This window comes from Sporosarcina koreensis (assembly GCF_001531445.1).
In the GTDB taxonomy this organism is placed as follows: Bacteria; Bacillota; Bacilli; order Bacillales_A; family Planococcaceae; genus Sporosarcina; species Sporosarcina koreensis_C.
The window spans coordinates 22,672-72,461 of the sequence record NZ_LQYA01000245.1; the positions used below are offsets into that span (position 1 = coordinate 22,672).

A 49,790-nucleotide genomic window follows, 5' to 3' on the forward strand; every position below is an offset into this window, starting at 1 on the left:
CAGTTTCCCTTCAACAAATACTTTTTCAGTTTTTAATATGTATCTTTCAAAATCATCACCAATAATTAAAGCGGGATCACTAATTCCTTGCCCCAAGGATTTTAGTACCGCACTCACATTTATTCTATGTATCAACCTCGCTAACCTCCCCATCAATAAACTATCATTTAGTCTATTGTATGGTTTATAGGTTTAAAACTCAATATGATTTCACGAATAACAATAGGCGACCACTCAAATCGGCGCGAGTAGTCGCCCTTATATTACTTATTCGCTTTAATCAAAGCTCCAATTGCAAGCATGGCTATATCGCCGTCAGATGCTTTGCCCTCTTCCAAGTCCTTAATCCACTTGGCGTTGTAACCTTGTTTTACAGCTTCCCTGACAGCAATTTCGCGTTGGGCTTTGCTGTTTAAAAACGTTTCAAATTCCTTTTTGAGTGTACCGCTCGTAAACTTCAAGTCGCCGTCCTCCTTTGCCGGTGTTGACGTTGATGCATCTTTTTTCTTTAGATCAAATGCTTTTACAATACCATTTACATGGCCAAGGGCGACTCGATTGAGAAACTCATCACTCTTTAATAGTTCGGAGTCGTCTGGACTATCAATAAATCCTGATTCTGTAAGGATTGATGGCATATGCGATTCGCGGACCATGTGTAAGTTCTTTCGTTTCTTACCCCGATTAATAAATTCCGGAATCATTTTTGTGATTTCAGAATGAAGAACTGCTTGAAAATCTATTGTTTTGTTGCTAACCTTTCCATTGAAAATGAAATCTTCATAGCCCTTTCCACCACCTGCATTGATATGCACAGACAATAAGAAATCTGCTTTCCAAGCGTTCGCTGTATCTGTCCGTTGCTTAAGCGAAAGAGTTTGATCAGTGGTACGGCTCAATTTGACTTGGACACCTTCATAGTCCGTGAGAAGAGATTCAATTCGCTTGGAAATAGCCAAGGTCAAATCTTTCTCTTTCAGGCCATTACCGACTGCTCCTGAATCTGTTCCACCATGTCCAGGGTCAATAAAAATCTTTACCATATCGATTACCTCCTTGTCATATTTAGTCAATCCATATTGTTCGATACGTTCATTAAGCTTTGCCGCATACTTGATGTCCGTCGCATAACCAGCCGCATGAAGGGCAGCAGTCGCTTTACGGTAATCTGTCTGGTTGAGTATGGCCGCATAGCGGTTGTGGTCTTCCCATCCGGTGCCGTGAGTGTATTTATGGACTAGGTCCATTACACAGCCTTCATAGGATGGATACTTTCTGAAAGCCGCATTGATGTAGTAGACATTGCCATCCTCGTCCTGCTCACTTGTCCTTTTAGTGTATGTGGGGCCCGTCCATCCCGAACCGGCTTTTATACCGAAGAGGTTATTGGCGTTTTTGGCAAGTTCCGATGTACCTGAGCCGGATTCAAGGATACCCTGGGCAATTATTAACGACGGTAAAACACCGTTTGCAAGTCCGTGTTTGACTGCAAACGGTGCTAGTTTGTCGACAAAATTCATCGGGTATCATCTTTAGGCCGGTCATATCGCAAGGCTTGTCTACTATCTTTTAGCCCCTCTGTCGTAGGGTCCACTACAACCCCTAGGATGACAAGCAATGAAAATACAGCATTGATAAAATTAGTCGCTTCCATGCCGATCAAATCAGCTGCCAATGCAAATCCGAACCATCCTGCAACGATTTGCGCAACCAACAAAACAGTCGGCACCATAGCCAGCCAAAACATCTTATTCTTGATCCTTACTTTCCAATTGATTTTCATCTGTTATTTCCTCCTTTTTCTTCTGTAGCTGATGGAGCAGCGCCTCATTCTCTTTCAACAATTCTTTCTTGTCGATACGATCCAACATAGGATGTCGGGCAAGTCTCTGCTCCTTACCCGATGGATCCCGATGCATCTTTTCAAGTGCATTAAAAAGGACTGCCGGAATAGGCAGCCCAATTTGCGCGCAGTTTTCTAGAACAGAAATGCCCTCATTGACAATAAAAAAAGACGTGACGCCTAAAAGCATTAGTCCCTTTGGGTCCTGTCCGACAGACATTATCATAAATTCGATTGATGCAGCCATTCCAATCATGATAAATATGCCGACCTTTTTAACGATACCGGAAAAGCCGATTGTGCTGTCCCATGACTTTGTCACCCACGATCGTAATAAGCCGGTGATGACGTCCAACAACATGAAAAAGACGAGCACCACAACAGCCTCATTCACCACATCAATTAAATAAATCAAGAAGCTGATAACTAGCGCTCCAATGCTTTTAATTCCCGTAACTTCCATACGAGTCACCGGTACTCTCTCCCTTCTGCATTCAAGTACCCCCTTCCCTTTCTCTTTGTAAGAAAATAAAAAGAACGTCCGTTTAAGGACGATCTTCTTCATCTTTGTTCACTATCGATTAACGGATCTTCTGTTTCGATTATATTCGTACTTGATAAATTCTCTCTAGTAAAAATTCTTGAGTTTGTCAAAATTACCAGAAAGACCAAAAGCAGAATAACGAAAACTATATAGAAAATTGCTTGCATTATCCCGCTGCTAAAGAACACAAAAATAAGTGATATTAAATCAAAAATAATCATAGCCCAAAGTATCTGGTTTAGATATCTATAAGTATATATACTTTCAAGAAAGGCATTACTCACTGCAACTTTTCTATATCTTCTTTGCTTAAAATTATCTATGAACATATATATCCCTTCAGATTCTGCCAGTATATGTTTACCACTTAATTTTATTACTCGATAAGCATCTTCATTGTTTTCGTTTACAATATAGTAATCATATTTAATATTGAATAAAGAGAAGATGAAATTAATAAAAATTTCAAGCAAGAAAATAATAGCTATAGTTATTATAAAACACGCTAACCATACAACATAAAATACCTCACTGTTTTTTATACTTATGATGTTTTGGTTTTTAAGGATCAAATTAAATATCGCTATAAAAGCTAATCCTATAAAGAAATATTTTGACAGAGCAATTTGGAATTTTTTAAAGTTACTCATTAACAATCTTTCTAATTCTGTAGATTCATAATTGTCAATAGCGATTTTGACAAAATAAGCTATTAACGGAAACAATGCAGCTGTATAGTATGATGTAGAACCGGGTAATTTTTCTATAATCTCTAATACTTGCTCATCCATGAGCTCCCCTCCTTGTCTACATATTTCGACAGAAAGAGAGGGAACTCCTTCAATTCACCTAATACTATTTTCCTTCTTTTTCGACCTCAGCCGCCAAATACTCGGCAACTGGCACTTGATACTGCTTAGGCAGGCTGTCAATCTCACGCGCACTGGCTTTGACCAATAGACCGTACACTGGCACCATGTATTGATAAACCATCATTCAGCACCCCCTTTCAATCGGTCGATTTCTTCTTGCTGCATCATTATCTGTTCCTGCATCCCAGCGACAGCTTCATACAAAATAAGCATATTTGGATCCATGTTCTCCGGCACTTCCGGGAAAGCCGGCTCCAACGGACCATACGACCCGTCTGGCTGTTTACGTCTTACCATAATCATTGCGTCAACGCCCCTTGTATCTGATGGATTGGCTTATCGCCTGTCCATGATATTTTGATTGCGATTTTTTCTGCAGGAGAACTAGCACGGTATTTGAAGAAGTCCTCTACCGTTCCTATTTCGTCTGGACCGCTTGAATCGAAGTCCATAGGTACGAAATTCTCCGGCTCAGTGCCGTTCGTCATGGATATTTCAATGGATACATCTTGCGACTCGTCCCGTTTAATCCAGAATAAAACGCCTTGTGCAGATCCGGCAGGAGGATTGATGGTCCACCGTTGAACGGATTGCAATAAAGGCGTTAAGTTTTCTATCCGATTAAGTTTTATTGTCTTAGAATACTTAAAATCATACGTGTCAGAGACTTCTACGACTATGTCGTTGATGCCATCTTTTAACTTTGAAACAGATACATCAAACGAAAACTTTCCGGCAGGGCCGTTATGAATTTCAACATTGATGCCATTGTTAATACGATAGCGTACCACTACATCGTTGCCATCCGCATCAAAGGATTCTCCTGTTACAGTGACCTTGTCTGCATCGATTAGTCCAGATTGGTAATCGATCGGATCAATCGTTAAGGAAGGAGGACGATTCGGCACGACATAAAATGTACGCGTCTCAATTTCTGATTTACCGCCCTGGTTGTCAGTAGCCCAAACTTCCAATGTATGAGGCGTGCCGTCTGCTAGGGCGCCGGTGATGGCCGTTTCGCCTTTGTATAGCTTGCCGCTCTTAAACGTCAGCTGCTCGTTAAATGGTACAGGCTTACCATCAGACACCTTAGTTTCGAATCCTCTTGCTGTACCACCGTTGATACGGTAGTAGACAATTAAGACGTCGCCAATGTCCGGCTCTAAGGCTGTACCTTTGATGACGAATGCGTCTTTTTCGTACAGCGTTTTATTGTTTTCGGTTTCGAGCGTGATCGCCGGAATTTTATTGTGCTGGATAGTGAACGCCTCGGAATAAACGTAGTCTGAATAGACTCCGCTCGTATTCTTAGCGCGTACCCTGAACTCGACTGTCGTCAATGTTTTATCATCCGTCACGGTAAATGCACGTGTTAATGCGTTGGTATGTGTTCCGACATTTTGCCATGCGCCACCGTTGTATCGGCTTTGGACCTCGTAGGTGCTGATTGCAGATGCTGTAGATGCGCCGAATGTTAGTGTTAAGGCTTGCTTTGGTTCCAATATTGCTCCTGATGATGGCACTGTAAACGGAGCTGGTGGAGCGATTGATTGGTTGACACGTGATCCTCTTACATAATAAAAGCCGTCTGAATGCCTGCCGTCGTTCGGGTAGGTTCCTTCTATTGCTTGAAGTCCTGATTGGACCAAACTTCCACGAGAATAAATAATTTCTTCTACTGCATTTTTAGTACTGGCATCAAAATAATACCAATCTTCAATTCCAGAATAAGGGCCATCTACTCTTTTGACCCCTTTACCCCCGCTACCCTCCATTCCGTAATATCTACCAAGAGCTGGCGTCGCCACATGTGCTCCACTAGGGGAAAATTTACCCGTCTTTGTATCAAAGGTATATGCCGGATAATAGAAATTAGTATTATGAACACTTGCTCTGCCGATACTAACCCATTCACCCTCTTTAAATGAAACCTCTCTAATGGCATTATATTTACTCCAATAATACTTCGGCTTGGTTACCGTAAACGTTGCACTATCACGATAACCTGATTCAAGTCCGCCGGAATCCACCGCTTTAACGCGCATTCTTAGCGATGTTGCAGTAGGAATCTTATACGTCAGGCTTGGCGTTGATGTTTCGCCAACTTTTGAAAATGCACCCCCGTTAATGGATGCTTCCCAAATATATTTGGACAGATTTCCTTCCGCGTCTGTAGAAGCACCCACCGAAAATACTTTTGAATCGCCGATTTCTAATTCGCCGGTCGGTTGCGTAAATGCGCCGGGAGTTGTTGGTGCTGTGTTAGCTAAAGAAGTTCTAACGTACCAATTACCGTCAATGTGAGGTCCGTTTATTGGATATGTCCCGTCCTCGGCTTGTACTGTATTTTTATATAAACCGCGAGTTCGGACTTGTGTCTTGTCTTTGTTATAGCGTATTTCCCTATCGCAAGTAACATCCGCATCACCATATTGACCTGTTCTACTAGTGTACTTATCTAAATATCCGTCTGCCTCGGGACGATAGTGGTAAGCGACGCTTCCCGCCGGTATATAGTTGTAAGGGTCATAAGGGTCGGAAAGTACGTATTTACCTTCTGTCGAATTCCATTTAGCAGTTTTATGAAGTCCTCCTAATCTAGTACCTATTGTCCCGGTGGCGCCTATCGGGGGTTCTCTCCATGAATAATTAATACTGTACCTATCATAATTATACTTGGCCATCTCACATCACCTCTACTTCCGAAACAGAATAAGTACCCCAGCTACCTTGACCCATCCGGCCATCTTTAATCTCCGCATTACTACGGGCGATGATCGCGCCTTTGACGTAATCGTTTTGTAACGATTGGACAGTGATTGTCGATGCCGTTACGTCCGTGATAAGCACGTCTTCGCTGTTGGTCCCGTCGTAAATAGTGACCTCGGTGAACGCTTTGAATCCGTCCGTCTTATCAACGTTAAGGACCGTCGTGCCCGCCGATCGTGGAGCTGTCAGGACTGCACGGGCTGTCTGACGCACCAGCTTGTTAGGCTCGCCGTCAAACGTATCGGCAAAGGTTCCGGAGTTGCCTGGGGCTTTGCCGTCGAGTTCCAATTGGATTTTGATGCGTAAGAGCTCGTTGTCATGGCCGTCTAGGCGTTCGTGAGATTTAGCGATACCTTGCTCTTGGTGGTTTTCACGTCCAGCAGAGTGCCGGGTCCCATCTTGTATTAATTTTGGTTTGGGAATTGGATCTTTTGTAATCGGATGTAAGATTAAATTGCCGAACTGATCTGATTCATAAACAATTTTTCCTTCTGCATCCTTTTCGTAGACAACATTACCAAACTCGTCTAATTCGACAATTCGATCCAGCCAGTGAAATGGCACGTATACATATGGTTCACCCAACGCTAACACCTTCCTTCAGTTCCAATTCAAAAAAGAACGTGACCATAATCCCGTCCTCATCTTTTCGGATATTCATAGTTTGCTCCCAGATCCGACGTCCGTGCTGATCATGGACGTAAGCATGTGTAACATGGCCGGATTCGGATTCAAGATATACGAATTTCTTTAGCATGTTACCCTCTATATACGAAGACTCATGGATTGGATAACTTTGCTCCACTCCGTCGATTGTCACTTTAGCACCGACGATTAATCGGTCCCAAAATTTCAGCGTTTCATCTTCCAAAAGTGAAACCATCTAATAACCTCCTTCCGGTGTACAATAAAAAGTCCCGGTCACTGGGTACGGGACTGAGTTTGCATATGCTTTTGATTCGGCTGCCATAGTTGCTTTGCTCGCTACTCCGCCGATTGGTGCCGTGTGAAATGTGCCGGTGACCGGGTAGGGGACTGGGAAGGTGTATTGTTTGGCGCGGATGATTGCCCTCAATTCATCAGCCAAGACAGAAATCATATACGCTAAATGTGCAGGCTTTGCCTCTTCGACATCCCTGTGAATATCTGCAGTAATAATCAAATTTTCCGATGGAATTTGAATCGTAAATGAGTATTCACCCCTGTCCTCAATAACTTTCGCATCTCTATTTTGGACATGAACATTCACGATTTGCTCCATTCTCTTACGAGTAATCGGGAAGTACTTATTCAGTTCAAAAAGAATCTTCTGGACACGCTCAGCATCTGAAAGGTTCTTGTTTGTCTTTATATTCAACATGCTCTCCCAATAACCAAGAGTCCAGCTGGCGTGTTGAGGAAACATCTCGTGCTTTAGATCCTTAATAACTTTCCTGATTTCATCCATCACACGTCCATTTGCTTCAAAAACCGCCAGTGCTAATTCATCGTTATTGTAAATCGGCGTCACAGACTGAAGCATATCTCTACCAGTTTCCGTAGTAATTTTAGTCGTCACGCAGCTATCACCTCTCCTATAGCTGCCCTTTCACCTTGGTTTAACAAGATGTTTTCGGTGCTGCCATTCAATAGTAAACCGCTGTGATCTGCTACACCTTCCGTTCCTACAATGACGGCTACCGCCTCGGACCATTTAATGATTTCTCTATCTGCGAAATATAAATTGAGATTGCTTTTAATACTATCTAAAATATCCTCAAGTAGATAGTTTTCTTCCAAGACTAACGACATTTCCACATTTACTAGAACCAATGTAAGTGTGTCTACAGTAACCACAGCGCCTATCGGAGCGACTCCTTCGCCCATACCGTCAACTGGATCAATGTGATTCTTGACAGCAGTAATCAATTCAGCAGAAGCAAGCTGACGTTCGCTATCAGTAATCAACACCTTCACCGTTTTAGGACCATTCCATAGAGGGATGACAATAACATCACCAACGCCCGGTACTTCTTTCGCCCATCGTTCATAGTCGCGTCTTGCACCGCTCAAAGGCTTGTTTCGATGTCTGTCCAGGATCCGTTCGCGAAATGAATCGTCATCTTCTTGGTCAGCACCGTCTTTTGTCGGTTTGGTATTGTAAATATTGGTAAGGCCTGAAATAGATTTTGTGATACCTTGTATCGAGCCAATCGGCACATTCCCAGACGAACCTGGCTCAACTGCATTAATTTGTAGGGTGATCAAGCCACTTTCATCAATGACACCACTTTCGATCACTTCGTAGAGAAGACTTGCCTCGTTATCATCACCAATCGTTGTAACAACCGTCCCAACTGGAATGAAGGTACCTAACGCCCCTTCAAACGTGGCCTCTCCAATTGCAGGGACAGCTGGACGTCTGTACACTCCCACAGGGTCGCCGTGTAAATCAAGGAAGGGTCCGACAGCAAATTGTGGAAACTTCATCATTAATGTCAAGGTTAGCTCATAACCAACAAGTTCGTCCTTAACTCGCGCAGTCGGTCTCGTATGGTCCCAATATAAAGCCCCCTCCGCAGTATCAATATTCGGAGGGGCCATGCGTATCATCTTTTGATGTGTTTCTTCTTCGGTTTCTTGCAAAAAATCAGGCAGCACGAATTCTTCCACTCAATTCACCACCCCTTCTAATTTCGACATAATCTGTTCCGTACACACTTTCCAAGCTTAAATTAATCCAACATGAGTCACCCTCCCACTCGAAACTGAAGCCGGTAACGGAAACTGTTCTTTCATCCACCATCAATGCTTCCGTAATCGTTCGTTTTATCTCACTCTCCGCTATTGGCCGAGGATAGTCAGCCGCCATAATCGCTTCAAACTCAATACCGAAGTCACTACTATACGATCGATATTTAAAGCGCTCCGTTATGCAACATTTGACGGCCCAGAATCGATAAGCATCTATTTGGTCGCCTTTAACCGCTTTTCCCGTCCCTGTGACGACAAGCTTCTCGTTTTCGTAATCGAATTTATAAGCATACACATCTTGAAGCGTTTCGACTTCCTCGTCCGCCATCAAGTCGGGGGCATCAAACGAAGGATATAGTTGATTGACCATTTACATCACCTGCCCTACAACCACGAAAGTATGGCCATCTTCAATAGGAATGCATAAGACGCGATCACCAGGACGTAAAAGGAGCTCCAAACGGTAGTCTTCGACAAACGTGTCATACTCCTCATCCGGCTGCTGGAACATATTGACGACAGGCTCAATCACCTCGTATTCCTTTTCAGGTATAGGCCGGCTGAATCCATCAACAATTAAATTTAAATCGTCATCCAACGTCCCGAGCACAGGATATCGGATGGCTTCATTTGTGGCATTTTCAGATGTATCTGTCATGATCGCTGCTAGTTCGTTCACAAAAGAATATCTTACCATCCTCATCTCCCTCTCAGTTTCAAAGTCATCATTCGAGATTGCGTGTTTCGTGAAACGCTCTCAACGATACAATCACCATTGATTGTGCCGGAATTGATTTTTATTAAGTCGCCTTTCCGTACCCATGGAATATCAGGGTGCGTAAGAGGACGATTGATTTCCGGTTTTCCTTTTTCATCTAGTATCTCTTGAGCAGCCGCTTTCGCAGCCGCCATATTGTCGAAATTCGAACTATACAAGACTTCCTGAATAACGCCAAACTTTGTATCACCATTAACAGTTACACTGATTTTCGGTCGTTTATCCTTGTTAGGATCTTCTTTCTTCGGCGTTGCCGCCAATACCGTTTTGATTTTGGCTTTTTCCCTCTTCTCACCTTTGGCCAACTTCTTCTTTTTCTTAGGTTTCGGCTTCGGCTCATTCCCATAAATCTTAACTTTGGTGATAAGGTTTTCGATAGAACGTTCATCAGAACTGCTATTGACGGTTAAATCGGTAAGTTCGTAAACCGTTTTATTGGAGCCCTCCCGTACAATCTCAAACTTTCCTGCCGTTGAACGGGGAATGAACCTTCCACCGCCCTTCAGTCTTGTTTCTTTCAAACGGCCACCGATTGTATCCCCGATATAACCGTTATACATTTTCCTAGCAAGCGGGATACTTGGTCCATCAATTTGTCCAAGTGGAATGCCTTGTTCCACCGCGATTTGCTTAATACTTGCATCAGCTTTCATCCCTGCTGGAAAGAAATAATGCTCTTTTGAAATCATTGCATTGAACGATGGGTCATATGCCGTAAATTCGACTGTATGATCTTCAGCAACCGTTTTCCACCTTTTTATGGATCCGCGGAAGATTTCTTTCCAGCCACTCCCGTCAGTCGCTTCCAGTACAATGCGTTTATCAAGAAAAACGTGCTGATGAATCCATCCATCGGCACGTTTTACATTTTTCATTTTCACGGACACTCTCGCGGCCATTTCGCCATCCATTTCTTCATGTGTACATGAATCAATTAGATTGGTGATGTCAATTTTCGAGCCGTTTGGGGGCAGCAAGGTAAGTCGATAATCAACTTTGGTTAAATCAATCATTTCAACCACCCCGACGGAATGGTTAGAGTTTCTCCAGGATAAATAAGATCAGGATTTCCACTCTTCAATTTCCCTTTATTAGCCGTCCAAAGCTCTAGCCATTTACTCGCCGAGCCTCCATAATTTCGAGCAATCGCAGACAGCGTGTCGCCTTTTTTGACTGTGTATGTTTTAGGCTTCGGTTTTATCTCACGAACCTCTTTCTTTCCGGAGGTTGCCGAATTTACTTCTTTCACTGTGAAGTCTCGCCATTCGGTCAGATCGAGCGTGTATTTCACATCCCCGTATCCATTAGGTGCACTCGGTCTAAAGTCCAAGAGGAATACAGGGATGTTCCAGTCCGTTTCCGTTACGATAAAACGTAGCTTTTTTCCATTTGCCCCTTTCGCTTCCGCCCATTTTTGAATGGTTTTACTTATCTCGTTAGGGCTCATTTCGTTTTCTCGTTCCGGAATAGCTGCCTGCTCTAATCCTGGCAACAAACCTTCCAGTGTAAATTTTATCGGCAAACGACCGCGCGGTAATTCAATTGTTCCGAGTGCGATTGGATTAAATGTCAGTATCTTAGTTCCTATCACAACCTCCATACGAGAAGGAGCGATAGGAAGCACAAGCGCTTTATTCGTAACTGGATCAACAAATGAAAATTGCATCCCTGCACCTCCTTATGCATACCTATTCACCAATGCTTCACGCAATTGAGGGATAACCGCATTCCCAAATTCCTCAATGACTGCGTGTATGATACTATCCACGTCGCCATTACCGCCATTTTCTACAGAAACGCTAACCGGCCCAAACGAAATTGATGGATTAACGCTTGCTGGCATAGGTCCAATAGGTGCCGGGTAAGTCATTGAATTAACAACTGGTTCAACCGGCTTTCCAACTAATCCCCCGCTAGCATATGGACGGATGCCGAGCATACGACCAGTTCGCTCGAATAGTTCCAGAGCTCTGTTCCGACGCCCTGACGATAACGGAATTATCATTTCAGGACCCGCTTCGCCGACAAGTCCCATATGAGGACGGTTAATATAGCCGCCGTTTGCGTATGCGGAAGCTTTTTGTTTACTTGTTTGCAATCCTGTCTCTTCAGAACCGCGCCTAGTAAATACTTTAAAGCCGGCAGAAATTCCCTTCTTTGCAAGATTGCCTTTTTCTGAAATGGCATCACCTACCGAGGCCGCACCAGTTTTGATAACGTCTAGCTTTTCTGAGAACCAATTCGCGACAGCTTCGACACCCGTCTTTAATGGCCCCCAAACGTTTTCTTCGAACCATCCAGATGCCGCTCCCCATGCCTCTTTTACAACACCGTATCCATCATCAAATTTTTCACCGATCCAACTGCCAACGACTTCGACCCCAGTGGATACGGGAGACCAGACATTTTCCTGAAACCAATCAGAAACTGGACTCCATGCCGCAGAAACAATACTCTTACCAGATTCGAACTTCTCGCCTAACCAGTTCCCTACCGCTTCGACTCCTGCTGATACCGGTGCCCAAACATTTGTCTCAAACCAATCGCTGACCGGTCCCCAAACGAGACCTACGGCATCTTTGCCATAAGACCACATACCCGCTACAAAGTTAACTGCGTTGATAGCCCCGTCGCTGATCGGCGTCCACACAGAATCACCAAACCAACCAGAAAAACCGGACCATTTATCTTTGATCCAGTTTCCCGCCTCGCCCGCTTTTTCTTTGATTGTGTCCCAATGACTACCGATCCACTCGCCGCCAATTGCACCTCCGATTCCGCCGATCAGACCGCCTGCAGCTCCTCCGATAGCCGTGCCGATGCCTGGAACAACAGAACCCAATGCAGCACCTGCTAATGCTCCGCCTTTTGCACCGGCAAGTCCTCCGGCTACGCCCCCGATAACCTTTGGCCGATCATCCTTTGCAGCAGTTGCAATAGCAGCTCCTCCTAGAAGTGTGCCAAGTATAGGGATTCTGCGTATCAATCGCATTCTGGCAAATCCTCCGCCACTGGGAGTTGATGGTTTAGGCGCAGGTCTTGGTTTCGGTCCGCCAGATGGTGGTAATGGTTTGCCGTATTGGTCCAGGATTACAGGCATTGGTTTCGCCGGAGTTGAAGGAGCAGACGGTTTCGCTGTCGCAACAGTAGGCGCCGACCCAGTGCCTTTGACTCCTTGCTTTCCGAACTTACCGATATGCCCCCCGACCCACTTCCCGCCTTTCAACAGTCCTCCGCCTGCTCTTAGGAAAGGAGAGAGAAGCATACTTCCAACCGCTCCTGCTAACACGGTTGCAGTTGCCGCCCCTCCGATGGATTTAGCTGATGGATCCTCGAATGCATTTTGCCAAAGACCGCCGATTGAGCTAAGGCCTTCCTTGATACCAAGAACAATACCGTTGAAAATAGTTTTCCCAATCGACAACCCTGTTTCTTCGGCCCATGGCTTACCAGATGACTCCCACCACGAACTGACAGCGGGTTTCCCTTTATCCGTCCACCATTGGTTGATATCACCCATAATAAAACCGACTTGGCCTTGGAAATTTAAGTTCCTGAAATCATCATTGTTCAAGTATCGGTCACGAATATAAGAGAAGCCTGTTTCTATCTTTGAAAAAGCCCATTCAGATGCACCCTCACCGGCGCTACGGACCGTTTCTTTCCAACGGCCCCAAGTTTCTTGGTTATTTTCAAGCCATTTATTAATCGCATCAAGGCGCGGTTTCATTGGTTCAAGAAAACCTGTTCCGAATGAACGGAAGATCGAACTGCGATAACCTGATAACGTAGCTAGGATACCTGCAGACGTTTTTGCGAGTTTACCCGCTCCGCCTTCAAATTTCTTTGTTAGTTCATTGATAACGCCAGCATAACCGATCTTGTCGAAATCCTTTTTCGAAAACTTCACGTTAAAGGCTTTCAGACGTTCCATCTCGCCCATTTGAGCATCTGCTAACGCCTCCATGGCATCGGAAACCGATGAGCCCGGGGTTAGCGAGGACATGTCCGAAGCCAGGCGAAGTAGTTGTTTCGCTTGATCAACATCGCCATTAGAGACTCCGATTCCTCGGGTTAATGCAGGAAACAATTCAACCGAGCTGAATGGGGTTGTATCAGCGAATTGCCCCATCCATTTCACAAGCTCTTTTGCCTGTGTGACGTTTCCATTTAACCAGTGGGTCATTGAGACTTCGTACTGCTCGAAACTCATGGCAGCCCCTACTGTTGCATCTTTCAATTTACCGATGCCAACGACTGAAAGGGCGATTGTTATGACGGCAGGTATGCTTGTGATCATACGTCCTATGTTCCGAATGGTGCTTGTAGCCATATCGACAGCTCGAAGCGTAAAACGATAACTGCGGCTTGCTGTGCGGTTAATGAATGACGCTACTCGAGATGCAACGCGGGAAGCTTGGTCTACCGCTCGTAAAGTTACGGACCACCTGCCGTTTGTTAAGTCATTCAAGCGCTTATTGACTCGACGAGTTGTCTTTTCGATTGCCCCTTCAAACTTTGTAACTTGCTTTTCAGCAGAGCGGATTTCCTTGCTGTAGCCGTCTGATGCTTCGATCGGTATATCAATACGATAAACCTCTCTTTTGGCCATTCAGTCACCTCCTGCCCGCCATGCTATTTATAGATTTCCGTTCTTCTATTTCCTTTTCCAACTGATATTTCATTGACTCGAAAGCAAATTTTTGAATGCCATCCGGTTTGCTCATGATTTCATCAGGCAAACGTCCTGTCCTTTGAAAAATCTCATGCAGGAGAGTTAGTTTTCCTCCTGCTCCAATGAGTTTTTTATTAATTGGTCACTTTCGGTCCCGAATCCAGACAAGTCATCAATTTTATCGATGATTGCGGACTTTTCACCTGCTTTCAATACTTTGTCGATCAAATCCGGACCGTTCAGCACATTCAGTTGATTCCACGCTTGTTTGTTATCCCAAAGTTTCTTGCGGTGCTCAGGAACAGTTGCATGATAAATGAGCAAGCTACGGAATTTTGTAATGTTTGTTTCCTCTGCCACTTTGACACCGCCGAGGTTTTTCGCCTTTTTGAATTTTGTAGCGCGATCCTGTAGGTCGTTGTACTCCTTTTCAGACAAGCCGCGGATATCGAATGCGAAGAACGTCTTCCCTCCGCGTGCAATCTCGATTGTCACCGTGTCGTCTTGGTTATTTTCATAAGCACCTAAAATACCGCGCAGGACATCTTCCTCCACGGCCAACAATTCATCTTGATTCAATTTTTCTTCAGTCATCTATAATTCCCTCCGATTATGCAGCGTCTGTACGAAGCACGCCTGTAAAGTTTAAGTTCGCACCTTTTGAACGATCTTTTAATCCGGTCAGTGCTTTTTGAAGCATGATTGAATCGCGGATAATCGTTTCTGTGAATGTCAAAGTCAACGAGTAGTTCGTTGGGATAGCCCAAGTGATTTTTTTACCCGCTGGATTGTAGTCCGTATTCGTAAAGCTAACCGACATCTGCCACGTGTTCACTTCCGCCAGAAAGTTGCCATCCTCGTCATACAACTCCCCGTCTTTGCCCGTCAGGATGTTCCGCGGATCGAATTCGCCCGCATCTAATGCCTCCTGAATTTCAGGTGGCAAGTTTGCACGAAATGTCCAATCCCTGTTCAAAACTTCACCGGGAGTGACGTTAGCAATTGTCACGTCTCCATCTGGCACACATGATCTAAAAATATAGCGTCCATCCATTCTTCATTACCTCCCTATCAATACTGGAATCCGAATGCAAGATAAGCCTTCTCAAGCCCGTCCAGATCGACCAGATTATCAAATTTGAACCACGCGGAATCACCTTCTGGAGCTGTATCCGGATCAACAATCATTTCACCCGATAACAGACCACCTTCTCGGGTCATTTGCCCGATTTCGCCGTTTGCCAGGGTGATCAAGAATTGTCTTCCGTCTGGACTGTTGTCCACGTTATTAGACATAGCTCTTGAAATTTGTGTTGTGATTCGGTCAATCAGCTCATAACGCGTCCTTACACGGCGCAACTTCTTCCATCCTTCATCCTCATCTTCGCCAAGCGAGACAAGCGTGTTGATGCCGTAGTCAATCTGAGGGATGCCGTCTGCATTGAGTGAGAACACCATCATGCCGTTTCGGGCCGCTTCGTCGTACTGAGAGGCTGTCAGCTCCCCTTCGATGCCTACACCGCCCGTAATGATCCTTCCTGTCAAACTAGATTTGTAGGAACCAGAAATGAATTCTCCAAGCACACGAGCCGCCGCTGTCGCGCCCACTAGTACGCCTGTGGTCGTTTGTACACCATTTCCGATATAAGCAACCGCGAAGTCGTTGAAAGCCTTTGCGTGAGAAATGCGAGTATCAAAATCGACTGATGGCTTCTCTCCTACAAACATCGTCATGCGATACCCTTCACCAATTTTCCGGCGAACGAATGCATGAAGTGCTGCATGAATGACAGGGTCTTCCGAATCAACTGTAATCGAATCATAGAACTTCGTTTCGGTTTTCCCGAACGATGTCGTATAGTCTTCAGCTACCGTCTCCAGATCCGTCCCACCTGTCAATTCTTTATTGATGGTTGCTTTCACAACTCCTGAATCAGTTGCAGTTGCACTCAGGTACTTACTTCTCGCAGTCACTTCTGCAACAAGTGCTGTCGCTTCCCCTTCACCTGCATCGAACGTCAATGATTCGATTTGACGACCACCTTCAAAAACAAGGAGCTCTTTTTGTGACGGGTCGAGGGCGTCCCTGACAGTTACGAAAAATTGTCGGGATGTCGGATATTTAGTCTTCAATTCCAACGACCCTGTCTCCCCAACTGTTAAACTAGCTGTCGAAGGGCTTCCACCAGTACCGATACGAACGGCATGAACAACATAGGCTCCGCCTTCGAAAATCTCTCTAACAACATCTGCACCCACTCCAGTTCCAATCTTTTCTTTCACTTCATCTCTGTTTTCAACCGTGATGATTTGTCCGATTGGTCCCCAATTGGCTTTAATTACAGCAGCACCCACACCAAGCGCTCTCGCAAATCGTGAAAAGCCACCCGCGTTATACCATCGGGTATATACACCAGGACGGGATTTCTGCTCGCCTAGCTTAAACATTGCTCCAATCATCTATTTCACACCTTTCTTTTCTTGAATTGTTCAATCGCTCCTTGAACTTGAGAGCGTGACAGTTTTTCCCCTTCAACCAACGATAAAGCGCCCGCCAACACTTCCGGCAGTACGCCAAAAGCAGAAGGGGACGCTTGGATTTCTTCTCTTGTATAAAGTGTTTCAACCGCAAATGCTTTGTTCGATTCTGACTCGGCCTTCACTTCAGGCTTCGGAACTACCGCATTTGCCACCTGCTCCGCAGTCACTTCTGGGATCTTGTTTTTTTCATTCGACATGGACCTCTCCACCTCTTTTCTCATCAAAATAAGTGTGTTTCAAGAACGGATACACTTCCAGTTCTCTCAGCACGCCGAATCTCACTGTTAATCTGATTTGCCCATCTCTAAACGGGTCGTAGCCGTCATCTGCAGACACTTCCAAGAAACGCATCTTTGATTTATCCGACATCCACGCCACATGATCTATCGCCAATTGGCGAGTAATCCTGTCAACGTATTGTCTACGAATTGATGCATCAGGCGTGATCACATGCCCGTTAAGTTGCATAGTGATCCATGCACCCCAGTTCATCGGTTCGACTCTTGTTGTCGCGTCTGTCCGCCAGTAAAGAGCCGGAGTAACATTGGACGGTGACCATATCGTCGGGTCGAGTTGCAATGACGGGAAGTTCTTCATCGACCATGCTTGCATCGCTTGCACGGGATCCGGCTCAATCGGTTGATGCAGCAACCATGCCAGTGAGTAGATTTGAAAGCGCAAGCCACGTGTCAGTGCGTCCCATTCATCATCCACGATGTCCTCTGACGCTGTTCCAATGTATTCGGCATAGTGAGGAACACCGTTTACATCAAAACGCTTCTGATGAAGCGCTGAAATGACTTCTTTCGATACGGCATCTACTTGTTTAAACGTCGTGCGTCTGACATATGGCCACACTTCATATAACGACGTGTAATCCGCATATGCCTGTCCGACGTCCTGTGACGCTTCTCTCAATACTAATGACGGTTTCGGAAGGTCCGGCCCAGCCGCGGACGGCTCCCAAACCTCGCCATTGACCATCGGAACATTCGCAACAAGGATATTCCTTAATTCATCGCGCATTATGTTCCCTCCCAATACTTCCGGACAACACGCTGAATCTCCGGCCACTTCTTATCTGCTGTCGGTCGGATAATCGGCTGCGCAGGCATCCCTTTGGTTTGTTTAGCAAACACAACTTTTCCGCCCATCGTGAAGCGCATTGCTTGAGCACGAACCGGAACGATAGGCGTCCGGTGCGGACCGTATATCCCCGTTCCTTCCTCCAAGTACGTTCCTACCATGGAACCATGGGCGAGGTACGCAGTGGCACCTTTTTTGGTCTTATCACCGCCACCGTGAATAGCACGCCTGGTATTACCGGTGCGATCCGTCCACGCTGCGTTCATTTTCGCTTCGGATTCCAAGGTTTTACCAATATTTATAGCTAACAGGTGCAATCCTGCTCTTTTGCGGTCAATGTATTCTTTTGTCTGTTCTCCAAAGGCCATTTCACATCACCCTTTCGAGCTCACCCTGATAACCGACTATTTGACCGTTGATCGTTTGGGGATAGATTGCTTTCACAAGGAACTTCATCCCCATCGCTTCAAACTCATCTTTGACAGTCGTTCCCGCTTGGATATCTGCTTCGAAATCAGCCAACAAACCAAAGTAGCGATCCACCTGTTTTTCACCTGCAAGTGTCACAACTTTTTGGTTTGTATTGGACTGCGAAACAAAAATACGAACAACAAAAGGGCCAACATCGCTTTCAACTTCTTCGATGTGGCCTACACCTTTTCGCTTTTCGGTTCGATGAATCAAAATTTCGGATGGGTTTTGTTCAATGTTCCATTTCGTATGCTTCCGTCGCATTTCAACAAGGTTTTTCATTACATCACATCCGGAGTGCGGAATTTGAGAATGAAACTACCTGCACTTTCTTCCTCTTCCTCATCAACCAACCCTGCCGCTTTCTCCGCATATTGTTTCGCCATAGAAAGCGCATGAGTGTAAAGATCTTTCATGGAGGTAAGATCGTACCTCTCGTTTCCGGACGAATACGATTGGATATCGCCTTGGATTAACCCAGCCTTAATCGTCCAGATCTCAGCAGCAAGCGAGAAAATGTTGTCATATTCAATAAACATCAAAGTTAGTTCTTCATCAGTAAACAAGGGCGCTTCCCCCGCCCCAACCGGAGCAGGGTCATTCACCATGAGCCGCAACCGTTTGAGGTTCAATACTGTTGGCTCCATTTATACCACCGCCTTATTGTCCAGGAAGGGTAATTTCTTGAACATTTTCCTCAACCGCAGCGAAAACTCCACGCCAGAAGTCACCCACAATCTGCGCTTGGACCAAACGGCTGAGATCTCCAATTGTAGAATTGATTTGCAGTCCTTGTTTCACCAATTCTTTAAAGCCACGTTTAGGTCGGATCAGGTATGCTTTGCCTTGTGGCACACCTTCATAAGCGTACGACTTACGCGCAACGTCTGTTTCCCATCCATCGTAGTAGATGATATCCGTAATGCCTGCTGTCGCTCCGTACGGAGTAGCCTGAAGCGTCATGCTGCCAAGTGCTTCTTGGATGTCTTCTTTATCTGCTGAATTCGCAAGAAGAATCGTACCCGGGCGTTTAGCTGTACGTGTATCTTTCAAGGCTTTACGCAAAGTACCACGCAACGAAAGCATATAGTGCGCGTCTGCTTGCGTGCCTGTATTGCCATCAGGCTTCACATAAACAGGTGCAGTCTTGTTAGCCGCCTTGTAGCCATATTGAATGATTGGACCAAGATGCAAATGGTTAAGCAGTGCGTTGTGCGCTTCGCCAAAAGCTTTATTCAGCATCTCGAAATTGAACATCTGATTAAAGATTTCCATTTCCTTCGTGTATTCGAAACCAGCTGCATAACCTTTCAGACGAGCGATTGGACCGCTTTCCGCTTGAAGGGAACCGAATTTCACTTCTTCACCTTCTAAGTGTTCGAAGAAGATAACCGTTCCTCTTTGCGCCCATTTCGCTTCAAACTCTTTCGGGAAATTAGGGTCGGTTAATGTCTCATAGATCGGTTTGTAAAGCACAGGGACTTCCTCTCGCCCTAACTCCACGTCCAATACCACTTTCTGAACTAGCTCTTTTCGAGATGTTTCAGATGTCATCATTTCTCCAAACGGTTTATCAATATCAATGATTTCCATTTCTCCATTGACAATCTTTTTCGGAACAGTTTCCTGTTTCCCGTTAAAAATAAAAGGAACCTCGGTTTCGATGGTCCCTTTACGGCGCTGTTCTTTTAGGCTTTCGATTGAATGTGTTCTCATTGTTTATCTCCTCCCCTTAAACCTGTGGTCCTAGAATGAACCAGATAACGTTATTTTGGTCTTTACCTTGTGTTACACGCCCGACAAGACGGTTAGGTGTTTCTGCTGCACCTTCGTCAGGAGTGAACTTGCCACCAGTGAAATAAATTTTATCGCCGACTTTGAATGCTTTTGTCGTTTGAATTTGATCGGTTTCATATTCCGCTTGTTCGATGTTCAGAATTGCTTCAGAAGTCTCTCCCACCCCCGTAGTCACAGATTGAAATGCAGGACCGAAAAAACCGTCCATTTCATAGAACTGATTAGCGACGACTGTTGTATTTTCAGGAACCTTTACCCGGACACTTTTTCCATCAGATACTTTCGCGCGGTACGATTGATACGTTGTTGTTGGATATGCTCTTGCTTCTGGCATGTGTGTTCTTCCTCCTTAAAGCGATACACGCTTAGTTTTTAATTGGTTGGTCTTTTGGGGGCCGGATACGCCGCCAAGTGAAGCAGGCTTATCAGTATGATAATTGCTGATAATGGACTTCACACTCTCGTCAGCAAGGAAAGCGTCCATTTCACCGGCAATCTTATCATCGGCCATATCAGGAGTAATTCCTGCTGCATGATACGACCACAACTTGCCAATGACCGTCTTGTCGTCTTTGATGTCCTTTTTGATTGAATCAGACTCGATTTTCTTATCTATCATTTCACCGACGACCTTGTCGAAGTCAGCTGTTTTCTGAGCTTCAATCGCTTTTGCTGCATCTTCTGAAACTTTCACGATATCCACTTCACCGGAGATGCCGAGTGCTTTTTCAACCTTTTTCAACGTATCAACTGATGTAGTGATTTCTTTCACCCACTTCTCGTCGATATCCGCCGCTACTTCTTCTGGCTTCCATCCCATTTCGCCAGCAATCATCGGGACTGTTAGTTGTTTGTTTCCGAGCATTGTTTTCAATGCTGCCAATACTTCTTCTGGATTCATTGCTTTTCCTCCCTTATCGTCTTTCATTTCTCCTGATGGTCCTTCACCGTCTAGGTCCCACATTTCACCACTCATCGCAACTATGCGAGTGCTCATTCCCGCCCGATCGAGCGGCGTCCAGTCAATCGACATCGGTTCATAACCAACTACGTTCGTTTCTTTTCCGGATCGCTGCAGCTTTGGCATACCAAAAATGGATACCTGCTTGATTCGTCCCGACTTGATCCAGCGCTTTAAATCAGTCGCCGCCGCATCCACAACTCCACGAAAATAAGCAATCTCTCCTACCATCTTCGCGCCGACCCAATGGGTGACCGGAGGCAAGAACTGATTGCTTACATCCTCGGGTTTCTGGTGACCGAGGAAACCATTCAATGTGCTGCTGTTTACCGTATCTACGATATTCTTCAATGAGTTAGCCGTATAGTTCCATCCGCGCTTAGACTTTGAAGCAGGAATTTCTACCACCACCTCTAATGGATCCGAATCCCCTTTCTTCAATTCGTCGATATTGACGGACGGAGCAGTCGGAATATCTTCGATTCTCATTTCGCCAGCCAGATTGCCGAATAACTGAAAGATTTTCTTTTGATTTTGCGACATTTCGCCGCAGATGATTGGTTTGTTCATGTTCTCACCTCCTTTTGGTGTGCTTTAAGAGAACAAAAAAGAATACAATTGCATAAATTCGCTCAAGCAATCTATTTATCATGAGATCATGCCGCCTTTATAAATGTTTTGATACCACCGCTCAATATCCTGATGTGCCAATGGATTATGATTCCACTCAATCAAGCGATCAACAAAGTCGTCCATATCCTCCACAACCTCAGACAACACGCAAAGGCAATTCGGATGCGCGGGGTAGTCCGGCAATTCATGGAGCTGATACACACCAGGACCAAGTCCGCTGTCATGGACTGCAATGTCTTTGCACTTGTCACAAGTGTTCCCGCCGTTTGATGTGCTCCACTTCATTCCAGTGTTTGACGGATTCACTTCCGCCGCCTGTCTTGCCGCTTCGCCGAAAGCCGCTGCCATTTCAGTCCGAGCCAACCGGAGGGATTCGTAAGACATATCCATAGGGATATTGCCTTCCAAGCGCTCAATCATATTAGGGTACTGTGACACTAAGGTTTTGGCGCCATTCCTGACATAACCTTCCAGCATTTCTGCCACCCTATATGGATGCTCGCCTGCCGCTATTGCTTCTTGAATGATTGCGCCCATCGATTGCCTAGCGACGCGACTCTGCCCCCATATGCGGTCTGAAAGAGTGAGCCCTTTCAAGACTCGTGTTTGCATCGTTTCAATAGCAGCAGTGTGTTTACGGAAGTACACCCGCTCAATCGGCTTCCAATCGATTCGGGCTTTGTTCAGGATCCGGAGTGTTGCTTGTTTGGATTGATGCATGCCGGCTTCGACACTTATTTCGAATCCTTCATCGAACAACCTTTTCAAGCTCGCTTCAATTTCTGCTGCGTTCTCGGCCAGTTTCGTTTCTAATAATGCTGGAATACGAGATGTTTGCCCTGCCTGCTCAAGTCGCCTGATTTTTTTCGCCAAATCATCGGCTGCCTTCTCGAATATTTCACGAATTTCTTTGTCCTGCCTCAATAGCAGTTCTATTAGTTTCTTTCGCGCTTCAAGAGCCAGTGCTGTGTAGACGGAAAACTCGGTTACATCCACGCGTTATCCCGCCTTCCTGTCCATCAGTTTATTTATCTCGTCCAATTGACTTTGCAAGTCAACGCTATCCGGCATCCGCAGTCGATTGATTCGCGTCTGTTGGATGCGGTCCTTCTCACTTTCGCCTTCCTCGGCTTCATATTCGTTCATCGTGTCGATCAGTCCGGCCAAATAATTAATAGCTGACTTCTCACTGATGATGTTGTTTCCAAGTGCAGTAACTAGCGCATTCACAACGTTCAACAATTCCTCACTGATTTCTTTCGATGTTCTCGGGTCGATGTTCACCCATTGCAATTCAGTCGCAAACGTCTCGAATGATTTATTTTCCGATTGTGAAGTCATAGCTAGGACGATTCTCGCAAGCCTTTGCCAGTTGTCCGCGAAGTGTTCGCGTTTCCTTTCGATTGAACGGATGAGGATAGGCATCTGCTCTTTGACGGACGATAAGGATGACGGCGTATGGACACCGAAAACGAATTCAGGTGTTTCCGAAGTATCAACAATGCAATAAAAAAGAAGCTTCAGTAGCTCTTTGGCATCGCCTGTAGCTGACTTCGCTTCTATAAATTCTGCATCTTCTTCATCACCGAACATTAAGATTTCATGTCCGTCTAAGTTCAATGTTCCGCCTTTCTTGGCAAACTCCGCAGGATCGTTCACACCGAAGTTATTGCGGAGGAATCTCGTCACATCTTTCAATTTCAGTTTCAACCGCGGCGTACTGTGCATCTTGCTTCCTTTCATCGCATGAAGCATAACGTCATGATAGGCCTTTAAGAAGGGTTCAATCGGCTCCAAATCGGATTGACCGTAGACTCCCTCATCACCTTCGTTTTTAAAGTGAACGATCGGAATGAAGTCCCATGGCGTTGGTTCGATACCCGGTTCAACATCTGGTGGAGTATCACCATCAATCTCGATTTCCCGTTCACCCCTGCGTATCCGCTGTGTAATGGTCGCTTTCTTCTTATTACCAAGTTCATCCTCCCAATCATGAGAAGAGACGAGGACATATTCCTGCACAACGCCTGTCAGTGGATGCCTCACGATATCTTTCACTTGTCCTGGAGGGATGAAGTTATAAACCAGCCGGACTTTCTGCTCTGGATAAAGGGAAACATCCTGCTGTTCTTCGCGGGTAATCCAAACATAGCAATCGCCGTCACGCAAACTGTCCCGCGTTGTCCGTTGCATGTTGGATATGTTGGACTCGAAGAAGCCATCCAAGACTTCCTGCGCTTCCTTGTCTGTGCTTTTGTATGACGGAACACCCATGAAACTGACTGTGTTGTTGATGACGGATTTTGCGAACCCGGCACCAAGCTTATAATCGTCATGTGTGTTGTAGTAAAGCGCCTTGGATAACTCGTAGTCGACTTTACTGCTGTCCAATTTGTAACCAGCGCCAAGCGTCCCGGTAGTCATGCTTCCCCAACCGAACGGCAATAGAAGCCTTGAACGAAGCTTTGATATTTCACCAACCGCCTTGTTATACCATTTAGCCATGTACTCTCACCCCTCTCATAAGTGCTGCAGTGTAGTCGTCCATTCGAACGCCGTTATTTTCTTTCGTGAATATGCCATAACGCTCCGCATCCATGACGTGGTCGTTTTCCTTCACAGGCTTGTCCTCCCCTCGCATGGCCGCTTTTTCATCCCATACGTAGGATGAGCGCTCCCGAAGCAAGTTGACACAATCTCGATGCGTAAAGCACCTTAACTCCGAGATCAAACGAGAAACAGTTCGAATACCATCTATTACAGCGTTATCTGCCTTCGTAACAGATAGCACACCTTTTTCTTCAATCAACGCAATAAAAGACGCTGCAGACGGGTCAATGATCACCTCGCGGGTGTACCCTTCGCAAAACGCCTCTAAATCTTTGTAGTATGCATTATCGGTTTTTTGCTTACCTTCCGCGCAGCCATCGTAATAATACTCTTTCAGGTTGTAGTAGGTAGGTGTGCCGTCTAAATCATAATGAATGCCTTGCAGGACGAACGCTGTTGGGTTCTTTGTTCCGTAGTCGATAGTCACTTGGAATTCATGGATATCAATCGGCCATTCATCAATGACATGATCATCCTCATTGAACATGTCATAAATGATACCTTCCGCTAACACCCACATACCGAGAATGTAACGCTGGAAGAAAACGCCCGAATACATCCGGTAGAACCGTTCCTTAACCCGCTCTGATAAAGACAGGTTATCGTTCATTGTGAAATGGAGAACGAATATCTTCTTTTCCTTTGCTTTGTCGATAAACTCGGTCTTGAACCAATGATATGGTCCGGCTGGGTTACAGTTAACGAAAACCTTTCCGCCTTGCCCATCTGTTTCGGCGGAGCAACGTCCAATCGCCTGGTCAACAAATGACCGAGGAAATAATGCAACCTCATCGAGATATGCGCCTGCAGCTGTTAGTCCTTGCAATGTGTCCTGGCTAGATTCGTTGTTCGCCCCAAACAGATAGTAAGTGTTCGTGCCAATCTGAACGTATGGATCACCTGAACGATGGTAATGATAGTCAATGTCTTTCGCGGTTAGTATCTGAAACATTGGTTCTAGTACGTTTCGTTTGAGTGCCCCCATCGATTTCCCGGCAATAATGAAGTTCTGATGTCGATGTTTTGCAAGTGACCATGTAATGAATGAATCGATCATTGCGACCGTTTTTCCCGAACGAATGGATCCGTGACAGATAATCATGTCATAGTCTTTATAAGGACTCTTATCGGTCCACCACATCAGGAGCTTCTTTTGTTTGCGACTGAACGGACGGAATTTGAAGGAGGTAGACTTCTTACGCTTCATCGTCCGTCACCTCGTCAGCGAATACATCTTCTGTTTGAGCATTCAGTGCATCTTCGTAGCTGTTACCCTGATCATGCGGGTCGCCTTCCGTATCGCCGCGCAGATTACCGAGTTCGAGTTTGCTCTTTTCGATATCCAACTTCAACTGTTCTTCATGAAGTCGCTCTTTGTCACGAACAGATAACAAGTCAGTGTACTTCGCCAACATTTCCAACGCTTTCATCTTGTCCGCCAGCTTGACGGATATACCATCCTTACCTTTCTTAACCTCAGTAAGAATAGTCCCATCAACTTCCTCGGCATTCTTGAAGCTCACATAGTTATGAATATAAGTAATTTCCTTGCCGTCTTCATCAACTATCGGGACGCCAAACTCATCCCTGTGAACAACTTCCTCTGAACCAAAACCAACAAAGTCGGTTATGTCTGCAAAGGCTATGTCGATGTATTTCTGAAGCACGTCATCAATGCTTAGTTTCTTCTCGTTTATTCGTTCAGCTCGCATCCTGTCAATCTCTGCAGAAATCTTAGTATTTCTTAGTAAGCCATGTCCGTTAACCATCGCTGTCGAGTACGCACATCCATAAGCCTTCTGATAAGCCTTAGTCGCATTGAAGTATTTAATGTAGTAAATACAAAAATCCCGTTGTTTATCGGTTAGATCATCCGACTCTACAACAGGCTCAAATTCCTCTTTTTTCGGTTGCATCCTTTTCGTAGGGGTTGCAACCTTTTGCGTTTTGGTTGCATCCTTTTTAGGAGCACCCCTCGACCATCCATCACGGCTCTTTCTGCTCTTCAACGTTCCGAGTTTCACATCATGCTTATCAGCTAATGCAGCAAGCGTTATATTCGTTGTTTCCCATTCTCTTTGAATCTCATTCCAATTAGCCATATCTCATCAACACCACCTCCAGTAAAAAAAGACACCTCGTTGTAAGGTGTCTTCAAGATTATTTAAATAAATGAGCGAGAACATCATCTTCGTTTTGTAATGTTTTCGTTCCATTATCCATTTTCGAAGTAAAAGCGAAATTTTCCCGATTGTAACTTTTTATTTCGTCCTTGAGTTTCCGAATTTCAGAGTCTAGATGATTTATTTGTGCTGATAATATATCTTCTTCAACATCTAAACTTTGTAAATAAATAGTGACCGAAGGTTTTGGTGCAACACATAAAATTTCTATCGTTTTTCCTTCATAAAAAATTTTTATTGAGTGATCATAAAGGGAAACTTCTCCTCTAAGGTAACCTTTTTTGTAGTTTGCTACAAAACCATCTTCGAACTCTGTGTTTTTTTCAGTCACAGTTAATGAATGGTTTTCTAGATATCTTTGTATTCTACGTAGCATATTTACAGCTACTTCATGAAGTTTTTCGCTTTTAACTTCTTTTAAACTTTCCAATTCATTTTTCAGACTTTCGTGTTCTTCTTTTAAATCTTCTATTAATTTCAAGTTTTTTATTGAAATCATATCATCACCTCCCTCTAGACATTATTCGTCAAGAAAGGTGAAAATCCTCCTACAAAATACATTTAGACCGAAGGTCATAATACCCGTACAAATAGAAAAACGGACAGATGCGACTCTCGCACCTACCCGCCTCCCCGACCTGCCTTCCATGGTACTATATTTTTCCACTAACAAGAAATCTTCGTCGTTCTCGTCGAATTCGGCATTCTCGGCATTTCAGACATTTGATGTACGATGGAATCTTTTATCCTGCGAATGTGACGTTCCGACAATCCCATATGGCGCGCTATCCAAGAGTACCCCTTGCCCTCTAAAATCCAGTGGAGAACTTCCGACTCACGAACATCCGTAATTACATGAACCCGCTCTTGAATCATGTGAATTTTACTTTCATAGCCAATAATTCTCTCGTGATGCTTACTGCGTCTGACCACCTCACGATAAACCGGATCGCTTGTTTCTCCTTTCCCCTTCGGCATGGCCGCCTCAATGCCGTACTGAGCCGTCAATCCATCCCCCGCATCACGTAGATTCTCCCTCATGATCCTTACGCTGTTTATCATCCAGTGATAATCCTTAAGCAACCGCTCGATTTGTTTCTCCCTCATATGCTCGCCTCCCAATTATCTTCTCCTAAATGCCCCTCCAGGCCCTCGTCTGTAAGTGTCCCGATTAACACCCATGATTTCCTCCCAATCTCTCGCCGTGAACTGTTCTTCCCGCTTGCCCCTTGTCCTAGTAATCTTTCGGTCTATCTCTCGTCTTGCGACCTGTGAAGGACCTTTTTCTATTAACTGATCTTGCAACGTTTGCATTTACCTCACGCCCCCAATGAAATAAAAAAGGACACCAAAACAGCGAATAAGCTGCTAAGGTGTCCTCCAGTTAGCTGGTAGAACTTTAAAAATTCAATTTACGGATGTGTTCATTTAATTTATCTTCTATTAAGCTCATATTATTTTCTGAATAAAATTCATTCACCTCTTTTGGGTGATTACTAGTACTGAGCAGGAATGCATATTCCGTTGCAATATCAATTGTTTTTATTAATTCATATATTTCATTCAATGTATCCGGATCAATGTAATATACATTTGCACTAATAAAACTTCTTACACTGCTTAAATCTTGTTCAACCATTTTTATATCTGACCACTCACCAAGGAATTGATTTATTATATAATCGTTATCTTTAATACCCCTTACAATCCTAATCGGTCTATCCAAGAAGCTTTTGATAACTAATATAGTTCTCCTCTTATTAGCTCTTTCAGTTTCCAATTGACTTTTTTTAAAATGACTAATCTGTTTGTATGTTGCCAACAACGTTATTGTTCCAGCTATTAAAGTCCCGATAAACGCTCCGACTAAAGTTGAAATATCACTTACTGAGATTTCATTTATAAAATCTTCCAATAAAACACTACCTCCTCTTCCTTCCGTATCCTCTAAACCCTTCCCTGATGCGTCACAAATAATAAATACACCTTGCTCGATTATGAACAATCAATGGCACAGGGTTATGCTGTAATCAATCTTTGTACTCTGGTTAGCCAGGGTGACTAAATATTCTTTAAGTAAGTCATAGGGATATCAATATGGTTTACCAGTTCTTTGTTTTTAAATTTCAAGTCTACGGTATTAGAGATGAATTGATTACCTAGTGCATCAAAACCACGAATTTGTAAAAAGCCACTCTGAAAATCATCTTTTATTGGAGTTAAGGTTACAATTAATCCACTATATTCGTGTTTTTCGATTACTTCGTTATTCCTTGTCTTTTTGTTTGTAATCATGCCATTGAATTGCGACTCGACATTAACATCCGAAGATGTGAAACTGACATCCTCAATTCGATGAAAAACCTTATTTGTGTTCTCAATTACTAAAACTTTCGATTTTTCTCTTTGAGTAGTATAAATTATCTTGAAAACTGGTTGATGTTTGTGCTCCCATTGGCTTTGTTGGAGTTCTATTTGTCTATTGCTTGTCCTAATATTCAAAAATGCAAATATAGCCCCTACAGCAGCTATTACTGCCAAAACAAATTGAATTACATCACTTATACTCAAAAATTCTTCCACCTCCTTCCGTAAAATCACCTTTCCACTAATACGTCACAATTTAATATTCCCTATATTTGTGAGGACAACAAATGACATAAAGAAATGATATATTCAAATGCTGTCCTTTGGTTGGCCAGGGGACTATCTTATTCCAAGTTGGAGTAATTCCCAATTAGGTGTAAAGTTATCAATAACTCGCCATGAACCCTCTTCGGTACCCCTTGCATAAGGATTTTGTTCATTGTCTGAGTAAATAAGTCTAAACTTCTCCTCTCTTACACTAATTTTATCATTGACTTTCAAGTCGATTTGCACCCCGATTACTGTTATTGCAGGAGATTCATCTACTATTTCCAAAATTTCAAAACTGGAAATCTGAATGCATTTCAGCAACCCCTTTAATTCACCAGCCTTTTTCCCCTTCGTTATTTGTCTTGAATCATAAAATATCCTATCTACTAAATGACCATAATTGCTGTCATTTATAAATTTGAATACCTCAATTAAGCATCTTTCAGGCGTTCCTTCCTCAAATTCATCAACCTTCCCATTTATCGGAACCGTAACACCTACTTCAATCTCTCTTTTCTTCCAAGCATCGATCAAAACTTTCTGCTGGTCCAATCTTTCTTTGGCCACAAAAGTCTTTGACAATGAAGAAAATGTTTCCTCTAGAGTTGGGGGTGTATATACCTCTTTTGTCTCGCCCGATTTCATTTTATTTTTAGCTTGCTTCCAATCCATTAGAGAAAAAATGACGGCTAGTAATTTACTCGAAATAAAAGGGTTTGCATAATTCAAATCCCTTCCATGTAAAATACCATTTCGATAAGGCACTTTAATTTCTTCGACATTGGTTTTTCTTCTTGTTTTGGACATCAATTTTGATATTTCGTTTAATCCTGTCTCATGACCAACAACAGAATCCCATGCAATTAAATCTGTACGTTCCGCAAAAAAACCTGTTGCTTCTTCTTCGTTAACAAATCCATCAATAATCATAAAAAAGAGCGGGGTACTCGAATAATACCTCTTGTCAAAATGATCGTTTAGCGCTACTTCGAATAATGTAGCCCTCACACCTAAATTCCTCTTTGTTTTATTGCATAAATAACTTATTTTTTCTCTATCGGTATAAAAATTAACTAAAAATCCCTCTGCATTTTCTGTTCCCTTATCCGCAGCTAATTTAATGGTTTCCTCCATTATTTCAACACTTAAAGACTCATAAGCAATCCAACCTTTTTCTTTGAATGCTTCATTAAACTTGTCCGGTAAAGTAGAAAGAGACTCAAATGTTCTTTCAAACTTTCTAACATCACTAGCTAATTTCGCTTTTTGAACCGGTGTAAAACCGAGTGATTGAAGCAGTTTTTTATCTCTTAATAATTTTTTCATTTCACTAAGTTGAGCTCTTATCTCACTAATCGATGTGGAATTTACTATTTTATTCAAAAATCTTCCCCCTCTTCCCTCCGCATCCGCTTAACCTTCCCCTGATGCGTAACAATTTTATACTCCCCGTAATCTGGTAATTCTCTCACCTTTGCCTTGCCCTCCGAAATTACCACAACACAGTTAATAGGTAGTTCCATTATATCAATATTCAGCATTCCTTCACAGTCTATTTGTAGTTCTGGTAGTTTCATAGAAGGTCCCTCCATGCTATAATGTAATTGGCTCGATCAGGAGGGACACTCCTGGTCTTTTTTATTAGTTCATCGATTGGAGATAGAATCATGTTTGATGGTGTTGAATTTGATTGGTTGCCTATCATAGGGCCATTACTTGTTTTAATTGCAACCATGTTTGGAGTTGCCCTCATTTTTAAATTACTTTTCAGTTGGCTGCCTAAACGACTCTTCAATTTCTTGCTAGGCCCCGTTTGCTTGCTTGGACTATATATCTGGGCAATACCAATGAATTTAGGGTTTCACGAATTTTTCAAGTGACAGGAAAAGTCCTGTCTTTTTTAATTCCCAAATAACCCACCCGCTCGGGGCTTAATCTCACCCAACTCCGCCTGCTCCATCACAACGAGCGCAATACTCCGCTTGTTGGTATTAAACGCCTTTGCAATGTCCTGAATATGATCGCCATCGTTCCACATCTTCCGGAATTTCGCGAGCTCGCTCTCTTTCCACGTCCACTTGACTGTGAAACTGTCGAACAACACGTGAATGGGTTCATACTTGATGCTGACCATTTGTTTCTCCTGCTAGGGCTTTCTCCGCCCTCTTTCGAATTACATGACGCACACTGACGATATCTTCATCTTCCCAATACGTGTCTTTCCTAATTATCTCCAACGCTTCCCGTAGACGAGCGTTTTCTTCCCTCAGCATTTTATTTTCTCGTGAAGTTTGAATGCGGTCTTTTCGCTTTGCTAAATATTCATCTATCGCATCTTGATGTTTATGCATTCTGTTTCCTCCTCTCCATCAATTCCGAAACATTTCTTGCATACCTCAACTGCTGCCAAACATAAGGATCGTCATCATTACCGCCGGACATCAACCAATCTGCAATGCGATTGTCGATGTCCATGAGAACTTCCGGTGGTAGCTTATCGCCGATTGCGTAGATTTCTTGAATTGGTTTGCTCATGGTGTCCTCCTTACTGCGCTTTATGATCGTAATGTGGAATTATTTATTGTTACTATTGCTTTCACATTAGAAATAGATTATTATTTTCTTGAAAGGTAGGGGATGTTTTATGGAACACTTTTTGTTTCCATTTGTGTCTTGTCACCTTAAAGACACGTACAGCAAAACAGTAACCTCCTTTCTTTTCCTGAAATTATTTTTTCTTAGTATAAACAAACTTATTAGATCGGATTGTAGTGGTGAAGTCTTCCTTCTCTAGATGCCTTGAGAATAGAAGTCTTTTTTATTTTCCTCAAGAGCTTCATTTCAATTTTTCGTTTATTACATCAAGTTATTAATTCCAGCTGCACAGCACTCAATCGATTTTCCGCAATTATTATATACTCCGGATTTAGTTCGATCCCAACGAAATTACGGCCATACCTTAGAGTAACTAATCCGGTCGTTCCGGATCCAAAGAACGGATCAAGTACAACTCCACCCATAGGAGCGCCAGCTAATATGCACGGCTCGATCAAGTCTTGCGGGAAAGTAGCAAAGTGCGCTTCCCTTAGCGGCTTAGTTGATACACTCCATACTGATCGTTTGTTTCGTTTTGGCCGTATAGCTCGAAAAGCATCCTTTCCATACTTACCTTCGAAAGATCCTCGCTTTTTATCTTCCCGCCGATTTTGCTGAGGAGGACCGAATGCTCCTCGAGATCCCCTCGGAGGATCATCCACCGGACGGTAGATCGCTTCCTCTTTGATTGCCTCGTGATCGTAATAATATGACGGTGATTTTGATAACAAGAAAATATATTCATGCGCCTTAGTTGGCCGATCTGTTACGCTCTCCGGCATCGGGTTAGGCTTGCTCCAAATGATATCCGAACGTAAATACCATCCGTCGGCCTGTAATGCAAAGGCCACTCTCCACGGTAGGCCGATTAAATCTTTGGATTTCAATCCATTCGGGATGTTATTTATTTTGGTTTCGCTGCCTGTTGGACTTGGAACGTATACGTGCTTTTGCTTATCCTTTACAGTCCATGCACCTTTCCCACTCCCGGCATATGCATCACCAATATTGAGCCAGAGCGTCCCGTCATCTCGCAGCACCCTCTTAACCTCACGGAACACTTCTACAAGAGCCATCACATATTCATCGACCGAACGCTCCAGCCCGATTTGTCCATCAACTCCGTAATCCCGAAGACCCCAATAAGGAGGACTTGTAACAACTGTGTTTATACTTTCATTCGGAAATGTCTTTAGAACATCAAGACAATGACCTTGATAGATTCTATTGAACTCCAATATCCTCCCACCTCCTAACTACGCCTTATGAGTCTACTGCTGCGCACGCTCCAACAACTCTTCAACGTCAACATCTTCAATAGCCGGCATCGGACCTAACCTTTCGATTGCGACATCCCGCAACTTTTCGATTTGCTGATCTAAATCTTTATGCTTGCTGAGCCTCTTCACTAAATCCTCGCCGACTCGTTGTAGATAGTTAAGGAATCCCTCTTTATCTTCCGTTATCAACCATTCGATGAAGTTAAGCTGATATCGCATCATTCTTGCGCCGGATGTCACTTCTGATATATTGATGATTCCATCCATTGGGATGGCGCATAGTTGAATATCGCCTATTTGTATGCCGTGACCTACTGCCGCGAACCAATTATCCATTGCCAAATAAAAGCGTTGTGGTTGTTCGTTTACTTTGACTTTCATTAATATCCACGCTCCTTATATAAAAATCTAAGTCAGTATGAAAACAACTGTTTTGTTAAGACTAAACTTGTCTCCAACGTAGGAGGTGAATTGAATATGCCCGAATGGGTAAGAGAAGTCCTTAAATTTGTTGTAAGGCAACTGTTCTGCAATTAGTAACACTGCCTTCAGCGACAACCAATCCTAAAAGATTGGTTGAAGCTTGCCGTATTAGTAAAGTTAAACAAAAGGAATTGAGCTCTTTCACACCCGATCCGACTATACATTTTCACCCCACATGCTTCAGGTAATGCAGCACATACCCCTTATCACTCTTCACCCGATCGCACTCCATCATGAAAGTTGAATGCGGAATCGACTTCCGACCGCCCTTCTTGGCTTCTTCCCAATACGTTTCTAGCGATTTGAATGCTAGAAGGTATATTTCATCCAACTTATTAAAAGAGACAAGCAGGAAAGCGTGGGCGCCTTTTTGGTGCCATGATTTCAGCAGTTCGTATTGATGCTCGGAAATATTGTTGAGCGGGAAGCTCGTCTTGTTAGAAGTTTCTTTTGCGTCAAATACAATGGCCCTGCCGTCATGTACGCCCGAATAATCCACCCACTCCGGCTTCTGCGTGTATCCCGTCACCTTGCCGCGCACGTTGCTTTGTATCTGCACAGGCGTTGGAACCTTGCGAATGTCAGCAACACCCTTATTGCGATACTGCTTATTCGTCATATCCACGAGGCGCTCAAGCTGCGCCCCGCGATTTGCGTGTGATCTGCTGTAGGTTTTTCTCATGCTGCCACCTCAATCCCCATGACTACATAGCCTTTCTTTTGTGCATAGTCCGTCATGTAAGTAATTACTGCACTGATTTCATTTCCGGTGTATTCGTCGTCCTTATATTCCCTGAGCAATAATCCGTCTCCGATCTTATAATCCCGATCGTTCTTACGAATTTCAAAACGCTTCGCCTTGCTAGCTACTGCCTTGAAATACTCCGGCATGATTTTCAGATTGTGGACTCTTAGCGCATCGTCTATAGTGATCTGAATGTGCTTGAATTCCGCTTCTTCCGCTTCAAATTTCTTCATGCATGTGCGACCAAATCCTAAAGCGATGGATTTCTCGTCTTTCAACGGTCGCCCGCATCGCTTGCATGCATCCATTCAGACCGCCCTCCCTATCGGTATTCCGTGTCTATTCGTCTGCGGCCGATCCTCACGCCAGCCTTCTTTCCGCAATGCCGCAACTTCGTATTTGCTCAAATGTCCGTGAATGACCCGCCGCTCCCCGTCTATCGTCCGATATAGTGTCCTGAGCATGGCTTGTCCTCAATAGCCTGTTGCTTGCCGTTCGTGGTTGATTTCGTTCTTGGCGTAGTAGGCATCCTCTACCTGCTTCCACGAGAAGCGGAACATTTCGCCAAGGCCCAAGAAACAACCTACCAGTACTTGATATTCTGTTTTTTTGTTGGCGACGAACGCCATGCCAGAAGCGCGGTACTTGACTTCGTTAAAATGAACTGTCAATTCGTCGCCCTTGAAATTAACTGCTGTTTTTCTGATTGCTGGTTTAACATCCTCGCAACCTAATTCAATCCCAATCGACAAGATGAAATGCAAGCAGTCCACGTATTCCTCGAGGAGAGGGTTTGACTTGATGTACCTTGCTTCACCAGTTTTATCGAAATGAGCCACGTCTGGAATCCTTTTTGCCGTTCTCGGCTCCCTATCCTCACTCCAAAACTTAAACCCTCGCCATTCATTCGCCAGTTCACCAAGCTCCACTTGTAAGGCAAGAATCTTCATCGGCAGCAGGTCCTGCTCTATCAGCCCTTTATTTTCTAAAATCCGATCATCCAGTAGCCGTTGGATTTGAAATAGTCGTTCAAGATCCATACCTCAACCTCCACTCATAATTTCGATTCGCACATTTAAGACAAAGTCTATGTCTTGCACAAAAACTACCCTTGCAATAAATCCCTTTAGTTTTGCATCTCTTGCATGTAATTTGAGCTAAATCAGAACGGCAAGTCATCATCAGTCACCTCAACAGGTTGACTGTTAAACGGATCTTCCTGCGACGCTCCTAGTTGATTCTGTGGCGATTGACTATAAGCCGGTGTGTTTGTATCACTCGATGACTGACTACCTTGATTTGAGCCTCTAGGCTCTAAGAATTGCACGCTATCAGCCACAACCTCTGTCATGAATACTCGCTTGCCATCCTGACCGTCGAAGCTGCTCGTTTGGATGCGGCCTTCGATTCCGGCAAGACTTCCTTTGCGTAAAAAGTTCGCCGTGTTCTCCGCCTGTTTGCGCCATGTAACGCAGTTGATGAAGTCTGCTTCACGTTCTCCTGATTGGGTAGTGAACGTTCTGTTGACTGCTAGAGTGAAGCGACAGACAGCCACACCACTCTGTGTATACTTAAGCTCCGGATCCTTAGTCAACCGGCCGACTAAAACGACACGGTTGATCATGGTTTCGCCTCCCATCTATCAACACAAATTTCTACGTAATCAGCTGCAGCCTGATAAATTTCTTGTTCCGTGAACTTAGCCAAACGCTCGAGTATTTCTTGAGCCGCCTTCAAAGTTTGTAACTCTTCCCAAGTCATTGTGCCACTGCCTTTTTTGTTGCTAGCATCGTACGCAACGTGTGATAACTCCCTTGCTCCAACGGCTCACCTTTCAAATTTTCATAGATTCCAAGCTGATTGAGCTGGTCAATCAGGATCCTCTTCTCCGTCTCTCTTGACGGTGATACATACACAGCTTTCATGCGTTTTGCCTCCTCATAGATTCAAGTTTCTGCTCCAACTCTTTCCGTTTGGCTTCGATGTCCGGATTCGCTTTCGGTTCAGCCTCTTGCTGCTGGTTTTGCTGTTGGTTGAACCATTCTGGTATCCGTTCCACCTTCGCTCCAGTCCTGGCATAAGGTCTTGCCTGCTTACGTTGTCTATCCAATCCATTGCGCTCGTATGATTCTATCTGCTCCACAGTAGTCAATTTGTGATTGGACCACTCTTTCAGCAGATATTCAACAAAGCCGAAGTTCTTTTTGTTGCGATCGGCAGCGATCTTGATTGCCAAGTAAATAATTTCAGGTTGTTGGTTGAAATCATCGAACCACATTCCCAAGGACTCTCTTTGCATTGGTGAGAGCATGCATAAGTTCGCTTCGAAGGTCTGAACCACTTCTCCGTATCCTTGATCGAGTGCAAGCGTAGTAGAAGTAGTAGTACTAAGTTCTTTAAGTTCTTCAAGTGCTTTAAATTCTTTACATTCTTGTTTGTTCGTTTCTGATTCGTTTTCGATATGTTTCTGATTCGTTTCTGTTTCGTTTTCGTGTCGTTTTTCTTTTTCCGAATCATGATAAACCTCATACTTACCAATGGTTATGACCGTCTTTTTGGTGTCGCTTTTATAGACAATCATCTCGTCAGACTTTAGTAGCTCAAGAAATTTATCAACTTTTGAATTCGACCATTCCCAACGTCTTCCGAGTTCTCTTTTTGATGTTATGAAGCTGCCTTTTTCGATGGTGATCAACTCACCGTCAACGAGAGTTTTGTTGTCCTTGTGATTAGCCATCATAATCAAATCAAGCCAAGCTTCGTACCTAGAGAACTGCCTTTTTTCCTGGTATATCCAATGGTCTTGAATTTTCCTATGAAGCTTCACCCAACCTTTTTGCAACTTAATCCCCCTCTCTAAGGCACGTACACCAACTTTCCCGTTGCTGCCTGCACCGCTTGTTTAAACTCTTTTTCGTCGCTGTTACTGTCGCTTAGGTGCAGCAGATGGATCTCCTGCACCTTTGATAGATCATTAGCTTTCAAAAACTCAATAACGTTCTCCAAGCTGAAATGCGATTGCATAACCCGCTTTTTCAAACCTGCATGAATACGTCCGTTGTTTACGTTTTCAGTAAGAATCTTATAGCTGTAGTTACACTCAATCATTAAGTGAGTAAGGTCGTTGAATTTATATCTGCAGTAATAGGTGTCCGTTAGGAAAAGCAACTTACTACCGTTCGTGCTTGCCAACAAGAAGCCGAATGGCTCCGCTGTATCGTGTTCCGTATCGAACGGTAGAATAGTCCACGTCCCTAACTTGAACTGCTTCTTGTTTTCAACTGCTCGTATACGGTGATGATCAATACCGACAGCCGATTTCGTGCCGGGAGACATGTAAATGTCCAGTCCCCTGTCCGCAACCTCTCTGACAGCTTTGCAATGGTCCTTATGCTCGTGGGTGACTAATACTCCAGCTATATCGCTCGTGCGGAAATTAAGCGCCCTCTGAATGTTCTTGAATGATATGCCGCACTCCAACAGGAGGGGGGTGCTGCCGTCTGATATCCAGTAGCAATTCCCCGTACTCCCTGTTGCAAGTGTTTTGATCTCAATCATTAGAAGCCTGGTCCTTCACTGAATAAGTTAGCTTGTCCGCCTTGGTGAGCCGAAGACGCTCCTACGGGTTCAGTGACTGGCTCTTGCATAATTTCTCCTGTTTCCTCATCGACACTAGTAGGTTCGTTGCTCTCGCTGAATTCAGCATCGATGTATTCAGGAGTAGAAATAGGCTTATCATCCTGTTCAATATCAAGCAGTTCTTGATTAGCGTTCTCACGAATTTCGCCCATATGTCGTGCAAAGGATTCGTCTTCAGCTTGCTCATAAGTCATTTCTACAAAGGCATTTCCAAAGTCTTTCGGAATCTTTTTGACGATATTGTTTCGCATTTTACGGATAATCATGGATTCTCGGCTCTGCGGATCTTTCCATGCTGGGCTGATGTACTGTTGCAGATCTTCATCATCCAAAGCTTTCAAGCCTAGTTCCTGTACTTTTTTAAGGATTTCACGCTTCTTAGCATCGATCTGCTTCTTTTGGTCAGCTGAGGCATTGTATCGGTCTTTCGCAATTCCGAACGTCTCGTTCATCAAGTTGTTATTAATGTGAGCAATCAAGTTTTTGGCAACATCTTCTCGCTCAGCAATGTGATAATCGACTTGACCGCTGGATTTGGTGATCGGATAAACAACCCTAACAACTTCTCCTCGTCCAGTCGGCTCCCATTCCGGTGGAGCCATTTCTAAACCTTTGAATCTCGGATAGGTGAATTTATCTTCCGATCGCACTAACCAGTACTGATGCACCTCTTTCACACCACGCCCGAAGTTGGAGAGAATGGCATCGTTGCCATCCCCTTCAATCCCCATTTCAACTTGTTTAATCCAAACATCTTTATTGTCGATTTTCTTTTTCAGGTTTCTAATAGAGAAAAACACTTCTCTTGGATTAGCCGCAGCATTCAACTTCAGTGAAGCGATTGTCAGTAAGTTGGCTGTCACGTTGCTTTTATCTAATTTTTCATCGTTCCAACCGATATTTTTCGAATCAAGTACAGCGTTGATACTTGAGATGGCGTTCATGACACACTGTTTGGCGTAACTGTCCATTTGCAGACCATTGCCTGTCAGTTGCTCTTCAATCATCGGAAAGAATGTGTTGCTGATCTTGGTCAATCCTGTTGAATAAGTCTGTTTTTGTTCGGTCACTTGGTTTTGGTTAGTCATTCAAAATCCTCCTCGGTCGCTCGATTAATTTGATATCGAGTAATTGATCGATTGCGTTTCTAAGGTCCATAGCTTCAGAAATCGTAAGTTTAAAATTCGGAGTATCCTCATGGAAAGGGAATGCCATATCCACATGAGATGAATCCTTGTCAAAAATACGTAACACTATGCAGTCTGACTTTTCGTTTGCCGGATACGATCTGTTATAAATCGGAATCACTTTAACAGGCATTTAGATAGCCTCCTCATTGATATATTTGACTACTTGTTCTCCGGCACGGTCCGTTAAAACGCTCGCTGTGATTCCTGCCCCGTTGTATTCCTTACAAAAGTCCGCGAAGGCTTTACCTAAACCTGTTTGAATTTGTTCATCGGACGCATTCGAGACTTCTAATATCATTATTGTTTTTGTCATTTAGGCAACCTCACTTTCTTTGCCTGACTGCGATTCAACCCGCAATTGACCATACTTATTTTTCCACTCTGCTTCCGCTTGCTCGTAACTTCCGTGGATGGACACAAGTGCTTCTACTATTTCTTTAGGGAATTTCCCGAAGCTTTGCGGAACGATTAGACTAATGACTTGGGTATCCATTTCTATCAATTGAGTAACAGCTTCAGCGTTGTCCACAAAGATCGGCACTCTGAATCCGTAATGCTCCGAGAGCGTTTGAATGATGTCTAAGCCGACATTGATTTTCGCGGCATTGTTTAGTCCGGAGCCGTACGGAACACCGTTATACGTGGTCTCGCACACGTCAACCAATGTCCCATCTACCTGCTTATGCGTCAGTTTAAAGCGCGCGACTTTAAATTTGCTATTGATTTTCTCGTCCAACATTTCTACTTTGATTCGTGTAAACTCCTCGATGAGGAAAAGTTCTTTTTCAACTTCTTCAAAGTCTTTCGCAAGCTGTTCTTGTTGCGCTTCCAGTTCTGCAATCCGTTTAAGGGAAGCAACAAAATGATTATGCTGTGCAACCTGCTGATTGAGTTCGTTGCGCTTGGCACGCAGAGTGGCGATTGCACTTTCAATGCCCGCAACAGCAGTTTCAGCGTCTTCTTGTAACGATTTTATGACCTCTTTCAACTTTTCCTGTTCCTGTAATTTGGATTGATATTTAGCGTCTTGTCTGGCGTCTTTCACTGCCGCTCTGAGTGATTCCAATTCTTCCTCGAGTCTGAATATGACGTTATCCTTTTGTTCAATCGAGGCCTGTGTAGCCTTAACTGTCGCTGATAACTTTTCATTCTGCTCAAGTAGTTCCGTTTTCTTTTTATCACCTGCTTTTCCCGACGCCTGTATTTCTTCCAACCTTTGAGCTTTTTTTAAATTAAAAGCAACAAGCGCTTTTTCTTTCGCGGCTTCTACTTGATCCGAAGGTAATTCTTGTTCACAAGTCGGGCAGACACATTCAACTTCATGAGTAAATTCAGTTGCCACAAGCACGTTGTATTCTTCGCGGAGTGGGACAAGTCTTTTTTCAGTAGTCTCATATTCTTCTTTGTTTCGTTTTATTTGATGCTCCGCATCCTCTTTCTTTCGTGTGATAATCGAAATATTCGACTGCTCTTCATGAATCTTCGTCATGACTTTATTCGCCTTTTCAACCGACTCTGATTCCAGTTCTCGTTTAATGGATTCAAGATCCAGCACGACCTGTTGAAGTTCTTGTTGCTTTCCGACAATCGCTGTGCCGTTCTGGATACTGTTAATCTGTGTAACATGTTCGTCAATTTCTTTTTCAAGTACCGTTATTTTCCCCTCTATAGAAGCAACATCATTTTTTTCTTCTGGGAGCATATTTTTAATTTCGCTGATGCGTGTGGGGATGTTTTTGATTTCTTCGTTGATTTTCTTCTTCTTGGCAGCAATGATTTTCTTCCGATCTTCGATTTTCTTGCCGTTTAATATGCCAGTTAACTCTTGGAGAGTTTCATTAGCGTTGATGACTTCTTCATCCGTCAGGTCGCCGGTGATTTTCAAAAGGATTTCACGGCGTTTTTCCCATTTGAACTGTTCGTTAAAATAAGTAGGTGATGTTAAAAGCTTAAAAACCTCTTCATCGATCAGTGTCTCGATTGCTTTTTTGTATTGAGATTCAGGTGTCGGCACATCATCGATAAAGTAGTCATTTTTATGACCCTTGAACGTTTTTTCAAGTGCGTTTCTCTTTTGCGTCCAGTCCTCATAGTGAACCTTTTTGAGACTTAGAGGTTGGCCATCTACTAAGAATGAAGCTTCGACTTCATGCTCTAGGTTGTTCATTTCTTGACCATCTGGCGTAAGTGTTTTGAGAGAGAACTTTGTTTTGTTCTGACTGTCCTTGTTAAAGAGAAGCCACAAAAACGCATCATACAGTGTAGTCTTGCCTGTTGCGTTATCACCGAATACCTGGACATCGTGGCCGTTAGCATTCAATTCGAATTCCTTGACACCCTTGAAGTTACGCAGTTTTAGATTGATTAGTTTAATATCTTTCATCATGCTTCCTCCTGACAATAGATAGTTTCCAATGGTTGATTGTTTTTGAAAAAACCTTCTTCTTTGAAACCATTCCATTCTTTTTCGGTGTATTGAAAAGCCCAGTCCCAGCCAAAATGTCTTACCATCACTTCTCTAGCTGCATCTGGTGAACTTGCAACGATTACTTGGTGACGATTTGCCAAACTGCGAGATTGTCCAAATGTGAAATAATGTTTTTCCAACCTGCACCCTCCTTGTTTTTTAAGGGGTTCTGCGCTAAAATGTTCGTAAGTGAATGAAACAGAACCCCGAATCCGCTGCTACCAACAGCGGGTTTATTTTGTTTTCTGCACCATTTCTATTGCTTCCCAAATCGTATCCACTTTCATGTGTTGGATTTGATAAGCTTGCCGGGACTCGACCATTGCCTCTAATGATTCTGATTGCGCGATTCCGTGCGCTAAATCGTTCAGCTCGATTACTTCCGCATCATGCCAATCAGAAAGCTTTTTAATAACCTCTTCCATTCAAACGACCTCCTTGTAATAAATGTGTTTCGCGACTTTTTGCACCGAATGGATTTCTTGTTGGCCCCAAGTCTCGATGAATTTTGTAACTGCCTCTAACACATCATCGTTTTGCGTTTTAATGATGTAAGGATCTGCTTCTCGATCTGGGCGGAATATCCATTCGTACTCAACTGCACTCATTCCGGCTTCCTCCTTCCCATCCGTTCTACGAGCAGATAAACCATGACGACGTAAGGTAGAACGATGATAATGATGTCAATCTTCTCTTTTAGCGTCAGCACGCTATCACCCTTTCCGATGGTTGAATCCCATCAAGAAGCCCATGAGTTTGCCGTGGGGTAGATGATTGGAGGAAGACTCCGTTCATGGACTTCTTGACAGGAGCCAAAGCTCCGTCATTGTGTTATAATAAAAATGTGCAAATTAACATTTATCATTTCACTTCAGCCAATTGACGTTCCCGCGTCAGTCGGTTTTTTTATTGTCGTTACATCAATACCGGCCTGCCTCATCTTTTCTACAAATGCTGCCAATTCTTTGCGTAACTGTTTTTCTTCCAGTCTCATAACAACCCTCCTAATCTAATAAGACCGATTACTCCGTTGCCCATCGTCGATAGAATATTAGCCAAGATCGTCATACCCTCTATGCCAGCAATAAATGCAACGAGAACGTCTGACGAGTCAGTTGCCAATGCCCAACGTTGAAATAACGTCATCAGGGGCTCTCTTCTGTCGTTTTCGATACGTGATACATCCGCTTGTTCCATATGCAAAATGTCCGCCAACTCTTCCTGAGTCAACCCCTTGCGCATACGGCAAGCCCTTAAAATTGCACCATACGCCATTCTCATTTCACCCCCTTCGCAATATGTCAGATTGACATACTCATTTAACGAGGGCTGTTGTACTCTATAGATGTAGACCTCCAAAACTCCGCAACAACAACCACTTACAAAAACCTTTCACCTAGCCGGGGTCCCTCCCCCGGCCCACTTACGCCGCTCGCCGCGGTATCCACGCCTCCACGTATCAAATCGCAGCTTGTAAGTCCTTCCGAAGAACGTCTTTATATGAAGCAACTCCGAATCTGTCCTTAATTTCACGGTACAACTCACTAAACAATCGCCGTTTTTCGCTTTCATCCTTAGTAAGAGAGTAAACCCTAGCCCCTACCGCCTTTTGCAACCTGCGTTGCATCCCATAATCTAGAGTCATTTGGTTATCGATCTTGTCTTCTAGCTGCTCGACCTTGCCTTTGATTTCCTCGACCTCTTGAGCCGTTTCCAATGTCAATTGCATTGACGCCATCAACTGCTCTTTTGGAGACAACACTTTCGGCGCGTCTTGCCCTTGAAGCGTCTTCTCCATTTCCTCGAACTTTGTTACATAAGTAGCTGTAAACAAAACTCCTTTTTACCGGTCATTTTGTTTGCTACCATGTCGCACCCTTTTCGAGTAATCAGGAAGCTAGGTAATGTTCTGCCGGTTGAGTCTTCATAAGTGCTTTCAATGAAGAATTCACTGCGGGCGAAACCGCCCTGAGTAAGATATTGATGGTATGACCGGATACTTTTTAATAATGCGTTATGTTCACGTCCTACCATTTCCGCGACTTCCCTGCTATCCGTGACAAGTTGACCATCCATCGAAATAACCTTGAGTTGATTCATCGCACTGCCTCCCGACTTCCAAAGTTGTAAACCAAATCGTAATTGCTACGGCTCTTAATCCATTCAAGCAATTGATCCGTGACAATCTTTGCATGTCCAAAATCATGAGTGACTGGAAAACCTTGAATCTTCGATGCCCGGTAAACAGTTGTATGACTGACTCCCAGCAGGTCCGCTGCATCTTGTAATGAAAGTAAGATTGGTAGTTGGCGTTCTCGCAATGCTTCGCCGACCGCCTTTCTTACTTCACTTCCAATGATTTCTTGCAGGTCCGCTGCGTTTACTAAAGTGACTTCTGACATTTTGCCCCCTCCTTCGTTTTGCCTCTCACACCCATCAACAAGTGCCCGACATCTTGGCGTTACCTATTGGCGCGGCTTACTATCCTAACTGATAAGTTGTGGCCTGCTCCGCTCGTTCGGATGCTTGTTGCTGGGTGTGAGGATTCTAAAATTAAACGACTTCTTTCTCGCTACCAAGATTCGATATAACGCATTCCGTTAGTTCGTTATTAAAAAAAACTTCTATTTCTATATCGAGTGCTTTCGCAAGAACCATAAGTCGTTCAACGTCAATCTTAGTTTCCCCGTTTTCTAACCGACTATAGGTCATAGTTGTAACTTTCAAGCGTTTTGCTAAATGGGTTTGTGTTACCCCTTTTGCAAGTCTTATCTTTTTTAAATTGTTGTGGACCAAATTATTCACCTCGCTAACTAACGCTATCCGTTAATCAATACTATACTAACGTTTTTCGTTAATGTCAACAGTTTATATTAAATAATTCTCAAATACCGTTAGTTATGTATCATAATCCGTTACTAATTGTTATATTCTATAAAAAGGAGGTTCACTTGTGAGTATAGGCAAACGCATTAAACAGTTAAGAAAGAGCTCTCATTTAACACAAAAACAATTAGCGGATAAAGTGAACGTTTCGTCACAAGTGATATCTAACTGGGAAAGAGAATATACAGAACCGGGTTCAGATGACGTAAAAGCTTTATCACAAGTCTTTGATTGTTCGGCCGACTATATCTTAGAAGGAAAAGAAAAAACTGCTGCCGAAATAGAGGAGGAAGAATTTCAAGCTTTTGCAAATGATCCGGAACTTCAGCGCTGGTATAAAGAGCTACCTAAGTCTGATGAAGAGGATTTGCGGAAGCTGCGTGATATGTGGGAAATTATGAGAAGTGATCGAAAGCAGAGGTGATTATCTAAATGAATACCGTTGCATTTCTTTTATTGATCATTAGTATCGCGTCGTTGGTCGTCTTCTCAATTCTTTGGGTTGTAAAGGCGAGCATAAAAACTCCTTATTCAAAAAAGAGATATGCCATCTTTACGTCACTATCCCTTCTGGTTCTTGTTTCTTCTATAGTAATAAGAATTGCCAATCACGAACCCAGAGAGCGAATTTCGTTAGATCAATTTTCAGAACGAGGATCGCAGATAACCGGTTTAAAGACAACGGAGCAAATTGAGAAAGATAAGCACTTAGAGAAACAAGATGAGGTAATCAACAAAGTAGAGACTCATAAACCAGAAAATAAAGCTCCCGAAAAAACAAAGACAACTCCTGGTGCTACAAATTCCACACCTGAGCAGAAAAAAGTCGAGGCAGCAATGCGTGAATTAAACATCGAAGATCAGGCAAAAGAAGTTGCTTACAAGATTTTTAAGTTTGGGGATGACCCAATCAATGAAACCGTGCAAAACATTGAATTGGATAAAGATGATATGTCCCTCACTGTAGTAGTTAAAGGTAAGGACGGTTGGAATGACACGTCAATCGGATATGGATTTTACGAGGATTCGACAGCGCTTTATAAGGAACTATCTAAAATAGAGAGTTTGCAAGAAGTGTGGATTTCAATAACCTTTCCTATGCAAGACGTAAACGGAAATATATCAGACGATGAAGTAATGGGGACTTGGATGTCGAGGGAAACAATGAACAATATAAATTGGGATTCCTTTAGATCTGAAAATCTTTTGGATGTCGTAGACGGAAAAATGGTTTATCCGCAATTTGTGCAACGATAAGGAGGTTTAAAACCAATGACGATAACCGTTATCATACTAGGTTCTCTATTAATTGTTGGTGGTTTTCTAGGTTTGATAATATCTGTTTTCATGTTCGGGGATATTGGAATAGCCGCAGCGATTGGATCATTAAGCGGACTCTTCGCTGGCATTGGATTAGTTTTGTCCGGAATTAAAATTAGGAGTTTAGAAAACAAAATAAAGTGACTTGCCCGTAGCGGGCTTTTCTTTTAACCACACAAAGAACATATGTTCCAAATTACAACTTAGAGGGTGATTATCATTTATGCGTACAGTCACTTGGAAGATTTCATCATCGACCAATATAAAAAAATCGGTATAAGACGTCCTGAACAATTAAAGTTAGGCGATGTTGCAAGACGATTGAATATCATTATTTACACATTCGGCTGGCCGAGTGAAGCTGTATACGCAAACGGCCGGCAGTACATCTACCTTAATCGATATTTGACACCTGAGCAGAAATGGCAAGAGTTTGCACATGAGCTTGGTCATATCCTCCGTCATGCTGGTCATCAAAGAAAACTGCATCCCATGTTTGTCGAGTTGCAAGAATGGGATGCCGACAATTTTATGTACCATTTTTGCGTGCCGACTTTTATGCTGCAGCGAATCCGGTTGCCGCCAGATCGGAAGATAGCCGCGCAAATGATCGCCAAAACATTCAATGTTGAACTGGGCTTTGCAGAATCACGATTGGATCGTTACTTAGGAAAATTGCACGCAACTGGATTTAAAGTTGCTGAAAAACAACTTTCACACTGAAAGGGGAAATGAAAATGTACTGTCGAACATTGAGTAATGGTAAGTGGGTATGCACTGTGGATGCTACACCTAACCCATTAACAGGAGAGCGCCGGCAAATAACACGTCGGGGTGCCACAAAAAAGGAAGCAATGAGGCGCGCGCAATTAGCGGCTGATGAACTTTCAAAAGAACGTCAAACAGCCAAAAGGACGGTTAACGAGGTGTATGCCGAGTGGTTGGATGTGTACAAGGAAACAGTCAAAGCATCTTCAGTAAAAGCTAGAATGGTAGCTCTTAAACCGTTCGTGGACAAGCACGGCAAGCACTTGATAGCTAAACTTCAAATTAGTGATTTACAAAAGTTTTTAATAGAGCGACGTGATACTGGTATATCACATCATCATATCGCCGGTACTCGAACCGCTTTGAATTTAATGTTTGATTTTGCTTTCAAAAATGAATATATTGAAAAAAACATTGTGAAGGATACCGTCGCGCCGAAAGCTAACAAGAAATCACAATTACTTGTTAACGCAAAGAAAAAGTATCTGGAAAAAGATGAGATTCAAAGTTTCTTAACTGGTGTAAAGTCATCTGGCAGAAGGAATGCTTATCCAATAGCCCTCACAATGCTTTCTACGGGGTTACGCATTGGAGAGGTGTTAGCGCTCACTTGGAATGATATCGACCTAGAAAAGCATGTTTTAGTGGTGAATAAAACGTTATTTGAGAAGCCTGCTACCGAAGGTGGGTTTGAATTTGCACCACCGAAAACGGAAGACTCCAATCGGACTGTATCTTTTAATGAAGAACTAACAAATGAGTTAAAGAAAATGAAAGTCCAATACAATAAAGAAAAGTTGACTGGTTTGCGCGACAAAAAATCAGAATGGTGCGATTTAGTGTTTACCGGCAAGAATCAACAACCAGTTCGAGCAACAACGATTAGTTTTGTTTTTAATAAGATATACAAGGCGTATGGCATCAAAGATGTGAATGGCACGCATATACTGCGACACACGCATATTACAATGCTTGTAGAAGCTGGTGTAGACTTGCCTGTTATTATGGAACGAGTCGGCCACTCAAATATTAATATCACTTTAGAGATTTACACACACGTCACGAAAAAGATGCAGCAGCAAAGTGATGATAAAATCAATGAGTATTTCCGCCAATTTATCTAAAATGAAAATAAATGTGGTTTTTGTGTGATTTTCCGTTTGGCTCAATCAATCTTTAACCCATTTAAACACTGCGATTGAGCCGTTTTCAGTTTTGCACGTTTGAAATGATCATCATCTCTATCAGCGTGAACCCCTGTTCTTCCTTGACTATTTTCAACCCTTTCCTCCCCCTTATAAGTTGTCGAACGTACTGTAGACCGGCAACAGCAATGCCAAATAAGCCGCTAAAATACATACGGCCAGTATTGAGAACAAGACTGGCTGCAGCAGAGCAAGCCATCTTCCCATTTCCTCTTCGACCATGTCATGCAGATTTTCACTAAACAGCAGAAGCTCCTTTGCCAAGTGTCCCGTGTCAGAACCATGTCTCGCATATGCGCTCATTTCATTCCGCAGACCATCTGTCAGTTGGATAGCCACATCGAAATTTTCTCCATAAATGACATATCCTTTAATTGTCTTCGCAACTTCACTTAGAATCGGATCCACTTCTTGTTCCACCAACACTCCAAGTGCATCCTGCATGGATATGCCCGATTGAAGGAGGCCGCCTAGCTCACCTGAAAAGTCCCTCGTTTTCCATTTTGAAAATAATGAACCGACAAAAGGTATGGACATAAGAAAACGAATTTTTCGATGGGGCGGCAATCTTCGATAGACGGTGATTCCGATACCCGCAATTATGACGAGGAGTAAACCGCCAACAATCAAGATATCAGGGATCCTGGAGACAATGACCGGCAAAAGGGATACGAAGCCGGAAGCCGTGTCATTCCTCGCTATCACCATCGTTTGCAAATTCGGAAGGAAATGACTTCTGAAAACGATCAAAAAGATAGCAAGGAAAGAGAATAGAACGAATGGATACAGCAGTACATTCCGCAGTCTCTTCTTTCTTTCCTCCGATTGCTTCATTCTTTCCGCAATTCCTTTCAATGCATCCACCAATTTCCCATCCACTTCCGCGATGACGACCGGTAATAGGAAATTCGCGGAAAATCCAAGCATTCTTAGAATTTCTGTCACCCCAAGGCCTGCCTTCAATGCCTTTTCTGTCTGATCGAGCAAATCACTGTAGTTTTTTGAATGGTAAGGCAATAACAATATCAATCCATCATTGAATGTGTAGCCCTCTTGCATAAGCATTGAAAGCTTTCTTAAAAATGCAGGGCGATTATCAATGGTTCGTACAACTCGCCTCAATAAGAGATTTCTTTTTTCAAACATGGGATATCCCTTTTTCCATGCTATATTTCTTCATGACCGCTTCGATTGTCATTTCCTTTGGTACAGCCACTTGTTCGCCAGAAATGATTCCATCCGCAATCGCCTCCAGCAGTTCGCCTTGAACGATTTCAAATACTGCACCGAAACCGCCATCCTTTTTCCGAATGAGACGTTGCGCGGATATGCATACGATTGTTTGCCTCAGTTCTTCCGGAGTGATCCCGAAATCCATCATTCTATAGAAGCAGCCCTCCGGATCTTTTGAATGGACCGTCGTCAATACTAGATGACCTGTCAATGCAGCGGCCACGGCAGTTTTTGCAGTTTCAGAATCTCTTATTTCTCCGATCATGATGACGTCCGGGGAATGCCTCAGTATCGCTTTTAGCCCCGCAGCATATGTCATGCCGGATTTTTCATTCACTTGTATTTGCAGCAGATGCGAATGATTGTTTTCAACAGGGTCTTCTAAAGAAATCACATGCCTCTCAAGTTGATTGACGCAATGTGCAGTGATCGAATAAATAGTTGTGGTTTTTCCGCTCCCGGTTGGGCCAGTCAACAGAATTAACCCTTGCTGTTCTTCCGCTGCCCGCCGAAGTTTCTGTTCCCAAACGGGATCGATGCATAGCTTGTCCAAAGGGACAATTTGATCGTGTCTTTGAATACGGATGACGACACTTTCTTTCATTTGGATGGAGGGAATAGTCGATACACGGAATGAAAAGTTTACGCTGCGAATTTTTTTGTGAAATGAACCACTTTGGGGTTTTCGTTTATCACTTATATCTAATGAGGAAAGAAATTTGTAAAAGGAGATCATTCGGGCGGCCAACTGTGGGGGATATGTGCCGGACCGCTCTAGTTTGGAATTCATTTTGAAACAAATATCATATCGGTCTTGCATTGGAACGAGATGGATGTCTGTTGCTT

At 43.5% G+C, this 49,790-nt stretch carries 74 protein-coding genes; 6 read left to right on the forward strand and 68 right to left on the reverse strand.

Annotated features, from left to right (window positions below):
- The 39 genes from AWV70_RS25650 to AWV70_RS20405 form a co-directional block, all read right to left on the reverse strand.
- Positions 1-153 (reverse strand): hypothetical protein (locus tag AWV70_RS25650; RefSeq protein ID WP_414714856.1); only part of this gene is annotated, 153 nt, incomplete at its 3' end.
- A 110-nt stretch (positions 154-263) separates the two neighbouring features.
- Positions 264-1,520, reverse strand: a complete 1,257-nt coding sequence (locus tag AWV70_RS23110; protein WP_082713739.1) for an N-acetylmuramoyl-L-alanine amidase — start codon at positions 1,518-1,520, stop codon at positions 264-266.
- Positions 1,517-1,783, reverse strand: coding sequence for a phage holin (locus tag AWV70_RS20230; protein ID WP_060210298.1), 267 nt, complete (start codon positions 1,781-1,783; stop codon positions 1,517-1,519). The genes AWV70_RS23110 and AWV70_RS20230 overlap by 4 nt, the downstream gene beginning before the upstream one ends.
- Positions 1,749-2,306, reverse strand: coding sequence for a phage holin family protein (locus AWV70_RS20235; RefSeq protein ID WP_235588788.1), 558 nt, complete (start codon positions 2,304-2,306; stop codon positions 1,749-1,751). Before AWV70_RS20235 ends, AWV70_RS20230 begins: the two co-directional genes overlap by 35 nt.
- Before the next feature lie 98 nt (positions 2,307-2,404).
- Positions 2,405-3,178, reverse strand: coding sequence for a hypothetical protein (locus tag AWV70_RS20240; protein WP_060210300.1), 774 nt, complete (start codon positions 3,176-3,178; stop codon positions 2,405-2,407).
- Between the two features lie 64 nt (positions 3,179-3,242).
- Positions 3,243-3,383: a CD1375 family protein gene (locus tag AWV70_RS23955; RefSeq protein ID WP_160327698.1), complete on the reverse strand. Its 141-nt coding sequence runs from the start codon at positions 3,381-3,383 to the stop codon at positions 3,243-3,245.
- Complete coding sequence (locus AWV70_RS20245; protein WP_060210301.1) at positions 3,380-3,562, reverse strand: hypothetical protein; 183 nt, start codon at positions 3,560-3,562, stop codon at positions 3,380-3,382. The genes AWV70_RS23955 and AWV70_RS20245 overlap by 4 nt, the downstream gene beginning before the upstream one ends.
- A complete protein-coding gene (locus tag AWV70_RS20250; protein WP_060210302.1) occupies positions 3,559-5,943 on the reverse strand; it encodes a hypothetical protein in 2,385 nt (794 codons plus the stop codon). Before AWV70_RS20250 ends, AWV70_RS20245 begins: the two co-directional genes overlap by 4 nt.
- A 1-nt stretch (position 5,944) precedes the next feature.
- The gene (locus AWV70_RS20255) at positions 5,945-6,613 is read right to left on the reverse strand and encodes a hypothetical protein (protein ID WP_060210303.1); all 669 of its coding nucleotides are present in this window, start codon (positions 6,611-6,613) and stop codon (positions 5,945-5,947) included.
- The gene (locus tag AWV70_RS20260) at positions 6,606-6,911 is read right to left on the reverse strand and encodes a hypothetical protein (protein WP_060210304.1); all 306 of its coding nucleotides are present in this window, start codon (positions 6,909-6,911) and stop codon (positions 6,606-6,608) included. Before AWV70_RS20260 ends, AWV70_RS20255 begins: the two co-directional genes overlap by 8 nt.
- Entirely contained in the window at positions 6,912-7,586 is a 675-nt protein-coding gene (locus AWV70_RS20265; protein ID WP_060210305.1) for a putative phage tail protein, read from the reverse strand.
- Complete coding sequence (locus AWV70_RS20270; RefSeq protein ID WP_060210306.1) at positions 7,583-8,680, reverse strand: baseplate J/gp47 family protein; 1,098 nt, start codon at positions 8,678-8,680, stop codon at positions 7,583-7,585. Before AWV70_RS20270 ends, AWV70_RS20265 begins: the two co-directional genes overlap by 4 nt.
- Positions 8,658-9,131 (reverse strand): DUF2634 domain-containing protein, encoded by a 474-nt coding sequence (locus AWV70_RS20275; protein ID WP_060210307.1) that lies wholly within the window; start codon positions 9,129-9,131, stop codon positions 8,658-8,660. The genes AWV70_RS20270 and AWV70_RS20275 overlap by 23 nt, the downstream gene beginning before the upstream one ends.
- Entirely contained in the window at positions 9,132-9,458 is a 327-nt protein-coding gene (locus AWV70_RS20280; RefSeq protein WP_060210308.1) for a hypothetical protein, read from the reverse strand.
- A 2-nt stretch (positions 9,459-9,460) separates the two neighbouring features.
- Positions 9,461-10,552: an XkdQ/YqbQ family protein gene (locus tag AWV70_RS20285; protein ID WP_060210309.1), complete on the reverse strand. Its 1,092-nt coding sequence runs from the start codon at positions 10,550-10,552 to the stop codon at positions 9,461-9,463.
- On the reverse strand, positions 10,549-11,205 hold the full coding sequence (locus tag AWV70_RS20290) for a LysM peptidoglycan-binding domain-containing protein (protein ID WP_060210310.1): 657 nt from the start codon (positions 11,203-11,205) through the stop codon (positions 10,549-10,551). The genes AWV70_RS20285 and AWV70_RS20290 overlap by 4 nt, the downstream gene beginning before the upstream one ends.
- Before the next feature lie 12 nt (positions 11,206-11,217).
- Positions 11,218-14,151, reverse strand: coding sequence for a hypothetical protein (locus AWV70_RS20295; protein WP_060210311.1), 2,934 nt, complete (start codon positions 14,149-14,151; stop codon positions 11,218-11,220).
- 165 nt (positions 14,152-14,316) lie between these two features.
- Positions 14,317-14,808 carry a phage tail assembly chaperone gene (locus AWV70_RS20300; protein WP_060210312.1) on the reverse strand — a complete coding sequence of 164 codons (492 nt, stop codon included), beginning with the start codon at positions 14,806-14,808 and terminating at the stop codon, positions 14,317-14,319.
- Positions 14,809-14,824: 16 nt separating this feature from the next.
- Positions 14,825-15,268: a hypothetical protein gene (locus AWV70_RS20305; protein WP_060210313.1), complete on the reverse strand. Its 444-nt coding sequence runs from the start codon at positions 15,266-15,268 to the stop codon at positions 14,825-14,827.
- A 17-nt stretch (positions 15,269-15,285) separates the two neighbouring features.
- Positions 15,286-16,674 carry a phage tail sheath protein gene (locus AWV70_RS20310; RefSeq protein WP_060210314.1) on the reverse strand — a complete coding sequence of 463 codons (1,389 nt, stop codon included), beginning with the start codon at positions 16,672-16,674 and terminating at the stop codon, positions 15,286-15,288.
- Positions 16,675-16,679: 5 nt separating this feature from the next.
- Positions 16,680-16,952, reverse strand: a complete 273-nt coding sequence (locus AWV70_RS20315) for a hypothetical protein (protein WP_060210315.1) — start codon at positions 16,950-16,952, stop codon at positions 16,680-16,682.
- Positions 16,942-17,781, reverse strand: a complete 840-nt coding sequence (locus AWV70_RS20320; protein ID WP_235588784.1) for a hypothetical protein — start codon at positions 17,779-17,781, stop codon at positions 16,942-16,944. Before AWV70_RS20320 ends, AWV70_RS20315 begins: the two co-directional genes overlap by 11 nt.
- A complete protein-coding gene (locus tag AWV70_RS20325) occupies positions 17,781-18,209 on the reverse strand; it encodes a hypothetical protein (protein ID WP_060210316.1) in 429 nt (142 codons plus the stop codon). The genes AWV70_RS20320 and AWV70_RS20325 overlap by 1 nt, the downstream gene beginning before the upstream one ends.
- Position 18,210: 1 nt before the next feature.
- On the reverse strand, positions 18,211-18,594 hold the full coding sequence (locus AWV70_RS20330) for a hypothetical protein (RefSeq protein WP_060210317.1): 384 nt from the start codon (positions 18,592-18,594) through the stop codon (positions 18,211-18,213).
- Entirely contained in the window at positions 18,594-18,959 is a 366-nt protein-coding gene (locus tag AWV70_RS20335; protein ID WP_060210318.1) for a hypothetical protein, read from the reverse strand. Before AWV70_RS20335 ends, AWV70_RS20330 begins: the two co-directional genes overlap by 1 nt.
- A gap of 13 nt (positions 18,960-18,972) precedes the next feature.
- Positions 18,973-20,028, reverse strand: coding sequence for a hypothetical protein (locus AWV70_RS20340; RefSeq protein WP_060210319.1), 1,056 nt, complete (start codon positions 20,026-20,028; stop codon positions 18,973-18,975).
- Between the two features lie 16 nt (positions 20,029-20,044).
- Complete coding sequence (locus tag AWV70_RS20345; protein ID WP_060210320.1) at positions 20,045-20,443, reverse strand: DUF2190 family protein; 399 nt, start codon at positions 20,441-20,443, stop codon at positions 20,045-20,047.
- 15 nt (positions 20,444-20,458) lie between these two features.
- Complete coding sequence (locus AWV70_RS20350; protein ID WP_060210321.1) at positions 20,459-21,640, reverse strand: hypothetical protein; 1,182 nt, start codon at positions 21,638-21,640, stop codon at positions 20,459-20,461.
- A gap of 78 nt (positions 21,641-21,718) precedes the next feature.
- Positions 21,719-22,699, reverse strand: coding sequence for a hypothetical protein (locus tag AWV70_RS20355; protein WP_060210322.1), 981 nt, complete (start codon positions 22,697-22,699; stop codon positions 21,719-21,721).
- Positions 22,700-22,702: 3 nt separating this feature from the next.
- The gene (locus AWV70_RS20360; protein ID WP_060210323.1) at positions 22,703-24,208 is read right to left on the reverse strand and encodes a phage portal protein; all 1,506 of its coding nucleotides are present in this window, start codon (positions 24,206-24,208) and stop codon (positions 22,703-22,705) included.
- Positions 24,201-25,520, reverse strand: a complete 1,320-nt coding sequence (locus AWV70_RS20365) for a PBSX family phage terminase large subunit (protein WP_060210324.1) — start codon at positions 25,518-25,520, stop codon at positions 24,201-24,203. Before AWV70_RS20365 ends, AWV70_RS20360 begins: the two co-directional genes overlap by 8 nt.
- Positions 25,510-26,415, reverse strand: coding sequence for a terminase small subunit (locus AWV70_RS20370; RefSeq protein WP_060210325.1), 906 nt, complete (start codon positions 26,413-26,415; stop codon positions 25,510-25,512). Before AWV70_RS20370 ends, AWV70_RS20365 begins: the two co-directional genes overlap by 11 nt.
- A gap of 58 nt (positions 26,416-26,473) precedes the next feature.
- Positions 26,474-26,995 carry a hypothetical protein gene (locus AWV70_RS20375; protein ID WP_060210326.1) on the reverse strand — a complete coding sequence of 174 codons (522 nt, stop codon included), beginning with the start codon at positions 26,993-26,995 and terminating at the stop codon, positions 26,474-26,476.
- Positions 26,996-27,162: 167 nt separating this feature from the next.
- Positions 27,163-27,603 carry a LuxR C-terminal-related transcriptional regulator gene (locus AWV70_RS20380; protein ID WP_060210416.1) on the reverse strand — a complete coding sequence of 147 codons (441 nt, stop codon included), beginning with the start codon at positions 27,601-27,603 and terminating at the stop codon, positions 27,163-27,165.
- Positions 27,604-27,618: 15 nt separating this feature from the next.
- On the reverse strand, positions 27,619-27,810 hold the full coding sequence (locus AWV70_RS20385) for a hypothetical protein (protein ID WP_060210327.1): 192 nt from the start codon (positions 27,808-27,810) through the stop codon (positions 27,619-27,621).
- Positions 27,811-27,895: 85 nt separating this feature from the next.
- Positions 27,896-28,411, reverse strand: a complete 516-nt coding sequence (locus AWV70_RS20390; protein ID WP_060210328.1) for a hypothetical protein — start codon at positions 28,409-28,411, stop codon at positions 27,896-27,898.
- A gap of 146 nt (positions 28,412-28,557) precedes the next feature.
- Entirely contained in the window at positions 28,558-29,067 is a 510-nt protein-coding gene (locus AWV70_RS20395; RefSeq protein WP_060210329.1) for a hypothetical protein, read from the reverse strand.
- Between the two features lie 135 nt (positions 29,068-29,202).
- Positions 29,203-30,516 carry a hypothetical protein gene (locus AWV70_RS20400; protein WP_060210330.1) on the reverse strand — a complete coding sequence of 438 codons (1,314 nt, stop codon included), beginning with the start codon at positions 30,514-30,516 and terminating at the stop codon, positions 29,203-29,205.
- Complete coding sequence (locus AWV70_RS20405; RefSeq protein ID WP_060210331.1) at positions 30,513-30,710, reverse strand: XtrA/YqaO family protein; 198 nt, start codon at positions 30,708-30,710, stop codon at positions 30,513-30,515. Before AWV70_RS20405 ends, AWV70_RS20400 begins: the two co-directional genes overlap by 4 nt.
- A 90-nt stretch (positions 30,711-30,800) precedes the next feature.
- Between AWV70_RS20405 and AWV70_RS20410 the strand changes: the two genes are divergently transcribed.
- The gene (locus AWV70_RS20410; RefSeq protein ID WP_060210332.1) at positions 30,801-31,013 is read left to right on the forward strand and encodes a hypothetical protein; all 213 of its coding nucleotides are present in this window, start codon (positions 30,801-30,803) and stop codon (positions 31,011-31,013) included.
- Between the two features lie 20 nt (positions 31,014-31,033).
- Here the strand turns inward: AWV70_RS20410 and AWV70_RS20415 are convergent, their stop codons facing one another.
- From AWV70_RS20415 to AWV70_RS20525, 27 genes are all read right to left on the reverse strand, one after another.
- Positions 31,034-31,267: a hypothetical protein gene (locus AWV70_RS20415; protein ID WP_060210333.1), complete on the reverse strand. Its 234-nt coding sequence runs from the start codon at positions 31,265-31,267 to the stop codon at positions 31,034-31,036.
- Entirely contained in the window at positions 31,248-31,484 is a 237-nt protein-coding gene (locus AWV70_RS20420) for a hypothetical protein (protein WP_060210334.1), read from the reverse strand. Before AWV70_RS20420 ends, AWV70_RS20415 begins: the two co-directional genes overlap by 20 nt.
- Positions 31,477-31,668, reverse strand: coding sequence for a DUF6877 family protein (locus AWV70_RS20425; protein WP_060210335.1), 192 nt, complete (start codon positions 31,666-31,668; stop codon positions 31,477-31,479). The genes AWV70_RS20420 and AWV70_RS20425 overlap by 8 nt, the downstream gene beginning before the upstream one ends.
- Positions 31,669-31,994: 326 nt before the next feature.
- Complete coding sequence (locus AWV70_RS20430; RefSeq protein WP_060210336.1) at positions 31,995-32,966, reverse strand: DNA-methyltransferase; 972 nt, start codon at positions 32,964-32,966, stop codon at positions 31,995-31,997.
- Positions 32,967-32,999: 33 nt separating this feature from the next.
- On the reverse strand, positions 33,000-33,389 hold the full coding sequence (locus tag AWV70_RS20435) for a hypothetical protein (RefSeq protein ID WP_060210337.1): 390 nt from the start codon (positions 33,387-33,389) through the stop codon (positions 33,000-33,002).
- 268 nt (positions 33,390-33,657) lie between these two features.
- Entirely contained in the window at positions 33,658-34,173 is a 516-nt protein-coding gene (locus AWV70_RS20440; RefSeq protein ID WP_060210338.1) for a Holliday junction resolvase RecU, read from the reverse strand.
- Complete coding sequence (locus AWV70_RS20445) at positions 34,170-34,544, reverse strand: DUF3850 domain-containing protein (RefSeq protein WP_082713741.1); 375 nt, start codon at positions 34,542-34,544, stop codon at positions 34,170-34,172. Before AWV70_RS20445 ends, AWV70_RS20440 begins: the two co-directional genes overlap by 4 nt.
- The gene (locus AWV70_RS23960) at positions 34,545-34,700 is read right to left on the reverse strand and encodes a hypothetical protein (RefSeq protein ID WP_160327699.1); all 156 of its coding nucleotides are present in this window, start codon (positions 34,698-34,700) and stop codon (positions 34,545-34,547) included.
- Between the two features lie 9 nt (positions 34,701-34,709).
- Entirely contained in the window at positions 34,710-35,276 is a 567-nt protein-coding gene (locus AWV70_RS20450; protein ID WP_060210339.1) for a dUTP diphosphatase, read from the reverse strand.
- Between the two features lie 122 nt (positions 35,277-35,398).
- On the reverse strand, positions 35,399-35,860 hold the full coding sequence (gene ssb / locus AWV70_RS20455) for a single-stranded DNA-binding protein (RefSeq protein ID WP_060210340.1): 462 nt from the start codon (positions 35,858-35,860) through the stop codon (positions 35,399-35,401).
- Positions 35,857-35,997 (reverse strand): hypothetical protein, encoded by a 141-nt coding sequence (locus tag AWV70_RS23965; protein WP_160327700.1) that lies wholly within the window; start codon positions 35,995-35,997, stop codon positions 35,857-35,859. The genes ssb and AWV70_RS23965 overlap by 4 nt, the downstream gene beginning before the upstream one ends.
- Positions 35,994-36,161 (reverse strand): hypothetical protein, encoded by a 168-nt coding sequence (locus AWV70_RS23970; RefSeq protein ID WP_160327701.1) that lies wholly within the window; start codon positions 36,159-36,161, stop codon positions 35,994-35,996. Before AWV70_RS23970 ends, AWV70_RS23965 begins: the two co-directional genes overlap by 4 nt.
- Positions 36,158-37,078 (reverse strand): DnaD domain-containing protein, encoded by a 921-nt coding sequence (locus AWV70_RS20460; RefSeq protein WP_060210341.1) that lies wholly within the window; start codon positions 37,076-37,078, stop codon positions 36,158-36,160. Before AWV70_RS20460 ends, AWV70_RS23970 begins: the two co-directional genes overlap by 4 nt.
- Positions 37,079-37,092: 14 nt before the next feature.
- Positions 37,093-37,794, reverse strand: a complete 702-nt coding sequence (locus AWV70_RS20465) for an MBL fold metallo-hydrolase (protein ID WP_060210342.1) — start codon at positions 37,792-37,794, stop codon at positions 37,093-37,095.
- Positions 37,794-38,963, reverse strand: a complete 1,170-nt coding sequence (locus AWV70_RS20470; RefSeq protein ID WP_201024422.1) for a hypothetical protein — start codon at positions 38,961-38,963, stop codon at positions 37,794-37,796. Before AWV70_RS20470 ends, AWV70_RS20465 begins: the two co-directional genes overlap by 1 nt.
- Positions 38,956-39,195, reverse strand: coding sequence for a hypothetical protein (locus tag AWV70_RS20475; RefSeq protein ID WP_060210343.1), 240 nt, complete (start codon positions 39,193-39,195; stop codon positions 38,956-38,958). The genes AWV70_RS20470 and AWV70_RS20475 overlap by 8 nt, the downstream gene beginning before the upstream one ends.
- Positions 39,196-39,378, reverse strand: a complete 183-nt coding sequence (locus AWV70_RS20480) for a hypothetical protein (protein ID WP_060210344.1) — start codon at positions 39,376-39,378, stop codon at positions 39,196-39,198.
- Positions 39,379-41,448, reverse strand: coding sequence for a hypothetical protein (locus AWV70_RS20485; protein ID WP_153010071.1), 2,070 nt, complete (start codon positions 41,446-41,448; stop codon positions 39,379-39,381).
- The gene (locus AWV70_RS20490) at positions 41,448-41,672 is read right to left on the reverse strand and encodes a hypothetical protein (RefSeq protein WP_060210345.1); all 225 of its coding nucleotides are present in this window, start codon (positions 41,670-41,672) and stop codon (positions 41,448-41,450) included. The genes AWV70_RS20485 and AWV70_RS20490 overlap by 1 nt, the downstream gene beginning before the upstream one ends.
- A 93-nt stretch (positions 41,673-41,765) precedes the next feature.
- Positions 41,766-41,957: a hypothetical protein gene (locus AWV70_RS20495; RefSeq protein WP_060210346.1), complete on the reverse strand. Its 192-nt coding sequence runs from the start codon at positions 41,955-41,957 to the stop codon at positions 41,766-41,768.
- Positions 41,958-42,140 (reverse strand): hypothetical protein, encoded by a 183-nt coding sequence (locus tag AWV70_RS20500; protein WP_060210347.1) that lies wholly within the window; start codon positions 42,138-42,140, stop codon positions 41,958-41,960. It lies immediately after the preceding gene.
- Positions 42,141-42,403: 263 nt separating this feature from the next.
- Positions 42,404-42,526 carry a hypothetical protein gene (locus AWV70_RS25145; RefSeq protein ID WP_268777895.1) on the reverse strand — a complete coding sequence of 41 codons (123 nt, stop codon included), beginning with the start codon at positions 42,524-42,526 and terminating at the stop codon, positions 42,404-42,406.
- Positions 42,523-42,807: a helix-turn-helix domain-containing protein gene (locus tag AWV70_RS20505; protein ID WP_060210348.1), complete on the reverse strand. Its 285-nt coding sequence runs from the start codon at positions 42,805-42,807 to the stop codon at positions 42,523-42,525. Before AWV70_RS20505 ends, AWV70_RS25145 begins: the two co-directional genes overlap by 4 nt.
- 184 nt (positions 42,808-42,991) lie before the next feature.
- Complete coding sequence (locus tag AWV70_RS20510; RefSeq protein ID WP_060210349.1) at positions 42,992-43,366, reverse strand: ORF6C domain-containing protein; 375 nt, start codon at positions 43,364-43,366, stop codon at positions 42,992-42,994.
- Positions 43,345-43,632 carry a Rha family transcriptional regulator gene (locus AWV70_RS24230; protein WP_060210350.1) on the reverse strand — a complete coding sequence of 96 codons (288 nt, stop codon included), beginning with the start codon at positions 43,630-43,632 and terminating at the stop codon, positions 43,345-43,347. Before AWV70_RS24230 ends, AWV70_RS20510 begins: the two co-directional genes overlap by 22 nt.
- Complete coding sequence (locus tag AWV70_RS20520; protein WP_060210351.1) at positions 43,629-43,934, reverse strand: helix-turn-helix transcriptional regulator; 306 nt, start codon at positions 43,932-43,934, stop codon at positions 43,629-43,631. Before AWV70_RS20520 ends, AWV70_RS24230 begins: the two co-directional genes overlap by 4 nt.
- A gap of 151 nt (positions 43,935-44,085) precedes the next feature.
- Positions 44,086-44,328: a helix-turn-helix domain-containing protein gene (locus AWV70_RS20525; protein WP_060210352.1), complete on the reverse strand. Its 243-nt coding sequence runs from the start codon at positions 44,326-44,328 to the stop codon at positions 44,086-44,088.
- Between the two features lie 157 nt (positions 44,329-44,485).
- On the opposite strand from AWV70_RS20525, the gene AWV70_RS20530 reads away from it, so the two are divergent.
- From AWV70_RS20530 to AWV70_RS20550, 5 genes are all read left to right on the forward strand, one after another.
- Positions 44,486-44,842, forward strand: coding sequence for a helix-turn-helix domain-containing protein (locus AWV70_RS20530; protein WP_060210353.1), 357 nt, complete (start codon positions 44,486-44,488; stop codon positions 44,840-44,842).
- Between the two features lie 8 nt (positions 44,843-44,850).
- Entirely contained in the window at positions 44,851-45,675 is an 825-nt protein-coding gene (locus tag AWV70_RS20535) for a hypothetical protein (protein ID WP_060210354.1), read from the forward strand.
- A 15-nt stretch (positions 45,676-45,690) separates the two neighbouring features.
- Entirely contained in the window at positions 45,691-45,882 is a 192-nt protein-coding gene (locus AWV70_RS20540) for a hypothetical protein (protein WP_060210355.1), read from the forward strand.
- Positions 45,883-45,948: 66 nt separating this feature from the next.
- Positions 45,949-46,461, forward strand: coding sequence for an ImmA/IrrE family metallo-endopeptidase (locus AWV70_RS20545; protein WP_235588785.1), 513 nt, complete (start codon positions 45,949-45,951; stop codon positions 46,459-46,461).
- A 56-nt stretch (positions 46,462-46,517) separates the two neighbouring features.
- Entirely contained in the window at positions 46,518-47,630 is a 1,113-nt protein-coding gene (locus tag AWV70_RS20550; protein ID WP_160327702.1) for a tyrosine-type recombinase/integrase, read from the forward strand.
- Between the two features lie 171 nt (positions 47,631-47,801).
- On the opposite strand, the gene comGB is transcribed toward AWV70_RS20550, so the two are convergent.
- Together comGB and comGA are read right to left on the reverse strand one after the other, a co-directional pair.
- Positions 47,802-48,857 (reverse strand): competence type IV pilus assembly protein ComGB, encoded by a 1,056-nt coding sequence (gene comGB / locus AWV70_RS20555; RefSeq protein WP_060210358.1) that lies wholly within the window; start codon positions 48,855-48,857, stop codon positions 47,802-47,804.
- The coding region (gene comGA / locus AWV70_RS20560; protein WP_235588786.1) for a competence type IV pilus ATPase ComGA at positions 48,850-49,790 on the reverse strand (941 nt) is incomplete at its 5' end. The genes comGA and comGB, both read right to left, overlap by 8 nt.

What these genes read in the sequence shown, in the direction of transcription:
- AWV70_RS23965 (WP_160327700.1), bottom strand. Translation starts at nt 35,997, where the DNA reads ATGACTTGGGAAGAGTTACAAACTTTGAAGGCGGCTCAAGAAATACTC.
- ssb (WP_060210340.1), bottom strand. Translation starts at nt 35,860, where the DNA reads ATGATCAACCGTGTCGTTTTAGTCGGCCGGTTGACTAAGGATCCGGAG.
- AWV70_RS20285 (WP_060210309.1), bottom strand. Translation starts at nt 10,552, where the DNA reads ATGATTGATTTAACCAAAGTTGATTATCGACTTACCTTGCTGCCCCCA.
- AWV70_RS20440 (WP_060210338.1), bottom strand. Translation starts at nt 34,173, where the DNA reads ATGAGAAAAACCTACAGCAGATCACACGCAAATCGCGGGGCGCAGCTT.
- AWV70_RS24230 (WP_060210350.1), bottom strand. Translation starts at nt 43,632, where the DNA reads ATGAATCAACTCAAGGTTATTTCGATGGATGGTCAACTTGTCACGGAT.
- AWV70_RS20410 (WP_060210332.1), top strand. Translation starts at nt 30,801, where the DNA reads ATGTTTGATGGTGTTGAATTTGATTGGTTGCCTATCATAGGGCCATTA.
- AWV70_RS20235 (WP_235588788.1), bottom strand. Translation starts at nt 2,306, where the DNA reads ATGGAAGTTACGGGAATTAAAAGCATTGGAGCGCTAGTTATCAGCTTC.
- AWV70_RS20375 (WP_060210326.1), bottom strand. Translation starts at nt 26,995, where the DNA reads ATGATTTCAATAAAAAACTTGAAATTAATAGAAGATTTAAAAGAAGAA.
- AWV70_RS20445 (WP_082713741.1), bottom strand. Translation starts at nt 34,544, where the DNA reads ATGGATGCATGCAAGCGATGCGGGCGACCGTTGAAAGACGAGAAATCC.
- AWV70_RS20415 (WP_060210333.1), bottom strand. Translation starts at nt 31,267, where the DNA reads ATGGTCAGCATCAAGTATGAACCCATTCACGTGTTGTTCGACAGTTTC.
- AWV70_RS20435 (WP_060210337.1), bottom strand. Translation starts at nt 33,389, where the DNA reads ATGAAAGTCAAAGTAAACGAACAACCACAACGCTTTTATTTGGCAATG.
- AWV70_RS20495 (WP_060210346.1), bottom strand. Translation starts at nt 41,957, where the DNA reads ATGGAAGAGGTTATTAAAAAGCTTTCTGATTGGCATGATGCGGAAGTA.
- AWV70_RS20365 (WP_060210324.1), bottom strand. Translation starts at nt 25,520, where the DNA reads ATGAAGCGTAAGAAGTCTACCTCCTTCAAATTCCGTCCGTTCAGTCGC.
- AWV70_RS20380 (WP_060210416.1), bottom strand. Translation starts at nt 27,603, where the DNA reads ATGAGGGAGAAACAAATCGAGCGGTTGCTTAAGGATTATCACTGGATG.
- AWV70_RS20260 (WP_060210304.1), bottom strand. Translation starts at nt 6,911, where the DNA reads ATGGTTTCACTTTTGGAAGATGAAACGCTGAAATTTTGGGACCGATTA.
- AWV70_RS20360 (WP_060210323.1), bottom strand. Translation starts at nt 24,208, where the DNA reads ATGGCTAAATGGTATAACAAGGCGGTTGGTGAAATATCAAAGCTTCGT.
- AWV70_RS20385 (WP_060210327.1), bottom strand. Translation starts at nt 27,810, where the DNA reads ATGCAAACGTTGCAAGATCAGTTAATAGAAAAAGGTCCTTCACAGGTC.
- AWV70_RS20485 (WP_153010071.1), bottom strand. Translation starts at nt 41,448, where the DNA reads ATGAAAGATATTAAACTAATCAATCTAAAACTGCGTAACTTCAAGGGT.
- AWV70_RS20450 (WP_060210339.1), bottom strand. Translation starts at nt 35,276, where the DNA reads ATGGATCTTGAACGACTATTTCAAATCCAACGGCTACTGGATGATCGG.
- AWV70_RS20425 (WP_060210335.1), bottom strand. Translation starts at nt 31,668, where the DNA reads ATGAGCAAACCAATTCAAGAAATCTACGCAATCGGCGATAAGCTACCA.
- AWV70_RS20295 (WP_060210311.1), bottom strand. Translation starts at nt 14,151, where the DNA reads ATGGCCAAAAGAGAGGTTTATCGTATTGATATACCGATCGAAGCATCA.
- AWV70_RS20470 (WP_201024422.1), bottom strand. Translation starts at nt 38,963, where the DNA reads ATGACTAACCAAAACCAAGTGACCGAACAAAAACAGACTTATTCAACA.
- AWV70_RS20320 (WP_235588784.1), bottom strand. Translation starts at nt 17,781, where the DNA reads ATGCGCGATGAATTAAGGAATATCCTTGTTGCGAATGTTCCGATGGTC.
- AWV70_RS20310 (WP_060210314.1), bottom strand. Translation starts at nt 16,674, where the DNA reads ATGATTGGAGCAATGTTTAAGCTAGGCGAGCAGAAATCCCGTCCTGGT.
- AWV70_RS20350 (WP_060210321.1), bottom strand. Translation starts at nt 21,640, where the DNA reads ATGAACAAACCAATCATCTGCGGCGAAATGTCGCAAAATCAAAAGAAA.
- AWV70_RS20280 (WP_060210308.1), bottom strand. Translation starts at nt 9,458, where the DNA reads ATGGTAAGATATTCTTTTGTGAACGAACTAGCAGCGATCATGACAGAT.
- AWV70_RS20305 (WP_060210313.1), bottom strand. Translation starts at nt 15,268, where the DNA reads ATGGATGGACGCTATATTTTTAGATCATGTGTGCCAGATGGAGACGTG.
- AWV70_RS20325 (WP_060210316.1), bottom strand. Translation starts at nt 18,209, where the DNA reads ATGGCCTTTGGAGAACAGACAAAAGAATACATTGACCGCAAAAGAGCA.
- AWV70_RS20230 (WP_060210298.1), bottom strand. Translation starts at nt 1,783, where the DNA reads ATGAAAATCAATTGGAAAGTAAGGATCAAGAATAAGATGTTTTGGCTG.
- AWV70_RS20290 (WP_060210310.1), bottom strand. Translation starts at nt 11,205, where the DNA reads ATGCAATTTTCATTTGTTGATCCAGTTACGAATAAAGCGCTTGTGCTT.
- AWV70_RS20520 (WP_060210351.1), bottom strand. Translation starts at nt 43,934, where the DNA reads ATGTCAGAAGTCACTTTAGTAAACGCAGCGGACCTGCAAGAAATCATT.
- AWV70_RS23110 (WP_082713739.1), bottom strand. Translation starts at nt 1,520, where the DNA reads ATGAATTTTGTCGACAAACTAGCACCGTTTGCAGTCAAACACGGACTT.
- AWV70_RS20300 (WP_060210312.1), bottom strand. Translation starts at nt 14,808, where the DNA reads ATGACTGAAGAAAAATTGAATCAAGATGAATTGTTGGCCGTGGAGGAA.
- AWV70_RS23955 (WP_160327698.1), bottom strand. Translation starts at nt 3,383, where the DNA reads ATGATGGTTTATCAATACATGGTGCCAGTGTACGGTCTATTGGTCAAA.
- AWV70_RS20370 (WP_060210325.1), bottom strand. Translation starts at nt 26,415, where the DNA reads ATGGCTAATTGGAATGAGATTCAAAGAGAATGGGAAACAACGAATATA.
- AWV70_RS20405 (WP_060210331.1), bottom strand. Translation starts at nt 30,710, where the DNA reads ATGAAACTACCAGAACTACAAATAGACTGTGAAGGAATGCTGAATATT.
- AWV70_RS20500 (WP_060210347.1), bottom strand. Translation starts at nt 42,140, where the DNA reads ATGAGTGCAGTTGAGTACGAATGGATATTCCGCCCAGATCGAGAAGCA.
- AWV70_RS20465 (WP_060210342.1), bottom strand. Translation starts at nt 37,794, where the DNA reads ATGATTGAGATCAAAACACTTGCAACAGGGAGTACGGGGAATTGCTAC.
- AWV70_RS20275 (WP_060210307.1), bottom strand. Translation starts at nt 9,131, where the DNA reads ATGGTCAATCAACTATATCCTTCGTTTGATGCCCCCGACTTGATGGCG.
- AWV70_RS20535 (WP_060210354.1), top strand. Translation starts at nt 44,851, where the DNA reads ATGAATACCGTTGCATTTCTTTTATTGATCATTAGTATCGCGTCGTTG.
- AWV70_RS20540 (WP_060210355.1), top strand. Translation starts at nt 45,691, where the DNA reads ATGACGATAACCGTTATCATACTAGGTTCTCTATTAATTGTTGGTGGT.
- AWV70_RS23960 (WP_160327699.1), bottom strand. Translation starts at nt 34,700, where the DNA reads ATGCTCAGGACACTATATCGGACGATAGACGGGGAGCGGCGGGTCATT.
- AWV70_RS23970 (WP_160327701.1), bottom strand. Translation starts at nt 36,161, where the DNA reads ATGAAAGCTGTGTATGTATCACCGTCAAGAGAGACGGAGAAGAGGATC.
- comGB (WP_060210358.1), bottom strand. Translation starts at nt 48,857, where the DNA reads ATGTTTGAAAAAAGAAATCTCTTATTGAGGCGAGTTGTACGAACCATT.
- AWV70_RS20315 (WP_060210315.1), bottom strand. Translation starts at nt 16,952, where the DNA reads ATGTCGAATGAAAAAAACAAGATCCCAGAAGTGACTGCGGAGCAGGTG.
- AWV70_RS20330 (WP_060210317.1), bottom strand. Translation starts at nt 18,594, where the DNA reads ATGAAAAACCTTGTTGAAATGCGACGGAAGCATACGAAATGGAACATT.
- AWV70_RS20335 (WP_060210318.1), bottom strand. Translation starts at nt 18,959, where the DNA reads ATGGAGCCAACAGTATTGAACCTCAAACGGTTGCGGCTCATGGTGAAT.
- AWV70_RS20245 (WP_060210301.1), bottom strand. Translation starts at nt 3,562, where the DNA reads ATGATTATGGTAAGACGTAAACAGCCAGACGGGTCGTATGGTCCGTTG.
- AWV70_RS20340 (WP_060210319.1), bottom strand. Translation starts at nt 20,028, where the DNA reads ATGAGAACACATTCAATCGAAAGCCTAAAAGAACAGCGCCGTAAAGGG.
- AWV70_RS20240 (WP_060210300.1), bottom strand. Translation starts at nt 3,178, where the DNA reads ATGGATGAGCAAGTATTAGAGATTATAGAAAAATTACCCGGTTCTACA.
- AWV70_RS25145 (WP_268777895.1), bottom strand. Translation starts at nt 42,526, where the DNA reads ATGAGACTGGAAGAAAAACAGTTACGCAAAGAATTGGCAGCATTTGTA.
- AWV70_RS20420 (WP_060210334.1), bottom strand. Translation starts at nt 31,484, where the DNA reads ATGCATAAACATCAAGATGCGATAGATGAATATTTAGCAAAGCGAAAA.
- AWV70_RS20480 (WP_060210344.1), bottom strand. Translation starts at nt 39,378, where the DNA reads ATGACAAAAACAATAATGATATTAGAAGTCTCGAATGCGTCCGATGAA.
- AWV70_RS20345 (WP_060210320.1), bottom strand. Translation starts at nt 20,443, where the DNA reads ATGCCAGAAGCAAGAGCATATCCAACAACAACGTATCAATCGTACCGC.
- AWV70_RS20250 (WP_060210302.1), bottom strand. Translation starts at nt 5,943, where the DNA reads ATGGCCAAGTATAATTATGATAGGTACAGTATTAATTATTCATGGAGA.
- AWV70_RS20475 (WP_060210343.1), bottom strand. Translation starts at nt 39,195, where the DNA reads ATGCCTGTTAAAGTGATTCCGATTTATAACAGATCGTATCCGGCAAAC.
- AWV70_RS20505 (WP_060210348.1), bottom strand. Translation starts at nt 42,807, where the DNA reads ATGGCGTATGGTGCAATTTTAAGGGCTTGCCGTATGCGCAAGGGGTTG.